Origin of the sequence: Enterobacter sp. 50793107 (assembly GCF_001463365.1) — a bacterium.
GTDB classification, from domain to species: domain Bacteria; phylum Pseudomonadota; class Gammaproteobacteria; order Enterobacterales; family Enterobacteriaceae; genus Enterobacter; species Enterobacter cloacae.
This window is the reverse complement of the sequence record NZ_LNII01000069.1, coordinates 1-55720: the sequence shown is the minus strand read 5'-3', so window position 1 is coordinate 55720 and position 55720 is coordinate 1. Positions and strand designations below refer to the sequence as shown.

The following is a 55720-nucleotide window of genomic DNA, read 5'->3' as shown; positions in this document are numbered from 1 at the left end:
GGTAAAGACGCGGAGAAAAATTTCTGGCAGACTGTCTGTAAAGGCACGATGAGGTCTCTTCTGATTTGTTAGCGCAACCAGTAGATCACACTTCATCGTGCTTTTCATTTTTCTGGGGAACCCTCAGCCCACAGGGAGAGGGAATTACCGGGATTAACGCTTCAGCGCATCGCTCAGTTCATCACGCATGTTTGCCAGCATGGCTTTAACAACGCGTGGGTTACCTGCAACGATGTTGCCGGTAGACATATAGTTATGGCCGCCGGTGAAATCGCATACCAGTGCGCCTGCTTCACGCGCGATCAGCTCGCCCGCAGCAAAGTCCCACGGCTTCAGCGCCAGTTCGAAGTAACCGTCAACGCGGCCGGTCGCCACGTAGGCCAGATCCAGCGCGGCAGAGCCGGTGCGACGGAAGTCCGCGCATTCGGTGAACAGTTTGCCGAGGATATTCATGTAGGTGGTTGCGTGCTGTTTCGCCTTGAACGGGAAACCGGTCGCCAGAATGGTGCCGTCCAGATCGCGTGCATTGCTGCAGCGCAGACGGTAACCGTTCAGCTGCGCGCCCTGACCGCGGGTAGCGGTGAACAGTTCGTTACGCATTGGATCATAAACAACGGCAACTTCAGTACGGCCTTTAATGCGTACTGCGATAGACACAGAGAAGTGTGGCAGGCGTTTAACGAAGTTGGTGGTGCCATCCAGTGGATCGATAACCCATTGAACATCCTGATCGGTACCTTCATGTTCACCGCTTTCTTCGGTGATGATGGTGTGCTGTGGGTAAGATTTGCGGATCGTTTCGATAATAATCGCTTCTGCGGCTTTATCGACGTTAGTCACGAAATCATTGCTGCCTTTCTGGCTGGTTTCTACGGAGTCTGGCGTTTCGTAGTGTTTGGCAATTACATTACCCGCCTTGCGCGCTGCGCGCACGGCGATGGTCAGCATCGGATGCATCGGTCTCTCTCACTGGATGTTAAAGAACAGGAAAATCGGCGCAGAGTATAGCAGCGGGATCGGAATATGTCTCTCGTTTATGATAATATGCCCGAATATTCTTTAGACACTGAATTCAGACATCCAAAACTATGCTGCAAAACATTCGAATCGTGCTGGTCGAAACATCGCATACCGGCAATATGGGCTCCGTTGCCCGCGCTATGAAAACCATGGGCTTAACGAATCTGTGGCTGGTTAATCCGCTGGTGAAACCGGACTCTCAGGCCATCGCACTGGCCGCCGGTGCCAGCGACGTGATTGGCAACGCGCAAATTGTTGATACCCTGGACGAAGCGCTGGCGGGTTGCAGTCTGGTCGTCGGTACCAGCGCGCGTTCCCGTACGCTGCCGTGGCCAATGCTCGACCCGCGCGAATGCGGCCTGAAAAGTGTCTCAGAAGCGGAACAGGCGCCTGTGGCGCTGGTGTTTGGGCGTGAGCGCGTCGGCCTGACCAATGACGAACTGCAGAAGTGCCATTACCACGTCGCAATTGCGGCGAACCCGGAATACAGCTCGCTGAACCTGGCGATGGCGGTACAGGTCATTGCCTACGAAGTGCGGATGGCCTGGCTGGCGACCCAGGAGAAAGTGGCAGAACCGAAAGAAGAGACCGCCTATCCGCTGGTGGACGATCTGGAGCGCTTCTATGGTCACCTGGAGCAGACGCTGCTCTCTACCGGTTTTATCCGCGAAGGCCATCCGGGGCAGGTGATGAATAAGCTGCGTCGTCTGTTCACCCGTGCGCGTCCGGAAAGCCAGGAGCTGAACATCCTGCGTGGGATTCTGGCGTCGATTGAGCAGAAGAATAAAGAGTAGTGTCGTCTGTTCGCCGGGTGGCGCTGCGCTTACCCGGCCTACAAAACCCGTAGGCCCGTGCAAGCGCAGCGCCGCCGGGCAAAAGAATACGGCACGGAAGGTTAAATACCTGACTAAAACAGTCAAGTAAATAGTTGACCAATTTAGTCAGGAATGTCAGACTTGGCCCTGCTATGCAATACCCCATTTTACTATAAAAAACCCCGGGCAGGGGCGAGTTTGAGGTTAAGTAAGACATGAGACTGACATCTAAAGGGCGTTATGCCGTAACCGCGATGCTGGACGTTGCGCTCAACTCCGAAGCGGGCCCGGTTCCGTTGGCTGATATTTCTGAACGACAAGGGATCTCCCTCTCTTATCTGGAACAGCTGTTCTCCAGACTGCGTAAAAATGGACTGGTTTCCAGCGTTCGTGGCCCAGGCGGCGGTTATCTGCTGGGTAAAGACGCGGGCAGTATTGCGGTTGGCGAAGTCATTAGTGCGGTTGACGAATCCGTTGACGCGACCCGTTGCCAGGGTAAAGGTGGCTGCCAGGGCGGCGATAAGTGCCTGACCCACGCGCTGTGGCGCGATCTGAGCGACCGCCTGACCGGCTTCCTGAACAACATCACCCTCGGTGAACTGGTGAATAACCAGGAAGTTCTGGATGTATCGGGCCGTCAGCACAGCCAGGAATCTCAACGCAGCACCCGCGCGCAGGACGCTATCGACGTTAAATTACGCGCGTAATAAAAAGATAAGTATTTCAGAATCAGGCCGGGGCGAAGCTGCCCCGTGTACTCGGTCGTACATCCAGCCGGTTGCCTGATTCCTTGCATTGAAGCGATGTACGGAGTTTATAGAGCAATGAAATTACCGATTTATCTCGACTACTCCGCAACCACGCCGGTGGACCCGCGTGTTGCCGAGAAAATGATGCAGTGTCTGACCCTGGACGGAAACTTTGGTAACCCAGCTTCCCGTTCACACCGTTTTGGCTGGCATGCTGAAGAGGCGGTGGATATCGCCCGTAATCAGATTGCTGACCTGGTGGGTGCCGACCCGCGTGAGATTGTGTTCACCTCCGGTGCGACCGAATCCGACAACCTGGCGATCAAAGGTGCAGCCAACTTTTATCAGAAAAAAGGCAAGCACATCATCACCAGCAAAACCGAACATAAAGCCGTGCTGGACACCTGCCGTCAGCTCGAGCGTGAAGGCTTTGAAGTCACTTACCTGGCGCCACAGAGCAACGGTATTATTGACCTGAAAGAGCTCGAAGCGGCGATGCGTGATGACACCATCCTGGTTTCCATCATGCATGTAAACAACGAAATCGGCGTGGTGCAGGATATCGCGACCATCGGCGAAATGTGCCGTGCGCGCGGCATCATCTATCACGTTGATGCGACTCAGAGCGTGGGCAAACTGCCTATCGACCTGAGCCAGCTGAAAGTCGACCTGATGTCCTTCTCCGGCCACAAAATCTATGGCCCGAAAGGCATTGGCGCGCTGTACGTTCGTCGTAAGCCACGTATCCGCATTGAAGCGCAAATGCACGGTGGCGGTCATGAGCGCGGCATGCGTTCCGGTACGCTGCCTGTTCACCAGATCGTGGGCATGGGCGAAGCTTACCGCATTGCGAAAGAAGAGATGGAAACCGAGATGGCACGCCTGCGCACGCTGCGTAACCGTCTGTGGGACGGCGTGAAAGATATGGAAGAAGTGTATCTGAACGGCGATCTCGAGCAGGGCGCACCCAACATCCTCAACGTGAGCTTCAACTATGTTGAAGGCGAATCGCTGATCATGGCGCTGAAAGACCTGGCGGTCTCTTCCGGTTCTGCCTGTACGTCTGCAAGCCTGGAGCCATCCTACGTGCTGCGCGCGTTGGGTATGACTGACGAGCTGGCACACAGCTCTATCCGTTTCTCTTTAGGTCGTTTCACTACCGAAGAAGAGATTGACTACACCATCAAGCTGGTTCGCAACTCCATCGGCCGTCTGCGTGACCTTTCTCCACTGTGGGAAATGTTCAAGCAGGGCGTGGATCTGAACAGCATTGAATGGTCACATCACTAATCGGTACATAAGGAGAATTCAATCATGGCATACAGCGAAAAAGTTATCGATCATTACGAGAACCCGCGCAACGTTGGCTCTTTTGACAACAGCGACGAGAGCGTAGGAAGCGGTATGGTTGGCGCGCCAGCTTGTGGCGATGTGATGAAGTTGCAGATTAAAGTCAACAATGAAGGTATCATTGAAGACGCGCGCTTCAAGACCTACGGCTGCGGTTCTGCTATCGCGTCCAGCTCCCTGGTCACCGAGTGGGTGAAGGGCAAGTCTCTGGACGAGGCACAGGCAATCAAGAACACGGATATTGCTGAAGAACTCGAACTGCCGCCGGTGAAAATTCACTGTTCTATCCTGGCAGAAGACGCGATCAAAGCCGCCATTGCGGATTACAAAAGCAAACGTGAAGCAAAATAATTGAGGTTTGAGTATGTCGATTACCCTTAGCGACAGCGCTGCCGCGCGAGTAAGCTCTTTTCTGGCGAACCGTGGTAAAGGCTTTGGCCTGCGACTGGGCGTACGTACCTCCGGCTGTTCTGGTATGGCTTACGTACTGGAGTTTGTTGACGAACCAGCGTCCGATGACACTGTGTTTGAAGACAAGGGCGTGAAGGTGGTGGTCGATGGCAAAAGCCTGCAATTCCTCAACGGCACTCAGCTGGACTTTGTAAAAGAAGGCCTGAACGAAGGGTTCAAATTCACGAACCCGAACGTCAAAGACGAGTGTGGTTGCGGCGAAAGCTTCCACGTTTAATCGCGCGTCATCCGAAACCCCACCGTGGCTTTATTTGCTACGCGTGGGGTTTGTTCTAACAGGCTACCCCTGAGATTGTTATGGATTACTTCACTCTCTTCGGTTTACCCGCTCAATACCCGATTGATCTCCAGGCGCTGACGATCCGTTTTCAGGACCTGCAGCGTCAGTATCATCCGGACAAATTCGCCAGCGGTACTCAGGCTGAACAACTGGCTGCGGTGTCGCAATCCGCGACCATCAACCAGGCCTGGCAGACGCTGCGCCATCCGCTGGCGCGTGCAGAATATCTGCTTTCGCTCCACGGCTTTGATCTGGCGAGCGAACAACACACCGTACGCGACACGGCGTTTCTGATGGAACAGCTTACGCTTCGCGAAGAGCTGGATGAGATTGAACAGGCCAAAGACGAAGCGCGTCTGGAAGGGTTCATCACGCGCGTGAAGGGCATGTTTGATACCCGCCATCAGCAGATGGTGGCGCAACTGAACAACGAGACCTGGGACGTGGCGGCAGACACTGTGCGCAAACTCCGTTTTCTCGATAAACTGCGAAGCAGTGCTGAACAACTCGAAGAAAAGCTGCTCGATTTTTAATTTCGGAAGCAATTATGGCCTTATTACAAATTAGTGAGCCTGGCTTAAGTGCCGCACCGCACCAGCGTCGTCTGGCGGTGGGTATTGATCTCGGCACCACCAATTCCCTCGTGGCAACCGTGCGTAGCGGCCAGGCGGAGACGCTGGCTGACGAGCAGGGCCGCCATCTGCTGCCTTCCGTGGTCCACTACCAGCAGCAGGGCCACGCGGTGGGCTTTGATGCCCGCGCTAACGCCGCGCGCGATCCGGCGAATACCATCAGCTCCGTTAAGCGGATGATGGGCCGCTCGCTGGCCGATATTCAGACCCGTTACCCGCATCTGCCGTATCAGCTGCAGGCCAGTGAAAACGGCCTGCCGATGATTGCGACTGCGGCCGGGCTGCTGAACCCAATTCGCGTATCCGCTGACATCCTTAAGGCGTTGGCGGAGCGTGCGACGGCAACGCTCGGCGGCGATTTAGACGGTGTGGTGATTACCGTTCCGGCCTACTTTGATGACGCACAGCGTCAGGGCACCAAAGACGCCGCGCGTCTGGCGGGCCTGCACGTGCTGCGCCTGCTGAACGAACCGACGGCGGCAGCGATTGCCTACGGCCTCGACTCCGGTCAGGAAGGGGTGATTGCGGTTTACGATCTCGGCGGCGGCACCTTTGATATCTCGATCCTGCGCTTAAGCCGTGGGGTGTTTGAAGTGCTGGCGACCGGCGGGGACTCCGCGCTGGGCGGCGATGACTTTGACCATCTGCTGGCGGATTACATTCGCGAGCAGGCGGGTATCAGCGATCGCAGCGATGCCCGCGTACAGCGTGAACTGCTGGATGCGGCCATCGAGGCCAAAATTGCGCTAAGCGATGCTGAGTCAGTCAGTGTGAACGTGGCGGGCTGGCAGGGTGAGATCGCCCGTGAACAGTTTAACGATCTGATCGCCCCCCTGGTGAAACGCACGCTGTTAGCCTGCCGTCGTGCGCTGAAAGATGCCGGCGTTGAGGCGGATGAAGTGCTGGAAGTGGTCATGGTGGGTGGTTCCACCCGCGTACCGCTGGTGCGTGAGCGTGTAGGCGAATTTTTTGGCCGCACGCCGCTGACCTCCATTGACCCGGACAAAGTGGTTGCCGTGGGCGCGGCGATTCAGGCGGATATTCTGGTCGGCAACAAGCCGGACAGTGAAATGCTGCTGCTGGACGTTATCCCGCTGTCGCTGGGTTTAGAGACCATGGGCGGACTGGTGGAGAAAGTCATTCCGCGCAACACCACCATTCCGGTGGCACGTGCGCAGGAGTTCACTACCTTTAAAGACGGTCAGACGGCCATGTCCATTCACGTGATGCAGGGCGAACGCGAACTGGTGCAGGACTGCCGCTCGCTGGCGCGCTTTGCGCTGCGGGGCATTCCGGCGCTGCCTGCGGGCGGGGCGCATATTCGCGTCACCTTCCAGGTGGATGCGGACGGCCTGCTGAGCGTCACGGCGATGGAAAAATCGACTGGTGTCGAATCGTCCATTCAGGTGAAGCCGTCCTACGGCCTGACCGATGGCGAAATCGCCTCCATGATTCAGGACTCAATGAGTTACGCCGAGCAGGATGTGAAGGCGCGTATGCTGGCCGAACAAAAAGTGGAAGCCGCACGCGTGCTGGAAAGCCTGAACGGCGCGCTCGCTGCCGATGCCGCGCTGTTAAGCGCCGCTGAGCGTCAGGTGATTGACGAGGCTGCTGCGCACTTAAGCGTGGTCGCCCAGGGCAATGACGCTGACGCAATAGAAGAAGCCATTAAAAACGTTGATAAACAAACCCAGGACTTTGCTGCTCGCCGCATGGACAAATCTGTCCGCGTCGCGCTGAAAGGCCAGTCCGTGGACGAGGTTTAATATGCCAAAGATTGTTATTTTGCCTCATGCGGACCTCTGTCCGGATGGCGCTGTTCTGGAAGCGAAGACCGGTGAAACCATTCTCGATGTTGCCCTGCGTGCAGGTATCGAAGTGGAACACGCCTGTGAAAAATCCTGTGCCTGCACGACGTGCCACTGCATCGTGCGTGAAGGTTTCGACTCGCTCGCCGAGAGCACCGAAGACGAAGATGACATGCTGGATAAAGCATGGGGTCTGGAGCCCGACAGCCGCTTAAGCTGCCAGGCAGCGGTGACCGACGAAGATCTGGTCGTGGAGTTCCCACGCTACACCATCAACCACGCACGCGAGCATTAATATGGGACTGAAGTGGACAGACAGCCGTGAAATCGGCGAAGCGCTCTACGACGCTAACCCGGATCTCGATCCAAAAACCGTACGTTTCACCGATATGCATCAGTGGATCTGCGATTTAGAGGATTTTGACGACGATCCCAACGCATCCAATGAAAAAATTCTGGAGGCGATTCTGTTAGTCTGGTTAGATGAAGCAGAGTAAATCACGTAACGGGCTGCCTTCAGGCGGCCCGTTTGCTAATAAGGATAAATAAAATGACCGAAGCGATGAAGATTACGCTCTCTACGCAACCCGCCGATGCGCGTTGGGGCGAAAAAGCCACTTACAGTATCAACAACGACGGTATTACCCTGCACCTGACGGGCAACGACGATCTGGGCCTGATCCAGCGCGCCGCGCGTAAAATTGATGGGCTCGGCATTAAGCATGTCTCTCTGGCAGGCGAGGGCTGGGACACCGACCGCAGCTGGGCGTTCTGGGCCGGTTATAAAGGGCCAAAAGGCACCCGCAAAATTGAGTGGGCCAACCTTGACGAAGCCGGTCAAAAAGAGCTGGAAAGCCGCCTGACCATTATCGACTGGGTACGTGACACCATTAACGCACCGGCAGAAGAGCTGGGGCCGGAACAGCTGGCACAGCGCGCCGTTGACCTGCTGTGCGGCGTGGCCGGCGACAACATGTCTTATCGCATCACCAAAGGTGAAGACCTGCGCGAGCAGAACTACATGGGCATTCACACCGTGGGTCGTGGCTCTGAGCGTCCACCGGTGCTGCTGGCGCTGGACTACAACCCAACCGGCGATAAAGACGCGCCAGTGTTTGCCTGCCTGGTCGGGAAAGGTATCACCTTCGACACCGGTGGCTACAGCCTGAAGCAGAGCGCGTTCATGGACTCCATGAAATCCGACATGGGCGGGGCGGCAACCATTACCGGTGCGCTGGCGTTTGCGATTACCCGTGGCCTGAAAAAACGCGTGAAGCTGTACCTGTGCTGCGCGGACAACATGGTAAGCGGTAACGCCTTCAAGCTGGGCGACATCATTCGCTACCGCAACGGCAAAAATGTTGAAGTGATGAACACCGATGCAGAAGGCCGTCTGGTGCTGGCCGATGGCCTGATCGATGCTTCTGCCCAGAAGCCAGAGTTGATTATCGATATGGCCACCCTGACCGGCGCGGCAAAAACGGCGCTGGGTAACGACTACCATGCGCTGTTCAGCTTTGACGACAAGCTGGCGGCCCGCCTGCTGGCAAGTGCTGCGGCAGAAAACGAACCGTTCTGGCGTCTGCCGCTGGCTGAGTTCCACCGCAGCCAGCTGCCGTCAAATTTTGCCGAACTGAACAACACCGCGAGCGCGGCATACCCGGCGGGTGCAAGCACCGCAGCAGGCTTCCTGTCCCACTTCGTTGAGAACTATCACGAAGGCTGGCTGCATATCGACTGCTCCGCAACCTACCGTAAAGCGGCAGTTGAGCAGTGGTCTGCGGGCGCGACCGGCCTGGGCGTGCGTACCGTGGCGAACCTGCTGACGGCTGAGTAATGCTTTTTGCCCTCACCCTAACCCTCTCCCACGGGGAGAGGGGATGGTTTGCTCCCTCTCCCTTGAGGGAGAGGGCCGGGGTGAGGGGAAAATTCGACATCTGGAATTGTTATGTCCGAAACCAAAAACGAATTAGAAACCCTGCTGGAACAGGCGGCGACCGAGCCCGCCCACCGTCCGGCATTTTTCCGCACGCTGCTGGAATCCACCGTCTGGGTGCCAGGAACCGCGGCGGAAGGTGAGCAGGTTGTTGAAGACAGCGCGCTGGATCTGCTGCACTGGGAGAAAGACGACGGCACCTCGGTGATCCCGTTCTTTACCTCGCTTGAAGCGCTGCAGACCGCCGTTGAAGACGAACAGGCGTTCGTAGTGATGCCGGTGCGCACGCTGTTCGAAATGACGCTGGGCCAGACGCTGTTCCTTAATGCGAAACTGCCGACCGGGAAAGAGTTCACGCCGCGTGAAATCAGCCATCTGATTGGTGAAGAGGGTAACCCGCTCAGCACCCAGGAAGTGCTGGAAGGGGGCGAAACGCTGCTGCTCTCTGAAGTGGCCGAACCGCCAGCGCAGATGATCGATTCCCTGACCACGTTGTTCAAAACCCTGAAGCCGGTAAGACGCGCGTTCCTCTGTTCGATTAAAGAGCAAGCGGATGAACAGCCGGTACTGTTGATTGGTATTGAAGCTGACGGCGATATCGACGAGATCATCCAGGCGGCGGGCAGCGTGGCCACTGATACGTTGCCGGGCGATGAGCCAATTGATATCTGCCAGGTGAAGAACGGTGAGAAGGGCATCAGCCACTTTATTACCGAGCACATCACACCGTTTTATGAGCGTCGCTGGGGCGGTTTCCTGCGCGATCTCAAAACCAACCGCATCATCTGATTACAGCGGGGTGACTGTCACCCCGTTGCTTCCAGCAGCAGTAAATCCATCAGCAGTACCAGATTCGACTCAAACGACGTCACCCCTGCGGCTTCCGCGGCGTAATGCACCGCCTCGTCATAGAGAGCGAAGTGCACGTCCGCCATGCCCGCCAGCGTATTGGCCGAGGCGCGGGTAAACGCGACAATCGTCATCCCGACGTTTTTGGCGATCCGCGCTTTATCCAGCACCTGCTCTGTTTCGCCGCTGCGCGAGACGGCAATAAATACCTGATAACGGGCGGCGTTACTGAGAAAGATGTTCCGGCTGTCACCCGGCCCGGAGATAAACGCCGTTTTCCCCAGCACCTGCAGTTTTTTGGTCAGGTATTCGGCAAACAGATAGGAAAACCCGGCACCGTAGAGAAAGAAGCTCTCTTTGTGACGCAGCAGGTCGGCAAACTGCAGACGCTTCTCATCGGTCACCCACTGGAATGTCTGCTGATAGTTGGCAATAAACTGGCTGAACAGCGCGGGCAACTGCGGAAGGGCGTTTCCTTGCGTCGTAATATGCGGCGTGTCGGTGAGGAGCTGTTTGCAGTGCCAGATAAACTCGCTAAACCCGCTGAACCCCAGCTTCTGACACAGCCGCATAATCGTCGCGGTAGAGACAAATGTCGCCTGCGCCAGTTCCCGCACCGTGATGTTACCCACCAGCAGTGGATGCTCCGTAAGATGTGCGAGTACGCGATATTCCGCGCGGGTCAGCGATTCCCCGCGCGTTAACAGCGTGGCCAGGCGGTTATCCATTATTTCGCGGGTTCAACCGGCAGGTCGTCCCGCGCACCCCACTCACTCCAGGCGCCATCGTACAGCGTGACGTCGTTTACGCCGAGCGTGGCGAGCGCCAGGATCACCACGCAGGCCGTTACGCCGGAACCGCAGCTGGCAATAATCGGACGGTGTAAATCCACGCCCTGACGATCAAAAATCGCGCGTAGCTCATCGGTGGTTTTCAGTTCGCCCTCAAACACCAGATCGCCCCACGGCACGTTCAACGCCCCCGGAATGTGTCCGCGTTTCAGGCCAGGGCGAGGTTCGTCCGCTTCAGCGTTAAAACGTGCGGCAGGACGCGCATCGACGATTTGAGCAGTGTTTTCATGGCTGACGACCAGCACGTCGGTCAGGCGTTTCACCACATTTGCGTCAAACGTCGCGTCAAAATCCCCCTCCGGCAGCGTCACGTCCCCCTGCTGCAGCGGCAGTTCGTCGCGCTTCCAGCCAGCCAGACCCCCCGCCAGAATCGAGACTTTCTCGACGCCGAAGTTTTTCAGCATCCACCACGCGCGCGGGGCAGAGAAGAGGTTACCTTCATCATAAACAACGAGGTGTTTGTCTTTGCTGATGCCCAGCTCGCGCATCGCTACGGAGAAGGCTTCCGGGCGCGGCAGCATGTGCGGCAGAGGGGAGGTGTGATCGGAGAGGGTTTCGATATCAAAAAATACCGCGCCCGGCAGGTGCCCTGCGCGGTATTCACCGGGAACGTCACGATGCTCCTGGCCCGGAGGAGCCATACGCGCGTCAATAATCTGCACTTCAGGATCGTCGCCGTGCTCAATCAGCCAGTCGGCGGCGACAAAATATGAGGTGGACATGGGTTGCCTCCATTCTTTTCCGTAAAAAAGGATTGTCGGTGTTTTTTCTGACACCGACAAGCAAACCACGTTCAACTCGCGAGCAAGCCCCTATTTTTTCACCGCTTCGCCGTTCTGCCAGGCTTTTTGCAGCGCAGGCCAGTACTCGCGGTTAGCCTCGATCATCTCATCCAGAATCGCTTTCGCGTGCTCCATGGTCGGTACGGTGCGATTCAGGGTAAATGCCTGCAGCGCTTTCTCATAGCTCCCTTCAATGGTTGCTTCCACCAGCAACTGTTCAGAGGCGAGCTGCTGTTGTAGCAGCGTCTGATGAAACAGCGGCACCTGGCCCACGCGGACAGGCTCTGGCCCCTCTGAGGTGATATAAGCGGGAACCTCAACGACCGCATCGTACGGCAGATTGGTAATTGCCCCGCGGTTTTCCACCATCACCAGATGATGGCTCCGCAGGTTGAAGGCCAGCGAGCAGGCGACATCGACGATAAACTCGCCGTGAACGCCAACGTGGAAGGCGTCCGGCAGGATCCCGGTACGCTTATATTCTTCGGCTGCGGCAAACAGCTTTTTCTCACGCCCGTTCATCACTTCGTTAGCGCGAGTGTAGTCCGGGTTCTGATGCTCAACAATCTGGTTCGGCATCAGGTAGTACTGCAGATACGGGTTCGGCAGATACTCCGGGAAGTTATCCATGATCGGCTTGATGTTGCGCCAGGTTTTCACCCACGACGGATCGGAGTGCTGCGGGTCGGTTTTGGCGGCATCTTCTGTCAGCAGACCAAACTTCGCGATATGTTTACGCAGCTCCGGCAGCTTGTCCTCGCCGTCCACCAACACACGGGTAAACCAGCCGAAGTGATTCAGCCCAAAGTAGTCCACCTCCAGCTTGCGGCGATCGACCCCCAGAATGGCTCCCATGTTACGCATTGCGGCAACCGGCATATCGCAAATATTCAGCACGCGGGCGTTCGGCCGCAGGCGACGCACCCCCTCTGCGACGATTGCCGCCGGATTGGAGTAGTTTACGATCCATGCTTTTTCATGCGCGTAGCGATCCACCAGATCGATAAGCTCGACCATTGGCAGGATCGTACGCAGCCCGTAAGCCAGCCCGCCGGGGCCGCAGGTCTCCTGACCAACCACGCCGTGGCGCAGCGGGATCTTCTCATCCTGCTCACGCATTTTATACTGGCCAACGCGCATCTGGGCGAAGACGAAGTGTGCGCCGCTGAAGGCCACTTCCGGGTCATTGGTGACGGTAAATTTGATGCTCTGGCTGTGGTCGCGGATCACTTTTTCCACCACCGGGGCAATTGTGTTCTGACGCGCCTCGTCGATGTCGTAAAGGCGGATTTCGGCCAGCGGGAAGTCCTGCAGACGCACCATCAGGCTTTTCACAATACCTGGCGTGTAGGTGCTACCGCCGCCAGCAATCGACAGAATGAATGGGGGTGTAAACATCTTTAGCTCCTTTCAGAGAAACGTCTCAACGGCTTCTCGCATTTTTTTGACATGCAGCCCGTAGACCACCTGAACGTTGTTACCTTGTTTGATAATCCCTTTTGCGCCGGTCGCTTTCAGGCGCGGCTCATCAATGATGGCGACATCCTTTACCGTCACACGTAAGCGGGTGTAACAGTTATCCACCACTTCAATATTTTCCCGGCCGCCCAGACCGACGACGATGGATTCACCCAGCCCGTCGTTATTGCCCTTCGCCTGGTACTCCTGTTTGCTGTAAAGGCGCGTCTCCTGGTCCTCATCTTCACGGCCTGGCGTTTTCATGTTGAAACGCAGGATCAGGAAGCGGAACACCACGAAGTAGAGGGCGAACATGATCAGCCCGACCACGATGTACATCGGCCAGTTGGACTTCTCCGTACCGAGCGGCAGGTTGTAGAGAATAAAATCGATAATCCCGTTAGCGCCGATGGCGTGAACACCCAGCAGGGAGAACAGCATCATCCCGATACCCGTCAGCACCGCGTGCACCACGAACAGCAGCGGGGCGACAAACAGGAAGGAGAACTCGATGGGCTCGGTGACACCGACCAGCAGTGAAGTGAGCGCCGCCGGGATCAGAATCGCTTTTGCTGCCGCTTTACGCTCCGGCTTTGCGGTCATGTACATCGCCAGCGCCGCCGCCGGCAGGCCAAACATCTTGCTGATGCCGCGCGCATCCCATACCACCGTGCTGCTGAGCTGTTTCACCTCCGGGCAGGCCATTTCCGCGAAGTAAATGTTGCGCGCGCCCTGATAAACCGTACCGCACACCTCTTGCGTGCCGCCCAGTTCGGTATACAGGAACGGGGTATAGACCAGATGATGCAGACCGGTGGGCACCAGAATGCGCTCAAGGAAGCCGTAGATCGCCACGCCGAACGGACCAGAACCTTTGATGGCAAGCGCCATTGCGCTAATGCCGTGCTGGGCAAACGGCCACAGCTCGCTCATCACTACGCCGAGCAGCATGGAAACGGGCAGCATCACAATGGCGACAAAACAGTGACCAGAGTAAATCGCCATCGCGCCGTTAAACTGTACGCCGGAGTATTTGTTGTACAGGTATCCAGAAAGCGCGCCGGTCAGGATCCCGGCGAACACGCCCATCTCCAGCACCTGAACGCCCAGCACCATAGTCTGCCCGGCGGCTTTCATCTGTGCTGCGGGTGCCAGTTCGCCCTGAAGCTGTAGCGTGACATTCATGGCGTTGATAAACACCACAAACGTTACCAGCCCAATCAGCGCCGCGTAGCCTTTGTCCCGTGTTGCCAGACCAATCGGGATGCCGACGGCAAACACCAGGGCCAGGTTAACCAGCACCGACACGGCAGATTTGGCGATCAGCTGGCCGATGTTCTGGATCAGCGGATGGCCGAGAAACGGCAGATACTCGGCCAGGTTGCCATTGCCCAGCACATTGCCAAAGGCGATAAACAGACCGACGATCGGTAAAATAAGTACCGGTCCGTACAATGATTTTCCGAAATTTTGTAGGGCGTTCACGGCTCGTTTCATGGCTTTCTCTCTTATTGAACCGCGCACTCGGGGTGCGTCTTGAGCTTAAAACTAGCAGGCTCCCGGCGAGCTTATCCAGCTATCTACTTGTTTTAAAAACAAATGACGTGAAAGGTAACATGTGACGTTTGACGTTGTGATCGGCGTAACATCACCACGTTGACGATGCGAGCCGCCTTCCAGATCCTAAAAATGGACTTTTTGTATTAACGAAACTTGCGGATAATACTTATCCGGAAGACGACCAACAGGCTCCATGGGCCAGGGACAAAGGATGAAACCGTTTCGCTTAGCCGCGCTCTCTCTTGCGCTGCTCACCACGTTTACGCTTGTCGGCTGTGATAACAGCGACGATAAACCTCAGGCTGCGGCTCCCGCGGCATCTACAGCAACCACACCAAAAGCGGCCGAAAAGCCAGACGCTGACAAGCTGGCAAAACTGGCGGCACAAAGTCAGGGCAAAGCGCTCACTCTGCTTGATGCCTCTGAAGTGCAGCTGGACGGCGCCGCCACGCTGGTGCTGACATTCTCTGTTCCACTAAATCCGGATCAGGATTTCTCGAAAACCGTGCATGTCGTGGATAAGAAAAGCGGCAAGGTTGACGGGGCGTGGGAACTGGCGCCGAACCTGAAAGAGCTTCGTCTGCGCCATCTGGAGCCTAACCGCAATCTGGTCGTCACCGTGGAACGCGATCTGCAGGCGTTAAACAAAGCGACTTTTGGCATCGACTACGAAAAAGCCCTGACCACCCGGGATGTCGAGCCGACGGTCGGATTCGCCAGCCGCGGGTCACTGCTGCCGGGGAAAGTCGTGGAAGGCTTGCCGGTCATGGCGCTCAACGTCAATAACGTGGACGTGAACTTCTATCGCGTGAAACCGGAGTCGCTGGCTTCATTCGTCAGCCAGTGGGAATACCGTAACTCGCTGACCAACTGGGAATCTGACAATCTGCTGAAGATGGCCGAGTTGGTTTATACCGGTCGTTTCGATCTTAACCCGGCACGCAACACGCGTGAAAAACTGCTGCTGCCGCTGAAAGATATCAAGCCGCTCCAGCAGTCGGGCGTCTATATTGCAGTGATGAATCAGGCAGGGCACTACAACTACAGCAATGCCGCCACGCTCTTCACCTTAAGCGATATTGGGCTGTCCGCTCACCGTTATCATAACCGTCTCGATATCTTCACCCAGAGCCTGGAAAACGGTGCGGCGCAATCCGGCGTAACCGTCACGGTGTTAAACGATAAAGGGCAGACCCTGGCTGAGGCGAACAGCGATGCCGACGGCCATGCAAAGCTCGAAACTGACAAAGAAGCCGCGCTGATCCTTGCCAGTAAAGATGGCCAGACTACGCTGCTTGACCTCAAGCTGCCGGCGCTCGATCTGGCGGAGTTCGACATTGCCGGTAGCCCGGGCTACAGCAAACAATTCTTTATGTTTGGCCCGCGTGACCTCTATCGCCCAGGCGAAACGGTGATCCTGAACGGCTTACTGCGCGACAGCGACGGTAAACCGCTGCCTGCGCAGCCGGTGAAGCTGGATGTGCTTCGCCCGGATGGGCAGGTAGCGCGTACCGTCGTCGTCCAGCCGGAGAATGGTCTCTATCGCTTTAACTATCCGCTGGACAGCGGGGCGCAAACCGGCATGTGGCATATCCGCGCCAATACGGGCGATAACCAGCAGCGTCTGTGGGACTTCCACGTCGAAGATTTTATGCCAGAGCGTATGGCGCTGAATCTGAGCGGACAAAAAACGCCGGTTGCACCGCAGGATAACGTCGACTTTAACGTGGTGGGATATTACCTCTACGGCGCACCGGCCAACGGTAATGCCCTGCAGGGGCAGCTCTTTTTGCGTCCACTGCGTGAAGCGGTTCCGGCGCTGCCTGGCTTCCAGTTTGGCGATATCGCCGAAGACAACCTGAGTCGCAGCCTGGATGAAGTGCAGCTTACGCTTGATGAACAGGGGCGTGGGCAGGTCTCTACGGAAAGCCAGTGGAAAGAGGTGCATTCTCCGCTTCAGCTGATCCTGCAGGCCAGCCTGCTGGAATCAGGCGGTCGTCCGGTGACGCGTCGTGCTGAACAGGCTATCTGGCCAGCAGCCGAATTACCGGGTATTCGTCCTCAGTTCGCCAGCAAGGCGGTGTATGATTACCGCACCGATACCACCGTTAACCAGCCTATTGTCGATGAAAACGGCAACGCCAGTTTCGACATTGTCTATGCCGATGCCAGTGGGGCGAAAAAGGCTGTTTCCGGATTACAGGTGCGCCTGATCCGCGAACGCCGCGACTACTACTGGAACTGGTCAGAAAGCGATGGCTGGCAGTCCCAGTTTGATCAAAAAGATCTCATTGAAGGCGAGCAGGAACTGACCCTCAAGGCCGATGAAACGGGCAAAGTGACGTTCCCGGTAGAGTGGGGCTCCTATCGTCTGGAAGTGAAAGCGCCTGATGACATGGTCAGCAGCGTACGTTTCTGGGCCGGGTACAGCTGGCAGGATAACAGTGACGGCACGGGAGCCGCGCGCCCCGACCGCGTGACCCTGAAACTGGATAAGCCTTCTTACCAGCCGGGTGACACCATCCAGTTGCATATCGCCGCACCTGCCGCAGGTAAAGGCTATGCGATGATCGAATCCAGCGAAGGGCCACTGTGGTGGAAAGAGATCGACGTTCCGGCCAACGGACTGGATCTGTCTATTCCGGTAGACAAAGCCTGGAAACGCCACGACCTCTATCTCAGCACGCTGGTGGTTCGCCCTGGCGATAAATCCAAATCCGCCACGCCGAAGCGGGCGGTTGGCCTGCTGCATCTGCCGATGGGGGATGAAAATCGCCGTCTGAATATCGCGCTGGATAACCCGCAAAAAATGCGCCCTAACCAGACGCTTTCCGTGAAGGTAAAAGCCAGCGTGAAAGAGGGCCCGGTACCACAGAAAGTGAACGTGCTGGTCTCCGCGGTGGACAGCGGCGTGCTGAACATTACCGATTACGTCACGCCGGATCCGTGGCAGGCCTTCTTTGGTCAGAAGCGCTATGGCGCGGATATCTACGATATCTACGGCCAGGTGATTGAAGGCCAGGGACGTATGGCCGCGCTGCGTTTTGGTGGTGACGGCGATGAGCTTAAACGCGGCGGTAAGCCGCCGGTGAACCATGTCACCATTATCGCCCAGCAGGCACAGCCAGTGACGCTTGATGCGAATGGTGAAGGGTCCATCACACTGCCAATTGGAGACTTCAACGGTGAGCTGCGTCTGATGGCGCAGGCCTGGACGGAAGAGGATTTCGGCAGCAGCGAAAGCAAAGTGATTGTGGCCGCGCCGGTCATTACCGAGCTTAATACGCCGCGCTTCCTGGCAAGCGGCGATACCTCACGGTTGACACTGGATCTCACTAACCTGACCGATCAGCCGCAAACGCTAAATGTGGCCTTAACCGCGACCGGCAAGCTGTCGCTGGAAGGGGCGCAGCCGCAGCCTGTCAAACTGCCACCGGGTGCGCGCAGCACGCTGTTTATTCCGGTGCGTGCACTGGAAGGTTACGGTGACGGCGAAGTGACGGCGCAGGTAACAGGACTTCAGCTGCCTGGCGAGACCTTCGCTCCGCAGCAGAAGAGCTGGAAAATCGGCGTCCGTCCTGCGTTCCCGGCGCAGACGGTGAATACCGGGGCCATGCTGAACCCGGGTGAGTCCTGGACTGCGCCAGGGCAGCATATCAACGGCTTCTCTCCCGCTACATTGCAGGGACAACTGCTGCTTAGCGGCAAACCGCCGCTTAATCTGGCGCGCTATATCCGTGAGCTGCAGGCATATCCTTATGGCTGTCTTGAACAAACCACCAGTGGCCTGTTCCCGTCTCTCTATACCAACGCGTCACAGCTGAAGGCGCTTGGCATTAAAGGCGACACGGACGACAAACGTCGTGCTGCCATTGATATTGGCATCTCCCGCCTTCTGCAGATGCAGCGTGACGACGGTGGTTTTGCGCTCTGGGATAAAAACGGTCCGGAAGAGTACTGGCTGACTGCCTATGTCACTGACTTCCTGGTGCGTGCCGGTGAGCAGGGCTACAGCGTGCCGACGGATGCGGTCAATAATGCCAATAGCCGACTGCTCCGCTACCTGCAGGATCCGGGCATGATGTCCATCCGCTACAGCGACGATACCCAGGCCAGCAAATTTGCCGTGCAGGCCTATGCCGCACTGGTACTGGCGCGCCAGCAAAAAGCCCCGCTGGGTGCGTTGCGTGAAATCTGGGATCGTCACGGGCAGGCGGCTTCCGGTCTGCCGCTGATGCAGCTCGGTATGGCACTCAAACTGATGGGGGATGCCCCGCGCAGCCAGCAGGCGCTGGATCTTGCCCTCAAAACGCCGCGCAACGACAGCAGAAACTGGATGGCGGATTACGGTAGCGCGCTTCGTGATAACGCGCTGATGCTCTCCCTTCTGGAGGAGTACAAGCTGCTGCCGGATGCGCAAAATACGCTGCTGAATGCCCTGTCTGAACAGGCCTTCAGCCAGCGCTGGCTGTCTACGCAGGAGAGTAACGCGCTGTTCCTGGCCGGACGTTCGCTACAAACTCTGTCCGGAGCATGGCAGGCGGAAACCTCACTCTCGGGTAGCGCATTGAGCGGTGACAAGGCGCTGGTGCAGAATATGAATGGCGATCAGCTTGGTGCGCTGCAGGTGACCAACACCGGCACGACACCGCTGTGGGTGCGTCTGGATAGCACCGGTTACCCGGACTCAGCCCCTCAGCCATTCTCGAATGTTCTGCAGATTGAACGCCATATTCTGGCAACCGACGGCAGTTCGAAATCGCTCTCTTCGCTGAAGAGCGGTGAGCTGGTGCTGGTATGGCTGGAAGTGAAGGCCAGCCAGAACGTGCCGGATGCGCTGGTGGTGGATCTCCTCCCGGCGGGTCTGGAGCTGGAGAACCAGAACCTGGCAAGCAGCAGCGCCAGCCTGCAGGACAGCGGCAGCGAAGTGCAGAACCTGCTTAGCCAGATGCAGCAGGCGGATATTCAGCATATGGAGTTCCGCGACGACCGCTTTGTGGCCGCAGTGCCGGTGAACGAAGGGCAGCCGGTTACGCTGGTTTATCTGGCGCGCGCCGTGACGCCGGGAACGTACCAGGTACCGGTGCCGCTGGTGGAGTCCATGTATGTTCCGCAGTGGCGGGCAACGGGTGCGGCCAGTGGCCCGCTGATTGTTGTACCGTAATATGTCAGTTGCACGTCTGATACGCTCCCGCTGGCTGTGGCTGGCGGGGGCGCTTCTCATTTTATGGGGGCTGATTGTCGCCGCCGACCGCCTCTGGCCGTTGCCGCTGAAAGAGGTTAACCCCGCCCGGGTGGTGGTCGATGAGAAGGGCACGCCGCTCTGGCGTTTTGCCGACAGCGAAGGGATCTGGCGTTATCCGGTCACGATTGAAGAGGTCTCTCCTCGCTATCTTGAGGCCCTGATCCAGTATGAAGATCGCTGGTTCTGGGAGCATCCAGGCGTGAATCCTTTCTCTGTGCTGCGCGCCGCCTGGCAGGATCTGACGTCCGGTAAGGTTGTCTCCGGGGGCAGCACGCTGACCATGCAGGTTGCGCGTCTGCTGGATCCGCATCCGCGCACCTTTGGCGGTAAAATTCGTCAACTCTGGCGGGCGATGCAGCTTGAATGGCACCTCTCCAAGCGCGAGATCCTCACCCTCTACCTTAACCGCGCCCCGTTTGGCGGGACGCTCCAGGGAATAGGTGCTGCAAGCTGGACCTATCTGGGTAAACCGCCATCACAGCTCAGCTATTCCGAAGCGGCCCTGCTGGCGGTGCTACCTCAGGCCCCCAGCCGTTTACGCCCGGACCGCTGGCCGGCGCGGGCGGAAGCGGCGCGCAACAAAGTGCTCGACCGGATGGTAACGCAGGGCGTCTGGTCAGCCCGACAGGTTAACGAATCCCGTGAAGAGCCGGTATGGCTGGCTCCCCGGCAGATGCCCCAGCTGGCGCCGCTCTTCGCACGCATGATGCTGGGAAAAAGCCGTGATACCAAAATTGTCACCACTCTGGATGCCGCCTTACAACGGCAGCTGGAAGAGCTGGCAATGAACTGGAAATCCCGCCTGCCGGCGCGCAGTTCACTGGCGATGATCGTCGTGGATCATACCAATATGAAAGTGCGCGGCTGGGTCGGTTCGGTGGATATTAACGATGACACCCGCTTCAGCCATGTGGATATGGTGAATGCGATCCGATCCCCGGGATCGGTACTGAAACCTTTTATCTACGGTATGGCGCTCGACGATGGATTGATCCATCCCGCTTCACTGCTTCAGGATGTCCCCAGGAAAACCGGTGATTATCGTCCCGGTAACTTTGACAGCGGATTCCATGGGCCGGTGAGCATGAGCGAAGCGCTGGTGCGCTCCCTTAACCTGCCTGCCGTGCAGGTGCTGGAGGCGTACGGGCCTAAGCGTTTTGCCGGCATGCTCAGCAACGCAGGGTTGCCGCTTATTTTGCCTGCGGGGGCGCAGCCAAATCTGTCGTTGATCCTGGGCGGGGCGGGAGCGCGGCTGGCTGATATTACTGCTGCCTACAGCGCTTTTGCCCGCCACGGTAAAGCGGGAAGGCTGCGCTTACAGCCAGGTGATGCGCTGGTTGAACGTCCGCTGTTGTCACCCGGCTCGGCCTGGATTATTCGCCGTATTCTGGCGAATGAAGCCCAACCGTTACCGGATAACTCACTGCCGCAGGTTGCGCCGCTGGCATGGAAAACGGGCACCAGCTACGGCTATCGCGATGCCTGGGCCATTGGCCTGAATGCGCGTTACGTGATTGGCATCTGGACAGGAAGGCCGGACGGCACGCCCGTGGCGGGACAGTTTGGTTTTGCCAGTGCCGTGCCGCTGTTAAATCAGGTGAATAACCTGCTTCAGTCGCGCTCAACGATAGACGAAGCGCGCCTGCCACGCGATCCGCGCCCGGAAAGCGTCGGGCGAGGCGTGATCTGCTGGCCTGGCGGGCAATCTTTGCCGGAGGGCAGTGAAAACTGCCGTCGACGCCTGTCGACCTGGCTGCTGGAAGGGAGTGAGCCGCCGACGCTGTTGCTGCCGGAGCAGGAGGGCATCCGCGGGATCCGTTTCCCGATCTGGCTGGATAAAACCGGCAAACGCGTGGCGGCAGATTGCCCGGATGCCACAGAGAAAGTGCTGGACGTCTGGCCGCTGCCCCTGGAGCCGTGGCTACCGGCAGCGGAAAAAAGAGCGGCACGTCTTCCCGCACCCTCAACGGTTTGTCCACCGCTGGATGATAACAATGCGGCACCGCTAATGATTTCAGGTATCAGAGAGGGGGCGGTCATTAAACGTCTTCCGGGTGAGGATAATGTGACAATTTCCGTCACGACCAGCGGGGGAGAAGGGCAGCGATGGTGGTTTTTAAATGGCGAGCCTCTTGAACATAAAAATCGGAATTTTTCAATGCAGTTATCTTTGCCCGGTAAATATCAATTAGTTGCCATGGATGAGGCCGGGAAATTGGCTACGCTTAATTTTGAATTAAGCCGCTAACCCCTACTCCCTATTAATTAGCTTGATAATAATCAATGTTCGTTCCTGCGAAAAAACGAGAATGCGTTTTTATTTGAAGGAATGAGCAATGACAAAAATAAAAAGCCAGGGAGACGGCCTTTTACCCGCTGTATCCCGACGTCAGTTTATCCAGGCTGGGTCGGCGCTTGCTGCCCTGCCGTTTGTCGCCCGCGTTGGCAAAGCAGAGTCGAGTGAAGGCACCGCTGCACAAGACGAGCCTGCGGAAAACATTATTCAGACCTGCAGCACATTTGACTGCGGGGGGAAATGTGATATTCGGGCCCACGTCAACGATGGCGTGGTGACCCGAATTTCCACGCGCCCGGATAATGAGCTGGATCCGCAAATGCCGGTGATGCGCGCCTGCGTTCGTGGCCGGGCTTATCGGAAATTTGTTTACCATCCTGACCGTTTAAAATATCCGATGAAACGCGTGGGTAAGCGCGGTGAAGGAAAATTTGAACGTATTTCGTGGGATGAAGCTACCACGCTTATTGCCGAACGGTTAAAAACGATCACGCAACAATACGGCGCAGCCTCGCGTTATGTTCATGTGGGTACGGCGGTTTCCGGGGGCACCTTTTCCGGGGATAAGATGGTCCGTCGTTTGCTCAACTTAACCGGCGGATACCTTGAAAGCTATCATTCGGTCAGTATGGGCAATACAGCTGCCGCGACGCCTTACACCTACGGCACCGCCGCCAGCGGCAGTTCGCTGGATACACTGCAGGATACCCGGCTGGTGATCCTCTGGGGTCATAACCCAACGGAGACCATTTTTGGTCACAGCAACCACTATTTCCAGAGGATGAAGCAAAACGGCACGCGTTTTATCGTGGTTGATCCACGCTACTCAGATACCGTTTCATCCCTTGCCGATCAATGGATCCCCTTATTACCGACGACCGATAACGCGCTGATGGACGCGATGATGTACGTTATCGTCACGGAAAACCTGCACGATCGTGAATTTATTCAGCGCTATACGCTGGGCTTCGATGAAGCCTCAATGCCTGAAGGTGTGCCCGCCAACGAGTCTCTTGTCGCCTATCTGACCGGTGCGAAAGATGGAGTGGTGAAAACTCCCGAATGGGCAGAGCAAATTACCCATGTGCCAGCGCAGACCATCCGGCAGCTGGCACGCGACTATGCCACAACAAAACCTGCCGCGTTAATTCAGGGCTGGGGTCCACAGCGCCACAACTGCGGCGAACGCACCGCGCGTGGCTCTACGCTGCTGGCAACGCTGACGGGCAATGTTGGCGTAAAAGGTGGGTGGGCTGCAGGATATGGTGGTTGTGCCAACCGGAAATTTGCGGTCGGTCCTGACATGCCGGATAACCCGGTCAAAGCAAAAATATCGGTGATGAACTGGGTTCAGGCCGCTGACGATGCCTCACAGGTCACACCGGATGTCGGCCTGAAGGATGCTGAAAAGCTCGACAGTAATATCCGCATTCTGTTTTCTCTGGCGGGTAACTATCTTGCTAACCAGAACCCCGATCTGCACCAGGCGACACGGGTACTGGAAGACGAGTCGAAAATTCAGTTCATCGTTGCAAGCGATCTCTTCATGACGCCGAGTGCCCGCTATGCCGATCTTCTGCTGCCGGAAACCAGCTTTATGGAACGCTGGAATATCGGTGAAACCTGGGGGACCGCAAGCTATCTGATCCTCTCGGAAAAGCTGATCAAACCCGAATTTGAACGCCGTTCAGACTATGACTGGCTGCGCGAAGTAGCCGCTAAGCTGGGTATCGAACCGGCCTTCAGCCAGGGGCGGGATGAAAAGGCGTGGATTGAACACATATGGGAGCAGACACGCCTGGCGATGCCAGAGGAAAACTTGCCTGACTTCGCGACGCTGCAAAAGACGCGGCAACATCTCTTCAAAAGCGCACCGTATGTCGCTTTTGAGGACAATATTCGCGACCCGCAAAATCATCCCTTCCCGACGCCATCCGGAAAAATTGAGATCTTCTCGAAGCGTCTTTACGACATGCATCACCCGGAAATCCCTGCGCTGTCGCATTACGTGCCAGCCCATGAAGGACCGGAGGATGAACTGGCGAAGACGTTCCCGTTACAGCTCATTACCTGGAAAGGGAAAAACCGCGCCAACTCCACTCAGTATGCCAACCCATGGCTGATTGAGGTTCAACAGCAAAAGTTATGGATTAACCCACAGGACGCGCAAAAACGCGGTATTGCGCAGGGAGATACCGTGCGTATTCACAATGCACGGGGGATATGTGAAATCCCGGCCGAAGTCACGCCGCGCATCATGCCTGGCGTTGTTGCCATGCAGGCCGGCGCCTGGTGGCAGCCGGACGAGCGGGGCATTGATAAAGGTGGCTGCGCGAACGTGCTCAGCTCCGCCCGCATTACCGCACTTGCGAAAGGGAATTCTCATCAAACCATGCTGGTGGAGGTAGCAAAAGCATGAGTCAGTTTAAACACTACGCGCCGGTGAGCGACAAACAGCTGGGCTTCTATATCGACTCATCCCGCTGCTCGGGCTGCAAGGCCTGCCAGGTGGCGTGCAAAGATAAAAACAACCTTGAACCCGGGCGTCGTTTCCGTCGTGTGTACGAAATCAACGGCGGGAATTTCATCCCAACTGGCCAGGGTGGCGTCAGCAATAACGTTTTTGCCTACACACTTTCTGTCTCCTGCAACCACTGTGCGGATCCTGTCTGCACCAAAAACTGCCCGACCACCGCGATGCATAAGCGTCCGGGTGACGGCATCGTGCGCGTCGATACGGATAAGTGCGTCGGCTGTGGATATTGTGCGTGGTCATGCCCCTATGGCGCGCCGCAGCTCAACGAGCAGACCGGGCAGATGTCCAAATGCGATTTTTGCGTGGATCTGCAGGCGAAAGGCGAACAGCCTGTCTGCGTGGCAACCTGTCCCCTTGAAGCGATCAAATTCGGGCCGATTGATGAACTTCGGGCGAAATACGGTGTGGTCTGTGACGTGAAGGGATTGCCTGATTCCTCCATCACCAAACCGAACCTGGTGATCAAAGCACATCAGGGCGCAGAGAAAGAGGGGACACGTCATGCATGAGTTACCGTTGCTGATTTTTACCCTGTTCCTTCAGGGATCGGTAGGCGTTACGCTCTGGCTGGCGCTCGGAGACGCGCAGGCTTCGCCGCGTAACGCGCTGCTGCCTGCTGCCGGGGCATTCGTGCTGGCCTGCCTGGGGCTGCTCGCCTCGGCGCTGCATATGGGCTACCCGCTCAATGCTCTCAACGCGCTGCGCCACGTATCCAGCTCCTGGCTGAGCCGTGAGATTGTATTTGCCAGCCTTTACCTTGCGGCGCTTGGTCTTGCGACGCTGCTGATGTTCGCGAAAAAACCAGGCTGGAAGCCGCTTCTGGCGGTGGCGGGTCTTGTCGGGCTGGTGGACGTGTTCTGCATGGCGCAGATTTATATCCATACGTCGGTTGTTACCTGGCAGCACATCAACACGCTGGTGCTGTTCATCGGCTCGGTGGGAATCATTGGCTCAGCCTGCGTGGCCGTTGGGGCGCCTTCCCGGATTAACCTGCGCGCGGCGGTTGTGATTATTACGCTGCTGGTGCTTGTGCGTCTGGTGATGCAGCCCGTCTGGCTGGCCGACATTACAGCCATGGACAACACCGTTGTGACATTCCCTCACGCTCCGTTACGGATGCTGGAGCAACTGCGCACGGTGCATCTGCTGAGCTGGTGCGTTTCCGTTGCGGGCATGCTGTGTTTTGCCGCGGGCGGTCTGAAGGCCGCGCGAGGCCCGGTGCTGCTGGGCAGCGCATTACTGATTGTGGGTGAGCTGATGCTGCGCTTCGTTTTCTTCAGTATTGGCTGATGGCCGGATTAACGCTTATCCCGGCGATGGACGTGACGCATGCGTGCGTTCGTCGTCGTTTCCGCCATGCCTCCTGCCACGCCTGTGCGGACGCTTGCCCTGTGCAGGCGTTCACTTTTACGGACTCGGGCGTTCTGATTGATGACAGCCGTTGTATTGAATGCGGTGACTGCCTGTTTGTCTGCCCAGCCGGAGCCATTACCGGCATCGTACCGCGAAAACGCTTTTTGCGTGGAGATACGCTTGTCGGGCCGTTTGCGGAACGCGCACCTGGAGTGAATGAGCTGCTACTGTGGCACGCGCAATACCGCGTTCGTTTTATCAGTATTGAGGTGGAGCACCATCCTGACTGGCTGCTGGCGCTTGCCCGGCTTAATCTTACGCTTCGCCGACGCGGTGAAGCGGCGTGGGCATTTAAGCTCATCCCGCACAACGAGGTGAATCTCGCCCGCCGTGCGCTAATGCACGTTCCCCGCGAGGATGTTCGTGCCTGTCGCGTCATGCCTGGCCTGCGTGAGTTGCGAAGGGCTTTTCCCGCGTTTAGTGAGGCAGAGATCGCTCTCGACGCCGGAAAGTGCGTGCTGTGCGGGGCGTGCTGGCGAAGCTGTCAGGAAAAGGCGATTCGTTTTGAGAACGCCAGTCTGAGGGGGGAAACCGGATATTGCACCGGTTGCGGTGGTTGTGAAGCGGTTTGCCAGCATGCGGCGATAAAAGTGACACAAACAGAGGGAATAGCGAAAACGGTAACCATGCCCGCATATGAGGCCAATTGCCAGACGTGCCGCCGTCGGTTCTGGTCATTTACGCATGAAGAAAAGCAGTGCCCGCTCTGTTTCCACCATCACTACGGGATGCGAAATCTGTCCTGTTGCTAATCTTCGTCTCATTTTAAAAAAATGTTATGTGTAACCATAGGCAATGGCGCTATTGCTCTTTATAATCCGCGCCACACCATACTCAGGTATGCAAAAACAACAGAACATTTTACAGAGGTTATCAATGGCTATTGAACGTACTTTTTCCATCATCAAACCAAACGCGGTGGCAAAAAACGTTATTGGCAGCATCTTCGCTCGCTTTGAATCAGCAGGGTTTAAGATCGTTGGCACCAAAATGCTGCATCTGACCGTTGAGCAGGCTCGCGGTTTCTACGCTGAGCATGAAGGTCGCCCATTCTTTGACGGTCTGGTTGAGTTCATGACCTCTGGCCCGATCGTGGTATCCGTGCTGGAAGGCGAAAATGCGGTACAGCGTCACCGTGACCTGCTGGGTGCAACCAACCCGGATAACGCGCTGGCAGGTACGCTGCGCGCTGACTACGCTGACAGCTTCACCGAGAACGGCACCCACGGTTCTGACTCTGTTGAATCTGCAGCGCGCGAAATCGCTTTCTTCTTCGCAGAAGGCGAAGTGTGTCCACGTACCCGTTAATTTAACGGTTTCGTTTACACATTATTTTCGTAAATGCCACGTGCAAACGTGGCATCCCTGCGCCAGACTTTGTACAATGCAACGCCCCGGACGAGCAGAACGCTTTCCGGGGCGTTTCTTTTCAACCCTCCATGGGCCATAACGTGTAACAACGAGGCCGGAAAATATTATGTCTGAATTAGTGAATACCTCCGAAGTCGCCACGCCTGCGGTTCCAAATAAAAATGGAAAAATTAACCTGCTGGATCTGAACCGTCAGCAGATGCGCGAGTTCTTTAAAGAGTTGGGCGAGAAGCCGTTTCGTGCCGATCAGGTCATGAAATGGATGTACCACTATTGCAGCGACAACTTTGATGACATGACTGACATCAACAAAGTGCTGCGCAACAAGCTCAAAGAAGTGGCTGAAATCCGCGCACCGGAAGTAGTGGAAGAACAACGCTCTTCAGATGGCACCATCAAATGGGCGATTGCCGTTGGCGATCAGCGTGTTGAAACCGTGTATATCCCGGAAGACGATCGCGCCACGCTGTGCGTCTCTTCTCAGGTTGGCTGTGCGCTGGAGTGCAAATTCTGCTCAACCGCGCAGCAAGGTTTTAACCGTAACCTGCGTGTATCTGAAATCATTGGCCAGGTCTGGCGTGCCGCGAAAATCGTTGGCGCGGCGAAAGTGACCGGAACCCGCCCAATTACCAACGTGGTGATGATGGGGATGGGTGAACCGCTGCTGAACCTGACTAACGTGGTTCCGGCAATGGAAATCATGCTGGACGATTTCGGTTTTGGTCTCTCCAAACGTCGCGTGACGCTCTCTACATCAGGCGTGGTTCCGGCTCTGGATAAGCTGGGCGACATGATTGATGTGGCGCTGGCCATCTCTCTGCATGCGCCAAACGATGAAATCCGCGACGAAATTGTGCCGATCAACAAAAAGTACAATATCGAAACCTTCCTTGCGGCGGTGCGTCGCTACCTGGAAAAATCCAACGCCAACCAGGGCCGCGTAACCATCGAGTACGTGATGCTCGACCACGTGAACGACGGTACCGAGCATGCGCATGAACTGGCTGCACTGCTGAAAGATACGCCGTGCAAAATCAACCTGATCCCATGGAACCCGTTCCCGGGAGCGCCGTATGGCCGCAGCTCGAACAGCCGTATCGACCGTTTCTCGAAGGTGTTGATGGAGTACGGTTTCACCACCATCGTGCGTAAAACCCGTGGTGATGATATCGATGCCGCATGCGGTCAGCTGGCGGGTGATGTGATTGACCGAACCAAACGTACCCTGCGTAAACGCATGCAGGGCGAGACGATTGCGGTCAAAGCTGTTTGATTATTATGCAATCACGGCGCATTATTGCGCCGTGAAGCATAATCTTACTGAATAATCAGTCAGATTCGTGATGACTGAGTAATAATTACGGTGCGTTTCATACGACTTTCGGGCAGTATGTAACGACGTAACAACAGTTTAGCTTCACGGGCAGGGCGCACTGTCATCTCCGGGCTGACAGTCTTATACTGACTGTTCAAGGTTAACTGACCAGAAGTTTCGCGGTGCGGGTGGCATTGTGACTCACCGGCACCTGAACCCTTATTTTTCACGTACCAGTAGTTGTAGCGAATGAATACTGAAGCCACTCACGACCAACATGAAGCACTCTCCACTGGCGTTCGTCTTCGCAACGCCCGTGAACAACTCGGACTCAGCCAGCAAGCCGTTGCAGAACGCTTGTGCCTGAAGGTTTCCACGGTTCGCGATATTGAAGAAGATAAGGCACCTGCCGATCTGGCTTCAACATTCTTGCGCGGGTATATCCGCTCTTACGCAAAACTGGTGCACATCCCCGAAGACGAATTACTGCCAATGATGGAGAAGCAGGCACCGGTTCGTGCAGCCAAAGTTGCACCGATGCAGAGCTTCTCTTTGGGCAAACGTCGTAAAAAACGTGATGGCTGGCTGATGAGCTTCACCTGGCTGGTGCTGTTTGTGGTGGTCGGTCTGACCGGCGCATGGTGGTGGCAAAACCACAAGGCGCAGCAGGAAGAGATCACCACGATGGCCGATCAATCCTCTGCCGAACTTAACCAGGCCGGAAACGGTAACGCGCAGAGCGTGCCACTGAGCACCGACAGCGCGGCAACGACCAGCGAGCCACAAACCGCGACGACCGATACGCCAGCTACCGACGCTGCGCAGACCCCAGCGGCAACGGCTAACACGTCAGCGCCTCAGACGCAGGCTCCAGCGCAGGATCAAAACGCGGTGGTTGCACCTTCTCAGGCTCCTGTGGATACCGCAACGAACGCACCGGCGGCGAACACCTCGGCCCCCCTGCCGACCGATCAGGCCGGTGTCGCAACGCCCGCGGTTGACCCTAACGCGCTGGTGATGAATTTCACTGCAGACTGCTGGTTAGAAGTCACTGACGCAACAGGTAAAAAACTGTTCAGCGGCCTGCAGCGTAAAGATGGCACGTTAAACCTAACCGGTCAGGCACCGTATAAACTTAAAATCGGCGCTCCGGCAGCGGTACAGATCCAGTATCAAGGAAAACCTGTCGATCTGAGCCGCTTTATCAGAACTAACCAGGTTGCACGTCTTACCGTTAATGCCGAACAATCAGCAGCACAGTAACAGACGGGCTACGCGGGAGATTTTTCATGCATAACCAGGCTCCGATTCAACGTAGAAAATCAAAACGGATTTACGTTGGGAATGTGCCAATCGGCGATGGGGCGCCTATCGCCGTCCAGTCGATGACCAATACGCGCACCACGGATGTGGAAGCGACGGTCAACCAAATCAAAGCCTTAGAACGCGTAGGCGCGGACATTGTTCGCGTCTCCGTGCCAACCATGGACGCCGCAGAGGCGTTCAAACTGATCAAACAGCAGGTCAGTGTGCCGCTGGTTGCAGACATCCACTTCGACTACCGCATTGCGCTTAAAGTTGCCGAATACGGCGTCGACTGCCTGCGTATTAACCCAGGCAACATCGGTAACAAAGAGCGTATCCGCATGGTGGTGGACTGCGCACGCGATAAGAACATCCCCATCCGTATCGGCGTGAACGCCGGTTCTCTGGAAAAAGATCTGCAGGAAAAGTACGGCGAACCCACGCCGCAGGCGCTGCTTGAATCCGCGATGCGTCACGTTGATCATCTGGATCGTCTTAACTTCGATCAGTTCAAAGTCAGCGTAAAAGCCTCTGATGTCTTCCTGGCGGTAGAGTCGTATCGTCTGCTGGCGAAGCAGATCGATCAGCCCCTGCACCTTGGGATCACCGAAGCGGGTGGCCTGCGCAGTGGCTCTGTCAAATCAGCCATTGGCCTGGGTCTGCTGCTCTCGGAAGGGATCGGCGACACCTTGCGCGTTTCGCTGGCGGCCGATCCGGTCGAAGAGATCAAAGTTGGCTTCGACATCCTGAAATCACTGCGTATCCGCGCACGTGGGATCAACTTCATTGCCTGTCCAACCTGTTCACGTCAGGAGTTTGACGTCATCGGAACCGTGAACGCACTGGAGCAGCGTCTTGAAGACATCATCACCCCAATGGACGTCTCCATCATCGGTTGTGTGGTGAATGGTCCGGGTGAAGCGCTGGTGTCAACGCTGGGCGTCACCGGCGGTAACAAGAAAAGTGGTCTCTATGAAGATGGCGTTCGTAAAGATCGTCTGGATAATAGTGATATGATCGACCAGCTTGAAGCGCGCATTCGTGCCAAAGCGTCGATGATGGACGAAGCGCAGCGCATCAGCGTTCAGCAGGTTGAAAAATAACGTGATGGGAAGCGAAGTGCTTCCCATGTATGATTGAACCCATTCTTTGGGTTCTTTTTTGTATATAGAAAGAGAATAAACGTGGCAAAAAACATTCAAGCCATCCGCGGCATGAACGATTATCTGCCTGGCGAAACCGCCATCTGGCAGCGCATTGAAGGCACACTGAAACAGGTGCTCGGCAGCTACGGTTACAGCGAAATCCGTTTGCCGATTGTAGAGCAGACCCCGTTATTCAAACGCGCGATCGGCGAAGTGACCGACGTGGTTGAAAAAGAGATGTACACCTTTGAGGACCGCAACGGCGACAGCCTGACGCTGCGTCCTGAAGGTACGGCGGGCTGCGTACGCGCCGGCATCGAACATGGTCTCCTGTACAATCAGGAGCAGCGCCTGTGGTATATCGGCCCGATGTTCCGCCACGAACGTCCGCAGAAAGGTCGTTATCGCCAGTTCAACCAGCTGGGTGTGGAAGTGTTTGGCCTGCAAGGTCCCGACATTGACGCCGAGCTGATCATGCTGACCGCCCGCTGGTGGCGTGCGCTGGGCATCTCCGAGCACGTCTCTCTGGAGCTGAACTCTATCGGCTCTCTGGAAGCGCGTGCTAACTACCGCGATGCGCTGGTGGCGTTCCTTGAAGAGCACAAAGAGAAGCTGGACGAAGACTGCAAACGTCGCATGTACAGCAACCCGCTGCGCGTGCTTGATTCCAAAAATCCGGACGTGCAGGCGCTGCTGAACGATGCGCCTGCATTAGGCGATTACCTGGACGACGAGTCTCGCGAACACTTTGCTGGTCTTTGCAAACTGCTCGAAGCAGCAGGCATTGCCTATACCGTTAATCAGCGCCTGGTGCGCGGTCTGGACTACTATAACCGTACCGTGTTTGAGTGGGTTACCACCAGCCTCGGTTCGCAGGGCACCGTGTGTGCTGGCGGCCGTTATGACGGTCTGGTTGAGCAGCTTGGCGGCCGTGCCGCGCCTGCGGTTGGCTTCGCAATGGGCCTTGAGCGACTTGTTTTGCTGGTTCAGGCAGTTAATCCGGAATTTAAAGCAGATTCCGTTGTCGATATATACCTGGTGGCCTCAGGCGCGGAAACGCAGTCTGCGGCGATGCAGCTTGCTGAACGCGTGCGCGATGCACTGCCTGAGGTTAAGCTGATGACCAACCATGGCGGCGGCAACTTCAAAAAACAGTTTGCTCGTGCCGATAAGTGGGGCGCAAGTATTGCACTGGTGCTGGGTGAGTCCGAAGTGGCCAACGGCGAAGTGGTAGTGAAAGACCTGCGCTCTGGTGAGCAGACAACGGTAACGCAGGACGGCGTTGCGGCGCACTTGCGCACTCTATTGGGCTAAGGAGAGGGACTGCGTGGAAATTTACGAGAACGAACACGACCAGGTCGACGCGATCAAACGCTTCTTTGCTGAAAACGGCAAAGCGCTGGTTGTTGGGGTGATTTTAGGTGTAGGTGCATTGATCGGCTGGCGCTACTGGAACAATCATCAGGCGGATTCCGCGCGCGGCGCGTCTCTGTCCTATGAAAATACCGTGAGCGCAATTCGTGCCGATCAGCCGCAAACGCTGACGGCAGCAGAGAAATTTGCCGCTGACAACAAAAACACCTACGGTGCGCTGGCCGCGCTGGAAGTGGCTCAGCAGTACATCGACAAGAACGAACTGGATAAAGCGGCTGCCCAGCTGTCGCAGGGGCTTGCGGCCGCCAGCGATGACAACCTGAAAGCGGTTATCAATCTGCGCCTGGCCCGTATCCAGGTTCAGCAGAAAAAAGCTGATGAAGCGCTGAAAACGCTCGATACCATCAAAGGCGAAGGTTTTGCTGCCATCGTTGCCGATCTGCGCGGTGAAGCACTGCTGAGCAAAGGTGATAAAGCGGGCGCGCGTAAAGCGTGGCAAGCCGGTGTAGATAGCAATGCATCCCCTGCGCTGAGCGAAATGATGCAGATGAAAATAAATAATTTGTCCGTCTGAGAGGGACCCGATGCAATTGCGTAAATTACTTCTGCCAGGACTGCTTTCTGTTACGTTATTGAGTGGCTGTTCACTGTTCAGTGGCGAAGAAGACGTTGTGAAAATGTCCCCGCTGCCGACGGTTGAAAACCAGTTTACCCCGTCAACCGCGTGGAGTACTTCCGTGGGGGATGGAATTGGTGATTTCTATTCCAACCTGCACCCGGCTTTTGCTGACAGCGTTATCTATGCGGCTGACCGTAAAGGTACCGTAAAAGCGCTTAACGCCGATGACGGAAAAGAAGTGTGGTCCGTTAACCTGGCGGAAAAAGACGGCTGGTTCTCCCGTAAACCTGCACTGCTGTCTGGCGGCCTGACCGTTGCCGGTGGTCATGTATACGTGGGAAGCGAAAAAGCACAGGTCTATGCCCTGAACACCAGCGACGGCTCTGTTGCCTGGCAAACCACGGTTGCCGGTGAGTCTCTGTCTCGTCCGGTGGTGAGCGACGGCCTGGTGCTGATCCACACCAGCAACGGCCAGCTGCAGGCGCTGAACGAAGCCGATGGTCTGGTGAAGTGGACCGTCAACCTGGATATGCCATCACTCTCCCTGCGCGGCGAATCTGCCCCGGCGACAGCCTTTGGTGCTGCCATTGTGGGTGGTGATAACGGTCGCGTGAGCGCGGTGCTGATGCAGCAAGGTCAGATGATCTGGCAGCAGCGTATCTCTCAGGCGACGGGGTCAACTGAAATCGACCGTCTGAACGACGTCGACACGACGCCTGTTATCGTCAACGGTGTGGTTTATGCGCTGGCGTATAACGGCAACCTGACCGCGCTGGATCTGCGCAGTGGCCAGATCATGTGGAAACGTGAACTGGGCTCAGTGAATGATTTCATTGTTGATGGTAACCGCATCTATATGGTTGACCAGAACGACCGTCTGCTGGCGCTGAGCACCGATGGCGGCGTGACGCTGTGGACGCAAAGCGATCTGCTGCACCGTCTGCTGACCGCACCGGCGCTGTACAACGGTAGCCTGGTGGTGGGTGATAGCGAAGGCTACATGCACTGGATCGATCCGGAGACGGGCCGCTTTACTGCGCAGCAAAAAGTCGACAGCTCTGGCTTCCTCACCGACCCGGTTGTGGCTGACGGTAAACTGCTGATTCAGGCAAAAGACGGCACGCTGTACGCGATCACGCGTTAATTACCCGGCGGTTGTAGTATACTAAACGGCTCCTGTTCACTCAGGAGCCGTTTTGACATTTTTAAAAACGCTGCGAAAGCGACGTTATTTTGAATTTTATGAGGCTTCAAACATGGTACCTGTGGTCGCGCTTGTCGGGCGCCCTAACGTTGGAAAATCCACTCTTTTTAACCGTTTAACACGCACCCGTGATGCGCTGGTTGCGGATTTCCCGGGGCTGACGCGTGACCGTAAGTACGGTCGTGCAGAGGTGGAAGGACGCGAGTTCATCTGTATCGATACCGGTGGTATCGACGGGACAGAAGACGGCGTTGAAACCCGTATGGCGGAGCAGTCTCTGCTGGCCATCGAAGAGGCAGACGTGGTGCTGTTTATGGTGGATGCCCGTGCTGGCCTGATGCCTGCGGATTCCGCCATTGCTAAACATCTGCGTTCGCGTGAAAAACCGACCTTCCTGGTGGCGAACAAAACTGATGGTATCGATGCCGATCAGGCGATCGCCGATTTCTGGTCTTTAGGTCTGGGTGATATCTACCCGATCGCCGCATCGCATGGCCGCGGCGTGACCAGCCTGCTGGAAACCGTTCTGCTGCCGTGGGTTGACGAAGTGAACCCGCCGGAAGAGGTGGACGAAGACGCGGCATACTGGGCGCAGTTCGAAGACGGTGAAGAAGGCGAAGAAGAAGAGCCTGAAGAGACATTCAACCCGCAGGATCTGCCGATTAAGTTGGCCATTGTGGGGCGTCCAAACGTAGGTAAGTCTACGCTCACTAACCGTATTCTGGGCGAAGAGCGTGTGGTGGTATACGACATGCCGGGCACCACCCGCGACAGCATCTACATCCCGATGGAGCGTGATGAGCGTGAGTATGTGCTCATCGACACCGCGGGCGTGCGTAAGCGCGGAAAAATCACCGATGTGGTGGAGAAATTCTCCGTCATTAAAACCCTGCAGGCGATTGAAGATGCCAACGTTGTGCTGCTGGTTATCGATGCGCGTGAAGGTATCTCCGATCAGGACTTGTCGCTGCTCGGCTTTATCCTCAATAGTGGGCGCTCACTGGTTATCGTGGTGAACAAATGGGATGGCCTGAGCAATGAAGTTCGTGAGCAGGTGAAAGAGACGCTGGACTTCCGTCTGGGCTTCATCGACTTTGCTCGCGTGCACTTTATCTCTGCGCTGCACGGCAGCGGTGTGGGTAACCTGTTCGACTCCGTGCGTGAAGCGTATGACAGCTCCACCCGTCGTCAGAGCACCGCTATGCTGACCCGCATCATGAACATGGCAGCAGAAGACCATCAGCCGCCGCTGGTGCGTGGCCGTCGCGTGAAGCTCAAATACGCCCACGCCGGTGGTTATAACCCGCCAATCGTGGTGATTCACGGCAACCAGGTGAAAGACCTGCCGGATTCCTACAAGCGTTATCTGATGAACTACTTCCGTAAATCGCTGGACGTGATGGGCACTCCTATCCGTATCCAGTTCAAGGAAGGGGATAACCCGTTTGCCAACAAGCGCAACACCCTGACGCCAAACCAGATGCGTAAGCGTAAGCGTTTGATTAAGCACATTAAGAAAAGCAAATAAGCTTTGCGATCTTACAAAAACCCGCGCCTGTCGCGGGTTTTTTTCGCTCATACAAAACGCCTGCCTTCCCTGTGTGATGTCAATCACTATTCGCTTTTAACCATGTTTAAATCTAAGAAAGTAGACAATCGTCGAATTTTCATCTTAAAGTCCAGGGTCTGGTACTAGACAAAACTAGCGCCTGGTTATCAAATGGTTAACTCATTTTTCGCCGCATGTAAAAAATCGGTCAGATACGTAACTGGCCGGCGTACGCGCGGTGCTTTCAGCACAACGACATACCTTTTGGGAGAATTATGCAATCCTCTGTTAATCAAAAAGAAAGCCGAACGTTCTTCGGCCATCCTTATCCGCTCGGTTCGCTGTTCTTTACCGAGATGTGGGAGCGTTTCTCGTTTTACGGCATTCGTCCGTTACTGATCCTCTTTATGGCCGCCACCGTCTATGACGGCGGCATGGGGCTGGCGCGTGAAAACGCCTCGGCGATTGTCGGTATCTTCGCCGGTACCATGTACCTGGCCGCGCTGCCGGGTGGCTGGCTGGCCGATAACTGGCTCGGCCAGCAGCGAGCCGTCTGGTACGGTTCGATTCTGATTGCGCTCGGCCACCTGTCGATTGCGCTCTCGGCGGTGATGGGGAACAACCTGTTCTTTATCGGCCTGATGTTTATTGTGCTGGGATCGGGCCTGTTCAAGACCTGTATCTCCGTGATGGTCGGCACGCTGTATAAAAAAGGCGATGCGCGTCGTGACGGCGGATTCTCGCTGTTCTATATGGGCATCAACATGGGCTCGTTCATTGCGCCGCTGATTTCCGGCTGGTTGATTAAAACCCACGGCTGGCACTGGGGCTTTGGTATTGGCGGCATCGGGATGCTGGTGGCGCTGATTATCTTCCGCGTGTTTGCTGTCCCGTCCATGAAGCGCTACGACAGCGAAGTGGGCCTCGATTCCACCTGGAACAGCCCGGTGGTCAAACGCAACGGCGTGGGCGCGTGGCTGCTGGCGCTGGCGGTAGGGGTGGCGATTCTCGTCACGCTGATCGCCCAGGGGGTCATTGTGATTAACCCGGTCGCGGTGGCCAGTATGCTGGTCTATGTGATTGCGGCATCCGTTGCGCTCTACTTTATTTATCTGTTCATCTTCGCCGGCCTGACCCGTAAAGAGCGCGCCAGACTGCTGGTCTGCTTTATCCTGCTGGTTTCCGCTGCGTTCTTCTGGTCCGCGTTTGAACAGAAACCGACGTCCTTTAACCTGTTTGCCAACGACTACACCAATCGCATGATCGGTGATTTCGAAATTCCGGCCGTATGGTTCCAGTCGATCAACGCCCTGTTCATCATTCTGCTGGCACCGGTATTCAGCTGGGCGTGGCCGAAGCTTGCCACCATGAACATTCGCCCGAGCAGTATCACCAAGTTTGTTATCGGTATTCTCTGTGCGGCGGCGGGCTTTGGCCTGATGATGCTGGCGGCGCAGAATGTGCTGAGCAACGGCGGGGCAGGCGTTTCGCCGTTCTGGCTGGTAGGCAGTATTTTGATGCTGACGCTGGGTGAGCTGTGTCTGAGCCCGATTGGTCTGGCCACCATGACCCTGCTGGCACCAGAAAGAATGCGCGGCCAGATGATGGGGCTGTGGTTCTGCGCAAGTGCGTTGGGTAACCTGGCTGCCGGTCTGATTGGCGGCCACGTGAAGGCCGACCAGCTGGATATGCTGCCAGATCTCTTCGCGCGTTGCTCCATCGCGCTGCTGATTTGTGCTGCGGTACTGATCGTTCTCATTGTGCCGGTTCGTCGCATGCTGGAAAATGCCCGGACGAAACCTGCCACTGAGGCGGTATAATCGATCTGCCGGGGCGACCGCTTCGCCCCGGCAACCTGCTTAAGGAGTTACTATGTCGATCGCCTGTCCAACCTGCCATACCGAGCTGGAGCCGCAAAACGGCGTGGCTTACTGCGAACACTGTCATAAAGATATTGCGCTCGAAGCCCGCTGCCCGGAGTGCCATCAGCCACTCCAGGTATTAAAGGCCTGCGGTGCGGTGGACTATTTCTGCCAGAACGGCCACGGCCTGATCTCTAAAAAACGCGTGGAGTTCGTCCCTGTCGGGGCTTAATCACACACGCAGCCTTCGCCTTTCTGCCAGAGTTCAACCAGCGATTCGGGCGCTTCCTGCTCCGGTACCAGCACAATAATATCGGTATACTGCGCTTCATTGTGCCGGGTCCAGAAGATCTGGATACGAAAATAACGCTGGTCACCGCTGCCTGGTGACGACGTCTGACCAGGCGGTTGCCCACGCGGAATGGCCTGCTCCAGAATACTCACCACGCGCTGACGCTGCGCCTCATTGAGAGATGAGAGCGTGATGGTGCGCTGGCCGCTCAGCTTGGGAATAAAAGCGACGCCGCCTTCCCGGGCCAGCTCAACCACGGCGTCATCCGTCAGTTCCGGAACCTGCATTTACAGCACTCCCACCTGTTCCCAGGCTTGTCTTATCGCCGCCCCAACGTCGCTGCCCGAGCGCTTTTCGCCGTGGGCTATCGTCAGTTTTGCAAAGGCATCAAAATCCGCATCTTGTGGCAGATTGCGATCGCAAACTGTGTCGTACCAGGCATAACCCGCTTTTTCCCAGGCATAGCCGCCGATTGCCGTTGCGGCCAGATAAAACGCCCGGTTGGGAATGCCGGAGTTCAGGTGGACGCCGCCGTTATCTTCACGCGTTTTGATGAAATCCTTCATGTGCGCCGGTTGCGGATCTTTACCGAGCAGAGGATCATCATAGGCGGTGCCCGGCTCCGACATGGAGCGCAGCCCTTTGCCGTTAATCCCTTTCGCCAGCAGACCTTCGCCAATCAGCCAGTCGGCCTGGTCGGCGGTTTGCTTCAGGTGATACTGTTTAACCAGCGAGCCAAACACGTCCGACAGGGACTCATTCAGCGCACCCGATTGTTCAAAATAGATCAGCCCGGCTTCGGTCTCGGTAACGCCATGGCTGAGTTCATGCGCCACAACGTCGATGGCAATGGTAAAACGGTTAAATATTTCCCCGTCGCCATCGCCAAAGACCATCTGCTGACCGTTCCAGAAGGCGTTCTGGTATTCCCGGCCATAATGCACGGTGCCGGTGAGGATCAGCCCTTTATTATCGAGCGAGTCACGCTGGTATTCTTTCCAGAAGAAATCGTGAGTGATGCCTAAATAGTCATAGGCTTCATCGACGGCCACATCCCCATTGGACGGCTGGCCTTCATAGCGCACCTGCGTGCCTGGCAGCTCCTGGGTCTGTTTCGCATCGTAGATATCACGCTCCAGCTGTCCGGCTTTGCTCACGTGCGGCGCGGCTGGTTTACCGGGCATGTGGGCCATCAGCGTCTGAACATGGGTTAAAGTCTGGCGGGCGCAGCGCTGCTGCGGCTCTGAACCGCTTTCGATAATACGACGAAGAATATAGGGGGGGATCACGCTCTGAAGATGTGACATGCTGCTCTCCTTATTAAAAAAGGGAATAGCAGCAGTATAGTTTCTAACCGGCGAAGAATTATCCGTTTTTTCGCTGACGCGTCTTTTTAGCAGGGGTAATGGCTTTCACTTCGCTTTCCACCCAGCCGTCCGACAGACGGGTGGTCAGCACGTCTCCGGCTTTCACCTGTTTGGTTTGCTTCAGCACTTTGCCGTCAGTGGCGGTGGTAACGCTATAGCCGCGTGCCAGGGTAGTAAGTGGGCTAACCGCTTCAAGATGGGTCACCGCATTGCCAAAGCGTTCGCGGGTGGTGCTAAGTCGTGCCCGGACAGTTTCTGCCAGACGATACTCCAGCTGCTGAATGCGCGTTTGTGCGCGGTAAATTTTCGGCTGCGGGTTTTGCTGGTTCAGGCGCTGCGTCACGCGCTGCTGACGCGACATCGCGCGCTTGAGCTGATTATCCAGCGCGAAGTTCATCCGCTGGCGCAGACGCTCCAGCACGGTTTGCTGACGCGCAAGGCGAAGCTGTGGATGCTGCTGCTGCAGGCGGTGATGAAGCTGGGTAAAGCGGCGGGTACGGTTAGCGAGGAAGTAGTCCATCGCCATCTCCAGGCGCTGCTGGCCGTTCTGGATCTGACGCAGCAGCTCCAGCTGATTGCGGCTCACCACTTCCGCCGCAGCAGACGGCGTAGGCGCGCGTAAATCCGCAACGAAATCGGCTATCGTCACATCCGTTTCATGCCCGACCGCACTCACGATGGGAATAGCACTCGCAAAAATCGCCCGTGCCACGCGCTCGTCGTTGAAGCTCCACAAATCTTCCAGCGAGCCGCCGCCACGCCCAACGATTAATACGTCGCACTCCTGACGCGCGTTCGCCAGCTCAATGGCACGCACAATCTGGCCTGGTGCATCGTCACCCTGAACAGCGGTCGGGTAGATGATAACGGGCAGGGAAGGATCGCGACGCTTGAGGACGTGCAAAATATCGTGCAGCGCGGCACCGGTTTTCGAAGTGATTACCCCAACGCAGTGGGCTGGTGAGGGCAGGGGCTTTTTATACTGCTGGTCGAACAACCCCTCTTGCGAAAGCGCAGCCTTAAGCTGTTCATACTTCTGCTGGAGTAAGCCTTCGCCCGCAGGTTGCATGCTCTCGACGATGATCTGGTAGTCGCCGCGCGGTTCATACAGCGTAATATTGGCGCGCACCAGCACCTGCTGGCCATGCTGAGGACGAAACGTCACGCGGCGGTTGCTGTTGCGGAACATGGCACAGCGCACCTGGGCGGTGTCGTCTTTTAAAGTAAAGTACCAGTGGCCGGAAGCGGGCTGTGTGAAGTTAGAGATCTCGCCGCTGATCCAGACCTGCCCCATTTCCTGCTCAAGCAGCAAACGCACCGTCTGATTCAGGCGGCTGACAGTATAAATTGAGGGGGATTGAGAGGATAACATGTGAGCGGGATCAAATTCTAAATCAGCAAGTTATTCAGTCGATAGTAACCTGCTGAGAGGGGAGTGCAAGGTTTTTTTATAAAAAAGTGTGGATGCAATCGGTTACGCTCTGTATAATGCCACGGCAATATTTAACCACCCAGGTCAGAGATATTGCCCATGCTACGTATCGCTAAAGAAGCACTGACGTTTGACGACGTCCTCCTCGTTCCCGCTCACTCCACCGTTCTGCCGAATACTGCCGATCTCAGCACGCAGTTGACGAAAACCATTCGCCTGAACATTCCTATGCTCTCTGCGGCAATGGACACCGTGACTGAAGCGCGCCTGGCTATTGCCTTGGCACAGGAAGGTGGCATTGGCTTTATTCACAAAAACATGTCTATCGAGCGTCAGGCGGAAGAAGTTCGCCGCGTGAAGAAGCATGAATCCGGCATCGTATCCGATCCACAGACCGTTCTGCCAACCACCACCCTGCACGAAGTGAAAGCCCTGACCGAACGTAACGGCTTTGCCGGTTACCCGGTGGTGACCGAAGAGAACGAGCTGGTGGGTATCATCACCGGCCGTGACGTGCGTTTCGTGACCGACCTGAACCAGCCGGTTAGCGTATATATGACGCCAAAAGAGCGTCTGGTGACCGTGCGTGAAGGTGAAGCGCGTGATGTCGTCTTCGCAAAAATGCACGAAAAACGCGTTGAGAAAGCGCTGGTTGTGGATGCGAACTTCCACCTGCGCGGTATGATCACCGTTAAAGACTTCCAGAAAGCAGAACGTAAACCTAACGCCTGTAAAGACGAGCATGGCCGTCTGCGCGTTGGCGCTGCGGTTGGCGCAGGTGCCGGTAACGAAGAGCGTGTTGATGCGCTGGTTGCCGCAGGCGTTGACGTGCTGCTGATTGACTCCTCCCACGGCCACTCCGAAGGCGTTCTGCAGCGTATTCGCGACACCCGTGCGAAATATCCTGATCTGCAGATCATCGGCGGTAACGTGGCGACGGGCGCAGGTGCTCGCGCGCTGGCTGACGCAGGTTGCAGCGCGGTGAAAGTGGGTATCGGCCCAGGCTCCATCTGTACAACCCGTATCGTGACCGGTGTAGGTGTTCCACAGATCACTGCGGTTTCTGACGCGGTTGAAGCGCTGGAAGGCACCGGTATTCCGGTCATCGCAGACGGCGGTATCCGCTTCTCTGGCGACATCGCTAAAGCGATCGCCGCAGGTGCTTCCGCGGTGATGGTTGGCTCCATGCTGGCAGGGACTGAAGAATCCCCGGGTGAAATCGAACTCTACCAGGGCCGTTCTTACAAATCTTACCGTGGTATGGGCTCTCTGGGCGCGATGTCCAAAGGTTCTTCTGACCGTTACTTCCAGACCGATAACGCTGCTGACAAACTGGTGCCGGAAGGTATCGAAGGGCGCGTTGCCTACAAAGGCCGTCTGAAAGAGATCATTCACCAGCAGATGGGCGGCCTGCGCTCCTGTATGGGTCTGACCGGCTGTGGTACCATTGACCTGCTGCGTACTAAAGCGGAATTCGTACGCATCAGCGGTGCGGGTATCCAGGAGAGCCACGTTCACGACGTGACGATCACCAAAGAGTCCCCGAACTACCGTCTGGGCTCCTGATAAGTTTCCGCGCCCGGCTCATGCCGGGCGCTCTGTTTTTGTTTCACTTGCCTCGGAATTAGCGTCAATGACGGAAAACATTCATAAACATCGCATTCTCATCCTGGACTTTGGTTCTCAGTACACTCAGCTGGTGGCGCGTCGCGTGCGTGAACTGGGCGTTTACTGTGAACTGTGGGCGTGGGATGTCACGGAAGCACAGATTCGCGAATTCAATCCTAGCGGCATTATCCTGTCCGGCGGCCCGGAAAGCACCACCGAAGAGAACAGCCCGCGTGCGCCGCAGTATGTTTTCGAAGCGGGCGTGCCGGTATTCGGCGTCTGCTACGGTATGCAGACCATGGCAATGCAGCTGGGCGGCCACGTAGAAGGCTCCAACGAGCGTGAGTTTGGCTACGCACAGGTTGAAGTGGTGAACGACAGCGCGCTGGTGCGCGGTATCGAAGACTCCCTGACCGCAGACGGCAAACCGCTGCTGGACGTGTGGATGAGCCACGGCGATAAAGTGACCGCTATCCCGTCCGACTTCGTGACCGTTGCCAGCACCGAAAGCTGCCCGTTCGCGATTATGGCGAACGAAGAGAAACGCTTCTACGGCGTGCAGTTCCACCCGGAAGTGACCCACACCCGTCAGGGTATGCGCATGCTGGAGCGCTTCGTGCGCGATATCTGCCAGTGTGAAGCGCTGTGGACCCCGGCTAAAATCATCGACGACGCCGTTGAGCGCATCCGTCAGCAGGTTGGCGATGACAAAGTCATTCTCGGCCTGTCCGGTGGCGTTGACTCCTCCGTAACCGCGATGCTGCTGCACCGCGCTATCGGTAAAAACCTGACCTGCGTATTCGTGGACAACGGTCTGCTGCGTCTGAATGAAGCCCAGCAGGTCATGGACATGTTTGGTGACCACTTCGGTCTGAACATCGTTCACGTGGAAGGCGAACAGCGCTTCCTGGACGCGCTGGCCGGTGTCAACGATCCGGAAGCCAAACGTAAGATCATCGGCCGCGTCTTCGTGGAAGTGTTCGACGAAGAAGCGCTGAAGCTGGAAGACGTGAAGTGGCTGGCACAGGGCACAATCTACCCTGACGTGATCGAGTCTGCGGCATCCGCAACCGGTAAAGCACACGTCATCAAATCTCACCACAACGTGGGCGGCCTGCCGAAAGAGATGAAGATGGGTCTGGTTGAACCGCTGCGTGAGCTGTTCAAAGACGAAGTGCGTAAGATCGGTCTGGAACTGGGTCTGCCGTACGACATGCTCTACCGTCACCCGTTCCCGGGGCCGGGTCTGGGCGTGCGTGTGCTGGGCGAAGTGAAGAAAGAGTACTGCGACCTGCTGCGTCGCGCGGATGCTATCTTCATCGAAGAGCTGCACAAAGCTGACCTGTATAACAAAGTGAGCCAGGCGTTCACCGTGTTCCTGCCAGTTCGCTCCGTCGGCGTGATGGGCGATGGCCGTAAGTACGACTGGGTTGTTTCCCTGCGTGCGGTGGAAACCATCGACTTCATGACCGCGCACTGGGCGCACCTGCCGTATGACTTCCTGGGCCGTGTGTCTAACCGCATCATCAACGAAGTGAACGGTATTTCCCGCGTGGTGTATGACATCAGCGGTAAGCCACCGGCTACGATCGAGTGGGAATGATGTATAGCTAGTTCATAGCACATCATATCTATTCAGTAACCCCTCTAACCCTCTGTAATCGCAGAGGGTTTTTGTTTATATCTACTCATATCTATTCACTCTACACCACATTTTTCGACGGTACAGATGACGGTATTACCCGAAAGGTATACTCTCATACCGACAAAAAATGGACGCATTACGGGTGAATTGTGCTTACCGATACCAAACTGAAAAACCTGAAACCGCAGGAGAAACTGTATAAAGTTTCCGACCGTGACGGGCTGTATGTCGCCGTGCTCACGTCAGGCTCTGTCTCGTTCCGCTACGACTACCGCATTAACGGCCGCCGGGAAACGCTGGTGATCGGCCAGTATGGCCGTGACGGTATCAGCCTGGCGGAAGCGCGCGAGGAACTCATTGCTGCCAAAAAGTTGCTGAAGGCAGGCCAGTCACCTGCTGCGGCTAAACGTGACGGTATCAGGCAGATCGCCGGGGCCGAAACATTCTCGGTATATACCGACGCCTACATGAAGCACGTCACCCTAGCAGACAGTACCCGCGCCATGAAGCAGGCAGTGATCGACAGGGATATCCTCCCGGCGCTCGGCAACAAAATGATGACTGAGATAACCACCAGAGTGGTGCGCGACCTTTGCGATCGTATCGTTGAGCGTGGTGGCCGGGCGACGGCGATTCAGGTCAGGGAGATAATCAGCAGTGTGTACCGGTACGCCAACGATCGCGGTCACGGCCTGTTCAATCCGGCGGCCGACATTAAGCCATCATCCATTGCCATGTTTAAGCCGCGTGAGCGCACGCTGTCGCCTGAGGAGATCGGCATATTCTTCCGGGCGCTGGATGACGTCGGCGCGATGGGCACAATGAAGATGGCGCTGAAGCTGGTACTGCTGACGCTCGTTCGAAAAAGCGAATTCACTTACGCGACGTGGTCAGAGATAGATTTCAAGAACTGGACATGGACAATACCAGCCGACCGAATGAAGGCCAGGCGGGCACATGTGATTTATCTGCCGAAGCAGGCGCAGGATTTACTGATTGGCCTGCAGATGTGTGCTGGTGGCAGCGAATACCTTGTTCCCGGGCGCTACAACTTCCGCAAGCCATTATCGAACGCCGCGCTGAACTCCCTTATCGACCGGACCGTGGAGACCATAAACAAAGACGGCGAGAAAATTCAGGACTTCACGGTGCATGACCTTCGCCGGACGGCCAGCACATTGCTGCACGAAGCGGATTATCCTTCAGACTGGATCGAGAAGGCACAGGCACATGAACAGAAGGGCGTGCGCGCGGTGTACAACAAAGCGGAGTATGCCCGGCAGCGCGCCTATATGTTGCAGCTGTGGGCCGATATGGTTGATGCCTGGATTAACGGGGAGCACACTGATCTGGTGCCGTTCTCCCCGTCTAAGTTTGAGAGGTGGATGGAAGGAAAGGATTAAGCAGCCTCCACGTTTACGACGTTGATCGCGCAGCCAGGCAATAATTGTACCGCCGGGCCATCGCACTGGTTGCCCCAGACGTCGAAACCATGTGACGACTGGCGGGCGAAAAGCTCAATGCGCGGCACATCGCCAAGCAACTGTACCAGTTTTTCGCGGATTACGTCAGGCTTGCGCGAGTTCTCCAGGCGCGGCGCCGTGACGTGCTGGCAGATAGAGGCGTCCATGCGCGACGGTAGCTTTCCGCGCACCGCAAACAGACAGTCTTCGCTGTTCGCCCGGGTCATGTGGCCCATGCCGATCGCGCTGTTGCCTTTGTGCTTGTTCGTTTTGTGCCAGGTGAATCCCTTCATCGTCATCAGGCGGAATCCCCACGCTTCTACAACCTTCAGCGCTTCAACCGGCTGCGTCGTCACCCACCACATCGCCAACAGGCAATCTTCTGCAGCCAAATCCCAGACCGGGAGGCGGCAGATATCCAGCACGTTCATGACCGGGTATTTGAACCCGGCGCCGCGGTTGCCGTCTGCTGCTTTGTCACGGTAGACCCAAGGAGGGTCTGCGTAGATAAGAGTGTATTTTCCGGTCACTTTTCATCTCCTTTCACGAAAATTACCCAGTGGGTTTTGTCTGACTTTCCGGTACGCTGCCAGATGACTGGCTTCTCGTCGGTCAGCGCCAGGATATTGCTTGCCGGGATCTGCGTTTCGTTCCACTTGAAGATGAGCACACCGTGTGGCCACAACACCCTGAACGCTTCGGCGAATCCTGCGCGCAGATCATCTCGCCATGTTTCTTTGTTGAGCCGCCCGTACTTTTTACCCATCCACGCGTTATCGCCGACGCGCTCGAGGTGAGGGGGATCAAATACGACCACGGGGAAAGTGTTATCAGCAAAAGGAAGGGCTCGGAAATCTGCAATAAGGTCCGGGCTGATAACTAACTGGCGGCCGTCGCAAAGTTCATGCTGCTCGGCGCGGATATCACTGAAAACCGCGCGCTCGTCCTGCTTGTCGAACCAGAACATGCGGGAACCGCAGCACATGTCCAAAATCGTTGCGTCAGTCATGCCGCCACCTTCTTACTGTTCATCAGCTCAGCCAGGCGCTGAGCCTTCAATGGGTTTCTGATAACGTCGCCGCTTGGTGCTAACCATCCGCGGCGAATGATGGAATAGGGCAGCGTGACACTGCCCACGGTGATCCCGTCGTGCGGATTAGTCATACACCACCCCGCGACATCCGATCCCGCTGTAGTCCAGGTGTGGGGTGCGGTTACCTTTGGTGATGCATTGCTGGCGGCGCACCGCGATGCGGGCGCGCTCAACTTCACCAACAGCCGCATCCAGACACTGGAGCCACAGGCGGGCCGCGATGCGATAATGACCCAGGCGCTCGCGAGCAATGGCACGGCTTTCGATCTCCATCGCTTCCGGCGTTACTGCCACCACTCTTTCAACACGGCGCTGCGAGACGTAGTCTTCGTGATAGCGCTCAAGCTTCGTCTTTTTCATTTGATCGAGACCTCTCAACTGATTACCGCCGCCAGCCACATCAGGTAGGCGACCACGGCCAGATACAGGTATACATCTGACCATCTGCCGATATGCTTCTTCAGCGCCGTCATGCTGCCGCACTCACCGGGCGATACACGCGGCGGTCAACTGGCGGCTTTTTTCCGGTGAACGTCGCCGGGCTTGCCGCCTTACGTTTATCCAGCCATGCTTCAACTTCGCTCTGGTCCCACGCGCAGCGGCGATCGGTGATCCAGAAACGGGACGGGAATTCGCCAGCCTGTTCCAGGCGGTCAATCGTGCTCCATGACAGTGGCACCACCGCCAGGAGTTCCTTCTTACCAAATGCACCTTTCATAAATACCTCTCTTGGTTGCAGGTGTGGCGCCGCGGCGCCACGGTGGTGTTATTCGAATTCAGGACGCATATCGTTAAGCGTCGTCATGAATCCATGGTGATATTCGTCACCGAGCTTTTCAGCCATGGAGTTGATCTCAACTTCGGCACGATTAAACATCGCCTTGGCATCTGCTGCGGATGAATCGAGGCTGTTCAGAATTGCGCTGACGTATTCCCGCGCCTCTTCGCGATCAGAGTCAGAAACCACCGTCAGGCTCTGCTGCTCATCATCAACAACGGAATACTCGCCGGTGATAACTGCTGCGTTATCCTGGCTCAGGCCAGCTTCCGCGCGTTCATCCATCACAACAGCTTTTTGCAGCTCGATAGATACAGGCAGGTATTTGAACAGGCGGCGGATCACCGTCTTTTTCGCCATTTCGTCGAAGTGGTCAACCCACGGACCGCTGCTGCCGGCTTTACTCAAAGCACGTACCTTTTCAACGTCTGCCCGGCTCATAACTTCGAACTGGACGCCGCCATCTTTCAGGCGGGCCACGGCATAAACATGGGTCAGTTCGCCGCGGTCACCGGTTTCGCAAGGTGAGTGTTCGAGCGTTTCTTCCAGACCGTATGAGTAGCTGAATTTGTCGTTTGCATGGACGGTGCGCGCTGAGATGCTCAGGATCTGCCCGGAGCGGCGGGCAAGGTCAATCATCCCGCGATAGCCGATGATGAGCTGAGCTTCGGTCGATACCGTTTCCCAGCGTCCATTAACTTTCTGGCGCTTGTCGAACGGTATCAGGTACGCGTGGCCAAGTGCTCCGCCCGGCTCCAGCCCGAGTTGAGCGCATTGCATAATTGCACCGAGGAAACTTGCCTGGTCGCATGCGGCCAGTTTTGGGATCTTGCGAATCTCTGTAGTGGCGATGCGCGCCAGGCGGTCAGCTGTCATGTGCTTTGGAAGAGCCAGCGCCATCTGAGCTTTAATTTTTGGATCCGCGAGCAACCCTGCCAGCGTGGTAGGTTTCTCGTTATGCTGTGCAACCTGGTTCCCGGTCGCTGCTGCCTTAAGTGCGTTGGTAGACATTTTTTCTCCTTACTTCATTCTGAAAACGCGTGATGTCGTTGCTGTTTTGAATTTTTCGTACAGGTCAGGGTGCTCAGCCTGGAATAATTTCTGATCGAACCGGTTGCTTACCTGAGATTTCCATGTGCAAATCGGTTTCCCGTCGAGCGTCAGGATTGAGTGCTCCTGCATGTACAGCTTCAGCTTCTCTTCCGATACGGCGATTTCTGCTTCCAGAGACTTGCAGCGTGATTTCATGTCGCGCAGGTCGTTGAAAAGTGCCAGGGCCTTACCGTCTGCCTCGATGCTTGAACCAGCATCCTTCTCAAACATCAGAGAAATATCGCTGACTGTTGTCGCCTCAGGCGGGTTCAGGTTTATCACCCGGTCCCAGAATGCGACCTCTTTCTCCAGGATGGCCTGAATGGTTTCCTCATCACGCTCAACCCGATAGATACGGAAATCGTCACCGCCGATCAGGACGCCGAATACGCATACCTGCTTTCCTGTAACCATCAGCCCATGCATGGCCTGCGCCGTGTAATGCACCGGGATTGCATCGGTCTGAACCTCTCCCCATTCCTTAGCTTTGAACGGGCTAACCGTTTTGATCTCGATGTTCTCGCCGGTGGCCGCTTCTGCATCGATCTCTGCGGCGATAAAGCCGTAATCGCGGTGGATATACCGGTTGCCGCGATGAATAATTTCGAGTCCTGTCTCTTCAGAAAGCAGGTCAATTACGTATGGCTCCATGCGCTGGCCACGCGTGAAAACTTTCTGCTTTGAAGGGTCCACTGGTTTGATACGTGGCTGAACCTTATCCAGGTACACCTCAAGCGGAGTACGCCAAGGGCTAATCCCGAGAATACCGGCGACATCACTGCCGCCGAGGTATTTGGTCCTGTCCATGCTGCCGGCGTTCTGCATCATGCCGCGTTCCTTGCCGTGTCCAGTTGGTCAGCCAGATCCCACTTCGCGATGATGCTGGTCAGTGCGGCCTGGTATGCTGCGAGTGCCTCTTCGAATTCCGGGCTCATCATCAGCTCTTCCAGAATCTCCGTGCGAACGCCTTTGCGCTCCAGCTCGTAGAAAGGTTTCTGCAGCTGGTGGTACTTGATAGCGTCGATCAGCTCCACCTGACGCTCGTAGTGCATCTGGCTAAGCTGATAGTCGCTGTCGATGCTGGTCATGATTTTTTTCAGGTTGTTAAGTTGCTGGATGTTCATACGCACCTCAGTATTTAATCGTCTGACCGGAAACTTTTCCGGATGCGAAAGACACCAGGCATTTTTCAGCCCACTCGGTTGGGATTCCCTGAGCCACCAGATCAGCAATAACCTGGCGATTTATGGTGCGGCGATGCTCTTTGTCAGCAGCGCGGCGCGCTTCTTCATCCGCGATGCGTTTCTGTTCAGCCAGGCGCTTCTCTTCTGCCTGCCTTGCCTTAAGGCGCTCGGCCTCCACTGCTGCAGCCTTTTCGCGTTCTGCCCTGGCTTCTGCCTCCACCCTCTCGCGTTCCGCACGCTGTTCCGCTTCAATGCGCTGGCGCTCCGCCAGTTCAGCGCGGGCTTTCTCTTCAGCTTCACGGCGTGCTGCGGCTTCGAGTTCAGCCTTTGCTTTTGCTTCTGCATCACGCTTGGCCTTTTCAGCAGCTTCCCGACGGATAGTTTCTTCACGCTCAAGGCGTGCTTTTTCTTCAGCTTCTTTGCGAAGACGTTCCAGCTCAGCGGCTTCGTGCTCGCGCTTTTGTGCCACTGCCAGTGACGCTTCCAGCTGCTGAATGGTTGAATCTTTAGCCACGCCCGCCTCTGCTGCGCGTTCCTGCCAGCTTTCATCCAGCACCACGGATTTAGCCTCCTGAATGCGAGCCTGAATATCGGCAGATGGCAGGTAGTTACCGCAGGTGTCGATCACGTCAGCCAGAGCGCGCAAATCCACAAGGCGCTGCTGCAGAGCTTCGGTGCGCGCCTTTTCCGCGTCTTCCCATTCAGTAAGTGGGCGGCGTACTTCATCGCGAAGCTGATCGCATTCGGTTACGAAGCGGCGCAGTTCTGCTTCAACCACTTTCGGTTGTTCCTTCAGGCGTTTCAGGTAATCACGGCCTGGCTTTTCAACTGCCGTTTTGCTGCGTGATACCTGCGCAGCCAGAGATGCGATACGGGCGCGGCCTTTAGCAGTGCTCAGGTCAGGAACTTCGTTAACTCCATCACGGATCTGCTCAAGGAACTTGTCCAGACCGTTCTCTACGTAAATGCTTGGCGCCAGGTCCGGCGCGATTTCGATGATTGCTAATTCACTCACTTGCTCACCCCCATATCCATTTCAGTTTTTACTGCCATCTTGGTGACAAACGCCCAGTTGATGGCCTCATGCAGAGTGCGGCACTTGGTGCTCATCAGCCCGCACGCCGTAACGCAGTACCAACCGTTGATGATTTTCCACTGCATAATTCGTTACCTCAGTGTTACCGTTGAGGTAATAATTATCCTTATGTGGTTTGAAGTAAATAGGTATGATTATAAAAAATTACCCAATGGGTAATATTTAGGGCAATAAAAAAGCCGCACAATGGCGGCTTAGTGTCTGAAATATATGGTTTTAGTCTTGTGCTTTACCGTTCTGAACAATCACAAAATCGACGTAGCTCTCAATCTTGCTTTTCTCGCTCTCAGGTAATAATGCGTAGCGGGCCCGGTCGTAATGAATGGTCGCCGGGTCGCGGGGATGGATTAGCAACTCATAGCCGCGGCGCCCGAAAGCGCTGGCGATGGACTCCAGGGTGGATATGGAAACGCTAACCTCATTGTTCAGCATGCGCTGGATTGTAGCCTGGGCAACGCCGGACGCTTTCGACACCTTACCCTGAGACGACAGGTCGCGGTTGTTCTGCATCCACGCTTCGAGATTATGCGCCGCCAGCTGGCCGATATCGGAAGGGGTGATCTCCTCCTGGGGGATGGCAACAGCAGATAATGAGTGGTCGACGTCCAGCCAGTTAGACGGCTTGTTCGCCGCCTTCTCAATCTTGCGCGCCACCGTGTCGCCAACAACCTTCTGCCCGCGGGCCCAGCGGTTCACCAGGTTTGCCTGAGTTCCCAGTTTTTCCGCCAGACGAGTCTGCACCCCGTTGAAGTCACGGTCGATGATATCGTTAATATTCTGCCTGCGGATATCCTGAATACTTTTCATGCTCTGGTGAATCGCCTCATATATGAATTAGTTAGTGTGCCAATTAAAAGCGAATTTACCCCACAGGTAAATGCACCTCACAGGTAACAAACCTTGATTTTTATTACCTTCTGGGTGAATATTTGTTATCTGAAATTAATATCAGGCAATAGCTATGAGCGAGAACGAAAAATTCGACTTCAAAAAACACTGGTTGCAACTCACTCCTGATGAGCGAAATGCCTTTGCTGACGAGGCCGGAACGACCAGCCACTACATCCAGACGCATCTCACAGGTCGCCGGAAAATGCCCGGTAAGACATTGATGAATGGGCTGTTTAAGGCATGCAAACAACGCGGGTGGGTCAGAACAAAGCCGGAACTGGCTATCTTTTTCTACGAATAAAACCTCTTTCAAACCCCAATCAGGCCGCCTTCTGGCGGTCTTTTCATATCTATTCAGCCCTCTCGGGTAATAATGATCCGAATATGGTTGATCTTTTTTCGGCCATCGCACAAAATTACCGATAACAATAACCAAACGAGGGGCCGTTTTCGTGAAAATCGTCACCAGAATGGAGGCCGCTAAGGCTGGCCTGAACAGATTCTACACCGGCAAAGCCTGCCGTAATGGTCATAAGGCGGAGCGCTACGTACTGAACGGCACTTGTGTTGAGTGCGCACTTCAGAGTGCAAACCGCCACCGCAGCGAGTTCTCATCCGCTCTCAAATCCGCACGGGGTGAAGCATGAACCCCGCAGCGTATTACAACGAAATCGACCCATTTGCAGCGCAGTGGCTGCGTAACCTGATCGCCGGCGGTCATATCGCACCGGGCGAAGTTGATGAAAGGAGTATTGAAGATGTCACACCTGACGACCTGCGAGGATTCACGCAGTGCCACTTCTTCGCCGGAATTGGCGTCTGGTCTCATTCCCTGCGCCTCGCCGGATGGCCTGACGATAAACCAGTCTGGACCGGTTCCTGTCCGTGCCAGCCTTTCAGCGCGGCAGGCAAAGGAGATGGGTTTGCTGACGAGCGGCACCTTTGGCCCCACTTCTTCCACCTCATCAGCGAGCGCAGACCTGAGCATGTCTTTGGCGAACAGGTTGCAGCTGGTAACGCAAATGCATGGTTCGACCTTGTACAAGCTGACCTGGAAGGAATGGGTTACGCCTTCGGGCTTGTGCCTTTTACGTCAGCGAGCATCGGCGCGCCGCACATCAGAGAACGAGCTTATTGGGTGGCCGAGTCCATTAGCGAGCAACGTCAAAAACTGTTACCAGGACTGGAAAAAGGTAGTAGCGAGGAAGGAGGCTGGCCGCCAGCCAAACCTTCAGGACTTTGCAGTGCTGGCGGCATGGGTGACACCAACCTCACGCGACTGGAAGGACTCGGCGGGAATGACAGCGCAGCGGGATGGAAAGGACAGACTGGATCAGCTACCCCGCCAGGCGTACATATGCGGCCCCTTGAGGTTAACGGTTTTTGGCGAGATGCTGACTGGCTCTTATGTCGAGATGGCAAATGGCGTCCAGTTGAACCCGGCACATTCCCGCTGGTTGATGGGGCTGCCGCGCGCCTGGGACGAGTCGAGTCCGGGGTGGCAAGAGTGGCAAGCAGCAACCGTGTCGGCCGACTAAAAGGCTACGGCAACGCCATAAATGCACAGGCTGCGGCTGAATTCATCCGGGCTTATATGGGGGTTAGCTATGGCCGGTGACTGGATCAAGATGCGTGCCGACCTGCACACGCACCCAAAAGTTGTCCGCATGGCGTCCGCATTGAAAGCGGACAGATTGCGGATAGTTGGCGGACTACATTCCGCATGGTGTCTTTTTGATGTCCACTCCGTTGACGGTTTGCTTGACGGATACAGTGCGGACACTCTCGATGACCTGATCGGGTTTCCTGGTTTTTCCCGGGCAATGATGGCTGTAGGATGGCTCGAAGAAAATGGCGAAAGCCTAGTAATGCCGCGCTTTGAAGCCCATAACGGGCAGTCTGCCAAGCGCCGCGCACAGGACGCAGACAGGAAGAGAAACGTCCGCAAAGCGTCCGCATCAGAAGCGGACAAAAAGCGGACCAGAGAAGAGAAGAGAAGAGAAGATATAAAAGATAAACCCCACATAGGGGGCGAGCAAAATTCACCTGTGGATAACTCTGCTGGTGGCGCTGAACCAGATCCGGATGTGAACAACGCGATGCTGAATGGCTACGTCGCTCCGGGTGGAATGGGGGAGTTTGGTAAATTCCAGATGCACGACAACTGGAATCCGGATCCGCAGTTCATCAGGAGAGCTTCTCAATGGGGCATAAACCTGAAGGCGGAGATCACGCCGTTTGAGCTGGCAGACTTCATCACGTACTGGAAAGCGGAGGGCAAGGCATTCCACCACGACCAGTGGCAGCAGAAGCTGGCGAGAAGCGTGCAGCAGTCAAGGGCAAGGCCAGTCGCCCAGCAGCAGCGAAGGGATGTCAACGACGTTCCGGAGCCCGACAAGGCCATACCGCAGGGATTCAGGGGCTACCAGGCCACATAGCAGCATCGGCGCGACAGCGCATTTTTTTACGCCCATATAATTACCTTGCAGGTAACAAAATATGCGCATAGCTATTGATTTTAACTCTAATGTGGATTTAAATTACCTGAGGGGTAAATCATGAGAAAGCAGTTACAGGCTCTTGGTCGACTCAAGACAGGCCAGATGAACAAGACCGAAGAGGCTTATGCCGAGCACCTGAAGCGCATCACCGGCACTGTCATAGCCTGGTACAAGTTCGAAGGCATCAAGCTGCGACTGGCTGACAACACGTTCTACACGCCGGACTTCGCAGTAATGCTCACCACCGGTGAGATGGAGTTGCACGAAGTGAAAGGGTTCTGGACTGACGACGCCAGGGTAAAAATCAAGGTCGCCGCCGACATGTACCCGTTCACGTTCAGAGCGCTAAAGCCAATACCAAAAAGCAAAGGTGGTGGCTGGAACTGCGAAACGTTCTGAATCGACGATCCTTTTTGATATCAACGTAATCAATAACTTATACGGGTAAGCGGGGGTAAAGATGAAACCGAGTTATGAAGAATTGGAAGCCAGATGCGCGGCGCTGGCTGACTTATTTGGCGATGTGAAAGAGATTTTTGGTTTTAAGTATCGCTATTTCATCACCTCAAAGGGGCTCATTTTCTCATTGGCCTCTGGCGAACTAAAGCAATTAAACCCAACCATGCGCGGCAAGAACAGAAATCAGTATCTATTCGTTAGGCTGGAGCTTGAAGGAAAACTAAAAGGCGTGAACATCCACCGATTAGTTGCTGAAAACTTTCTCGGCCCTAAGCCTTCTGATGAGTACGTAATTAACCATAAAGACGGGAATAAACAAAACAATGATGTTTCAAACCTGGAGTGGACGACGGTAGCGGGCAACACTCAGCACGCATATAGAACAGATTTGGCCGGGGGAAGAAAACACGGATCGTATAAAGGTCCAGTCTGCGCTGAGAACGAGGAAGGTTTTGGGTATGTGTTCTTTGACAGCAAACAGGCCATCGAGGCTGGATTTAACCCAAACTCAATCAGGGACGCTGTTGTTAAGCCATGGAAGAAAGTATTCGGATTCTATTTTAGCCGCATCAATACCGAAGTTCAGCTTCGCAAAGGAGTGCAGTCATGAGCAATCTCCTCCCATGTCCTTTCTGTGGTGGCGTAGCGCATGTCGCAAGTGAAGCAGACCATCCAGAATATGGCTCTGGCGGTCGATTCTATTTTGTCCGATGTGGTTCGTGCCGCGCTCAATCCGGTAGCAAATATGCCGGGCCTGGTAATGACTGCCCGATTTTTTATTCAGAGCTTAGAGCTGAGTGGAATCAGCGAGCAGAAGGAGCCGCCCAATGAGCAACATCGACAAACGCGCATTACGGGAAGCGGCGGAGAGGGCGACGCCTGGCAATTGGTGGATTGATAGTCATGGGCAGGCCATGGTGTCGTTTATCGACAACGACGTTCTGGAGGTGTTTGCCACCGATAACAAGCGCGCCCCCGTTCGGCATGAGGATACCGTTAACCTCTCTCGGTGGCAAAACGACAA

General features: G+C 56.0%; 56 protein-coding genes. 37 read left to right on the top strand and 19 right to left on the bottom strand.

The genetic code is table 11. The features are described 5' to 3' along the window. Positions 1 to 153: 153 nt before the first annotated feature. Positions 154 to 957, bottom strand: coding sequence for an inositol-1-monophosphatase (gene suhB / locus APU11_RS09515; protein ID WP_013098296.1), 804 nt, complete (start codon positions 955 to 957; stop codon positions 154 to 156). Positions 958 to 1088: 131 nt separating this feature from the next. On the opposite strand from suhB, the gene trmJ reads away from it, so the two are divergent. The 11 genes from trmJ to sseB all read left to right on the top strand — a co-directional run bounded on the left by trmJ (position 1089) and on the right by sseB (position 9850). Continuing rightward, positions 1089 to 1814 (top strand): tRNA (cytosine(32)/uridine(32)-2'-O)-methyltransferase TrmJ, encoded by a 726-nt coding sequence (trmJ, locus tag APU11_RS09510; protein WP_013098295.1) that lies wholly within the window; start codon positions 1089 to 1091, stop codon positions 1812 to 1814. 236 nt (positions 1815 to 2050) lie between these two features. Beyond that, complete coding sequence (iscR, locus tag APU11_RS09505) at positions 2051 to 2542, top strand: Fe-S cluster assembly transcriptional regulator IscR (RefSeq protein ID WP_013098294.1); 492 nt, start codon at positions 2051 to 2053, stop codon at positions 2540 to 2542. A gap of 117 nt (positions 2543 to 2659) precedes the next feature. Next, positions 2660 to 3874 carry a cysteine desulfurase gene (gene iscS, locus APU11_RS09500; RefSeq protein WP_003860663.1) on the top strand — a complete coding sequence of 405 codons (1215 nt, stop codon included), beginning with the start codon at positions 2660 to 2662 and terminating at the stop codon, positions 3872 to 3874. A gap of 24 nt (positions 3875 to 3898) precedes the next feature. Continuing rightward, the gene (gene iscU, locus APU11_RS09495; RefSeq protein ID WP_003860661.1) at positions 3899 to 4285 is read left to right on the top strand and encodes a Fe-S cluster assembly scaffold IscU; all 387 of its coding nucleotides are present in this window, start codon (positions 3899 to 3901) and stop codon (positions 4283 to 4285) included. A gap of 13 nt (positions 4286 to 4298) precedes the next feature. Next, a complete protein-coding gene (gene iscA, locus APU11_RS09490) occupies positions 4299 to 4622 on the top strand; it encodes an iron-sulfur cluster assembly protein IscA (RefSeq protein ID WP_003860659.1) in 324 nt (107 codons plus the stop codon). An 80-nt stretch (positions 4623 to 4702) separates the two neighbouring features. After that, the gene (gene hscB, locus APU11_RS09485) at positions 4703 to 5218 is read left to right on the top strand and encodes a co-chaperone HscB (RefSeq protein WP_020690034.1); all 516 of its coding nucleotides are present in this window, start codon (positions 4703 to 4705) and stop codon (positions 5216 to 5218) included. Between the two features lie 14 nt (positions 5219 to 5232). Beyond that, positions 5233 to 7083: a Fe-S protein assembly chaperone HscA gene (hscA, locus tag APU11_RS09480; protein WP_013098292.1), complete on the top strand. Its 1851-nt coding sequence runs from the start codon at positions 5233 to 5235 to the stop codon at positions 7081 to 7083. A 1-nt stretch (position 7084) separates the two neighbouring features. Continuing rightward, positions 7085 to 7420 carry an ISC system 2Fe-2S type ferredoxin gene (gene fdx, locus APU11_RS09475; RefSeq protein ID WP_003860652.1) on the top strand — a complete coding sequence of 112 codons (336 nt, stop codon included), beginning with the start codon at positions 7085 to 7087 and terminating at the stop codon, positions 7418 to 7420. Between the two features lies 1 nt (position 7421). Next, positions 7422 to 7622 carry a Fe-S cluster assembly protein IscX gene (iscX, locus tag APU11_RS09470; RefSeq protein ID WP_003860650.1) on the top strand — a complete coding sequence of 67 codons (201 nt, stop codon included), beginning with the start codon at positions 7422 to 7424 and terminating at the stop codon, positions 7620 to 7622. A gap of 53 nt (positions 7623 to 7675) precedes the next feature. Further along, positions 7676 to 8962 (top strand): aminopeptidase PepB, encoded by a 1287-nt coding sequence (pepB, locus tag APU11_RS09465; protein ID WP_013098291.1) that lies wholly within the window; start codon positions 7676 to 7678, stop codon positions 8960 to 8962. Between the two features lie 111 nt (positions 8963 to 9073). Beyond that, the gene (gene sseB, locus APU11_RS09460; RefSeq protein ID WP_020690031.1) at positions 9074 to 9850 is read left to right on the top strand and encodes an enhanced serine sensitivity protein SseB; all 777 of its coding nucleotides are present in this window, start codon (positions 9074 to 9076) and stop codon (positions 9848 to 9850) included. A gap of 17 nt (positions 9851 to 9867) precedes the next feature. Here sseB and APU11_RS09455 read toward each other — a convergent pair whose 3' ends face one another. From APU11_RS09455 to APU11_RS09440, 4 genes are all read right to left on the bottom strand, one after another. Then, positions 9868 to 10638 carry a MurR/RpiR family transcriptional regulator gene (locus APU11_RS09455; protein WP_013098289.1) on the bottom strand — a complete coding sequence of 257 codons (771 nt, stop codon included), beginning with the start codon at positions 10636 to 10638 and terminating at the stop codon, positions 9868 to 9870. After that, positions 10638 to 11483: a 3-mercaptopyruvate sulfurtransferase gene (gene sseA, locus APU11_RS09450; protein ID WP_058651812.1), complete on the bottom strand. Its 846-nt coding sequence runs from the start codon at positions 11481 to 11483 to the stop codon at positions 10638 to 10640. The genes APU11_RS09455 and sseA overlap by 1 nt, the downstream gene beginning before the upstream one ends. A gap of 90 nt (positions 11484 to 11573) precedes the next feature. Then, on the bottom strand, positions 11574 to 12941 hold the full coding sequence (locus APU11_RS09445; protein WP_058651811.1) for a 6-phospho-alpha-glucosidase: 1368 nt from the start codon (positions 12939 to 12941) through the stop codon (positions 11574 to 11576). A 12-nt stretch (positions 12942 to 12953) separates the two neighbouring features. After that, a complete protein-coding gene (locus tag APU11_RS09440; RefSeq protein WP_045293487.1) occupies positions 12954 to 14498 on the bottom strand; it encodes a PTS transporter subunit EIIC in 1545 nt (514 codons plus the stop codon). Between the two features lie 274 nt (positions 14499 to 14772). On the opposite strand from APU11_RS09440, the gene APU11_RS09435 reads away from it, so the two are divergent. The 16 genes from APU11_RS09435 (at position 14773) to APU11_RS09360 (ending at position 38027) form a co-directional block, all read left to right on the top strand. Further along, positions 14773 to 19725 carry an alpha-2-macroglobulin gene (locus APU11_RS09435; RefSeq protein WP_058651810.1) on the top strand — a complete coding sequence of 1651 codons (4953 nt, stop codon included), beginning with the start codon at positions 14773 to 14775 and terminating at the stop codon, positions 19723 to 19725. Position 19726: 1 nt separating this feature from the next. Then, entirely contained in the window at positions 19727 to 22054 is a 2328-nt protein-coding gene (gene pbpC, locus APU11_RS09430; protein ID WP_058651809.1) for a peptidoglycan glycosyltransferase PbpC, read from the top strand. Positions 22055 to 22142: 88 nt separating this feature from the next. Continuing rightward, on the top strand, positions 22143 to 24521 hold the full coding sequence (locus APU11_RS09425) for a DMSO/selenate family reductase complex A subunit (protein ID WP_058651808.1): 2379 nt from the start codon (positions 22143 to 22145) through the stop codon (positions 24519 to 24521). Further along, positions 24518 to 25147 carry a DMSO/selenate family reductase complex B subunit gene (locus APU11_RS09420; RefSeq protein WP_013098282.1) on the top strand — a complete coding sequence of 210 codons (630 nt, stop codon included), beginning with the start codon at positions 24518 to 24520 and terminating at the stop codon, positions 25145 to 25147. Before APU11_RS09425 ends, APU11_RS09420 begins: the two co-directional genes overlap by 4 nt. Continuing rightward, positions 25140 to 25928, top strand: coding sequence for a DmsC/YnfH family molybdoenzyme membrane anchor subunit (locus APU11_RS09415; protein WP_058651807.1), 789 nt, complete (start codon positions 25140 to 25142; stop codon positions 25926 to 25928). Before APU11_RS09420 ends, APU11_RS09415 begins: the two co-directional genes overlap by 8 nt. Continuing rightward, the gene (locus tag APU11_RS09410) at positions 25928 to 26803 is read left to right on the top strand and encodes a 4Fe-4S binding protein (RefSeq protein WP_058651806.1); all 876 of its coding nucleotides are present in this window, start codon (positions 25928 to 25930) and stop codon (positions 26801 to 26803) included. The genes APU11_RS09415 and APU11_RS09410 overlap by 1 nt, the downstream gene beginning before the upstream one ends. A gap of 124 nt (positions 26804 to 26927) precedes the next feature. Beyond that, positions 26928 to 27359 carry a nucleoside-diphosphate kinase gene (ndk, locus tag APU11_RS09405; RefSeq protein ID WP_003860625.1) on the top strand — a complete coding sequence of 144 codons (432 nt, stop codon included), beginning with the start codon at positions 26928 to 26930 and terminating at the stop codon, positions 27357 to 27359. A gap of 169 nt (positions 27360 to 27528) precedes the next feature. Continuing rightward, positions 27529 to 28695: a bifunctional tRNA (adenosine(37)-C2)-methyltransferase TrmG/ribosomal RNA large subunit methyltransferase RlmN gene (locus APU11_RS09400; RefSeq protein ID WP_013098279.1), complete on the top strand. Its 1167-nt coding sequence runs from the start codon at positions 27529 to 27531 to the stop codon at positions 28693 to 28695. Between the two features lie 291 nt (positions 28696 to 28986). Beyond that, positions 28987 to 30000: a cytoskeleton protein RodZ gene (gene rodZ / locus APU11_RS09395; protein WP_040023372.1), complete on the top strand. Its 1014-nt coding sequence runs from the start codon at positions 28987 to 28989 to the stop codon at positions 29998 to 30000. Positions 30001 to 30026: 26 nt separating this feature from the next. Beyond that, a complete protein-coding gene (ispG, locus tag APU11_RS09390) occupies positions 30027 to 31145 on the top strand; it encodes a flavodoxin-dependent (E)-4-hydroxy-3-methylbut-2-enyl-diphosphate synthase (RefSeq protein WP_058651805.1) in 1119 nt (372 codons plus the stop codon). Positions 31146 to 31226: 81 nt separating this feature from the next. Continuing rightward, on the top strand, positions 31227 to 32501 hold the full coding sequence (gene hisS, locus APU11_RS09385) for a histidine--tRNA ligase (RefSeq protein WP_013098276.1): 1275 nt from the start codon (positions 31227 to 31229) through the stop codon (positions 32499 to 32501). A gap of 13 nt (positions 32502 to 32514) precedes the next feature. Next, the gene (locus APU11_RS09380) at positions 32515 to 33135 is read left to right on the top strand and encodes a YfgM family protein (protein WP_013098275.1); all 621 of its coding nucleotides are present in this window, start codon (positions 32515 to 32517) and stop codon (positions 33133 to 33135) included. A gap of 10 nt (positions 33136 to 33145) precedes the next feature. After that, positions 33146 to 34324: an outer membrane protein assembly factor BamB gene (gene bamB / locus APU11_RS09375; RefSeq protein WP_029882244.1), complete on the top strand. Its 1179-nt coding sequence runs from the start codon at positions 33146 to 33148 to the stop codon at positions 34322 to 34324. Between the two features lie 112 nt (positions 34325 to 34436). Continuing rightward, on the top strand, positions 34437 to 35912 hold the full coding sequence (gene der, locus APU11_RS09370; protein WP_029882245.1) for a ribosome biogenesis GTPase Der: 1476 nt from the start codon (positions 34437 to 34439) through the stop codon (positions 35910 to 35912). A 296-nt stretch (positions 35913 to 36208) separates the two neighbouring features. Further along, on the top strand, positions 36209 to 37753 hold the full coding sequence (locus APU11_RS09365) for a peptide MFS transporter (RefSeq protein WP_058651804.1): 1545 nt from the start codon (positions 36209 to 36211) through the stop codon (positions 37751 to 37753). A gap of 52 nt (positions 37754 to 37805) precedes the next feature. Then, positions 37806 to 38027, top strand: coding sequence for a zinc ribbon domain-containing protein (locus APU11_RS09360; RefSeq protein ID WP_023620378.1), 222 nt, complete (start codon positions 37806 to 37808; stop codon positions 38025 to 38027). On the opposite strand, the gene APU11_RS09355 is transcribed toward APU11_RS09360, so the two are convergent. Genes APU11_RS09355 through xseA form a run of 3 tightly spaced genes read right to left on the bottom strand, consistent with a single transcriptional unit; the run spans position 38024 to position 40826 of the window. Then, entirely contained in the window at positions 38024 to 38374 is a 351-nt protein-coding gene (locus tag APU11_RS09355; protein ID WP_020690016.1) for a protealysin inhibitor emfourin, read from the bottom strand. The genes APU11_RS09360 and APU11_RS09355 overlap by 4 nt on opposite strands. Further along, complete coding sequence (locus APU11_RS09350) at positions 38375 to 39394, bottom strand: M4 family metallopeptidase (protein ID WP_058651803.1); 1020 nt, start codon at positions 39392 to 39394, stop codon at positions 38375 to 38377. Between the two features lie 58 nt (positions 39395 to 39452). Continuing rightward, positions 39453 to 40826, bottom strand: a complete 1374-nt coding sequence (gene xseA, locus APU11_RS09345) for an exodeoxyribonuclease VII large subunit (RefSeq protein ID WP_058651802.1) — start codon at positions 40824 to 40826, stop codon at positions 39453 to 39455. 159 nt (positions 40827 to 40985) lie between these two features. On the opposite strand from xseA, the gene guaB reads away from it, so the two are divergent. The 3 genes from guaB to APU11_RS09330 all read left to right on the top strand — a co-directional run bounded on the left by guaB (position 40986) and on the right by APU11_RS09330 (position 45542). After that, on the top strand, positions 40986 to 42452 hold the full coding sequence (guaB, locus tag APU11_RS09340; RefSeq protein WP_013098265.1) for an IMP dehydrogenase: 1467 nt from the start codon (positions 40986 to 40988) through the stop codon (positions 42450 to 42452). A gap of 67 nt (positions 42453 to 42519) precedes the next feature. After that, positions 42520 to 44097 carry a glutamine-hydrolyzing GMP synthase gene (gene guaA / locus APU11_RS09335; RefSeq protein WP_013098264.1) on the top strand — a complete coding sequence of 526 codons (1578 nt, stop codon included), beginning with the start codon at positions 42520 to 42522 and terminating at the stop codon, positions 44095 to 44097. Between the two features lie 191 nt (positions 44098 to 44288). After that, positions 44289 to 45542, top strand: a complete 1254-nt coding sequence (locus APU11_RS09330; protein WP_060578448.1) for a site-specific integrase — start codon at positions 44289 to 44291, stop codon at positions 45540 to 45542. On the opposite strand, the gene APU11_RS09325 is transcribed toward APU11_RS09330, so the two are convergent. From APU11_RS09325 to APU11_RS09285, 11 genes are all read right to left on the bottom strand, one after another. Then, positions 45539 to 46132 carry an MT-A70 family methyltransferase gene (locus APU11_RS09325; RefSeq protein WP_060578446.1) on the bottom strand — a complete coding sequence of 198 codons (594 nt, stop codon included), beginning with the start codon at positions 46130 to 46132 and terminating at the stop codon, positions 45539 to 45541. The genes APU11_RS09330 and APU11_RS09325 overlap by 4 nt on opposite strands. Further along, entirely contained in the window at positions 46129 to 46611 is a 483-nt protein-coding gene (locus APU11_RS09320) for a class I SAM-dependent methyltransferase (protein WP_060578444.1), read from the bottom strand. The genes APU11_RS09325 and APU11_RS09320 overlap by 4 nt, the downstream gene beginning before the upstream one ends. Continuing rightward, positions 46608 to 46766 carry a DUF1317 family protein gene (locus APU11_RS26730; protein ID WP_072200396.1) on the bottom strand — a complete coding sequence of 53 codons (159 nt, stop codon included), beginning with the start codon at positions 46764 to 46766 and terminating at the stop codon, positions 46608 to 46610. Before APU11_RS26730 ends, APU11_RS09320 begins: the two co-directional genes overlap by 4 nt. Further along, complete coding sequence (locus APU11_RS09315; RefSeq protein ID WP_060578442.1) at positions 46759 to 47055, bottom strand: PerC family transcriptional regulator; 297 nt, start codon at positions 47053 to 47055, stop codon at positions 46759 to 46761. Before APU11_RS09315 ends, APU11_RS26730 begins: the two co-directional genes overlap by 8 nt. Positions 47056 to 47164: 109 nt before the next feature. Further along, positions 47165 to 47413 (bottom strand): AlpA family phage regulatory protein, encoded by a 249-nt coding sequence (locus APU11_RS09310; RefSeq protein ID WP_032634922.1) that lies wholly within the window; start codon positions 47411 to 47413, stop codon positions 47165 to 47167. 48 nt (positions 47414 to 47461) lie between these two features. Next, entirely contained in the window at positions 47462 to 48484 is a 1023-nt protein-coding gene (gene recT, locus APU11_RS09305) for a recombination protein RecT (protein ID WP_060578440.1), read from the bottom strand. 9 nt (positions 48485 to 48493) lie between these two features. Then, positions 48494 to 49393, bottom strand: a complete 900-nt coding sequence (locus tag APU11_RS09300; RefSeq protein ID WP_060578438.1) for a lambda-exonuclease family protein — start codon at positions 49391 to 49393, stop codon at positions 48494 to 48496. After that, positions 49390 to 49689 (bottom strand): hypothetical protein, encoded by a 300-nt coding sequence (locus APU11_RS09295; protein WP_060578435.1) that lies wholly within the window; start codon positions 49687 to 49689, stop codon positions 49390 to 49392. The genes APU11_RS09300 and APU11_RS09295 overlap by 4 nt, the downstream gene beginning before the upstream one ends. A 7-nt stretch (positions 49690 to 49696) precedes the next feature. Further along, positions 49697 to 50764 carry a hypothetical protein gene (locus tag APU11_RS09290; RefSeq protein ID WP_060578432.1) on the bottom strand — a complete coding sequence of 356 codons (1068 nt, stop codon included), beginning with the start codon at positions 50762 to 50764 and terminating at the stop codon, positions 49697 to 49699. Continuing rightward, complete coding sequence (locus APU11_RS28580; RefSeq protein ID WP_162843058.1) at positions 50761 to 50910, bottom strand: hypothetical protein; 150 nt, start codon at positions 50908 to 50910, stop codon at positions 50761 to 50763. Before APU11_RS28580 ends, APU11_RS09290 begins: the two co-directional genes overlap by 4 nt. 151 nt (positions 50911 to 51061) lie before the next feature. After that, entirely contained in the window at positions 51062 to 51652 is a 591-nt protein-coding gene (locus APU11_RS09285) for a helix-turn-helix transcriptional regulator (RefSeq protein ID WP_060578430.1), read from the bottom strand. A gap of 154 nt (positions 51653 to 51806) precedes the next feature. Here APU11_RS09285 and APU11_RS09280 point away from each other — a divergent pair, with 154 nt between their 5' ends. From APU11_RS09280 to APU11_RS28820, 7 genes are all read left to right on the top strand, one after another. Then, complete coding sequence (locus tag APU11_RS09280) at positions 51807 to 52037, top strand: hypothetical protein (RefSeq protein WP_032634928.1); 231 nt, start codon at positions 51807 to 51809, stop codon at positions 52035 to 52037. Positions 52038 to 52188: 151 nt separating this feature from the next. Next, complete coding sequence (locus APU11_RS28825) at positions 52189 to 52383, top strand: hypothetical protein (protein ID WP_032636567.1); 195 nt, start codon at positions 52189 to 52191, stop codon at positions 52381 to 52383. Continuing rightward, positions 52380 to 53354: a DNA cytosine methyltransferase gene (locus tag APU11_RS09275; protein WP_060578427.1), complete on the top strand. Its 975-nt coding sequence runs from the start codon at positions 52380 to 52382 to the stop codon at positions 53352 to 53354. The genes APU11_RS28825 and APU11_RS09275 overlap by 4 nt, the downstream gene beginning before the upstream one ends. Further along, positions 53344 to 54174: a DnaT-like ssDNA-binding domain-containing protein gene (locus tag APU11_RS09270; RefSeq protein WP_060578425.1), complete on the top strand. Its 831-nt coding sequence runs from the start codon at positions 53344 to 53346 to the stop codon at positions 54172 to 54174. The genes APU11_RS09275 and APU11_RS09270 overlap by 11 nt, the downstream gene beginning before the upstream one ends. A gap of 120 nt (positions 54175 to 54294) precedes the next feature. After that, complete coding sequence (locus APU11_RS09265; RefSeq protein ID WP_060578423.1) at positions 54295 to 54636, top strand: hypothetical protein; 342 nt, start codon at positions 54295 to 54297, stop codon at positions 54634 to 54636. A gap of 61 nt (positions 54637 to 54697) precedes the next feature. Next, the gene (locus APU11_RS09260; protein ID WP_082646700.1) at positions 54698 to 55306 is read left to right on the top strand and encodes an HNH endonuclease signature motif containing protein; all 609 of its coding nucleotides are present in this window, start codon (positions 54698 to 54700) and stop codon (positions 55304 to 55306) included. Between the two features lie 217 nt (positions 55307 to 55523). Continuing rightward, the coding region (locus APU11_RS28820; RefSeq protein WP_131729158.1) for an ead/Ea22-like family protein at positions 55524 to 55720 on the top strand (197 nt) is incomplete at its 3' end.

What these genes read in the sequence shown, in the direction of transcription:
- suhB (WP_013098296.1), bottom strand. Translation starts at nt 957, where the DNA reads ATGCATCCGATGCTGACCATCGCCGTGCGCGCAGCGCGCAAGGCGGGT.
- trmJ (WP_013098295.1), top strand. Translation starts at nt 1,089, where the DNA reads ATGCTGCAAAACATTCGAATCGTGCTGGTCGAAACATCGCATACCGGC.
- iscR (WP_013098294.1), top strand. Translation starts at nt 2,051, where the DNA reads ATGAGACTGACATCTAAAGGGCGTTATGCCGTAACCGCGATGCTGGAC.
- iscS (WP_003860663.1), top strand. Translation starts at nt 2,660, where the DNA reads ATGAAATTACCGATTTATCTCGACTACTCCGCAACCACGCCGGTGGAC.
- iscU (WP_003860661.1), top strand. Translation starts at nt 3,899, where the DNA reads ATGGCATACAGCGAAAAAGTTATCGATCATTACGAGAACCCGCGCAAC.
- iscA (WP_003860659.1), top strand. Translation starts at nt 4,299, where the DNA reads ATGTCGATTACCCTTAGCGACAGCGCTGCCGCGCGAGTAAGCTCTTTT.
- hscB (WP_020690034.1), top strand. Translation starts at nt 4,703, where the DNA reads ATGGATTACTTCACTCTCTTCGGTTTACCCGCTCAATACCCGATTGAT.
- hscA (WP_013098292.1), top strand. Translation starts at nt 5,233, where the DNA reads ATGGCCTTATTACAAATTAGTGAGCCTGGCTTAAGTGCCGCACCGCAC.
- fdx (WP_003860652.1), top strand. Translation starts at nt 7,085, where the DNA reads ATGCCAAAGATTGTTATTTTGCCTCATGCGGACCTCTGTCCGGATGGC.
- iscX (WP_003860650.1), top strand. Translation starts at nt 7,422, where the DNA reads ATGGGACTGAAGTGGACAGACAGCCGTGAAATCGGCGAAGCGCTCTAC.
- pepB (WP_013098291.1), top strand. Translation starts at nt 7,676, where the DNA reads ATGACCGAAGCGATGAAGATTACGCTCTCTACGCAACCCGCCGATGCG.
- sseB (WP_020690031.1), top strand. Translation starts at nt 9,074, where the DNA reads ATGTCCGAAACCAAAAACGAATTAGAAACCCTGCTGGAACAGGCGGCG.
- APU11_RS09455 (WP_013098289.1), bottom strand. Translation starts at nt 10,638, where the DNA reads ATGGATAACCGCCTGGCCACGCTGTTAACGCGCGGGGAATCGCTGACC.
- sseA (WP_058651812.1), bottom strand. Translation starts at nt 11,483, where the DNA reads ATGTCCACCTCATATTTTGTCGCCGCCGACTGGCTGATTGAGCACGGC.
- APU11_RS09445 (WP_058651811.1), bottom strand. Translation starts at nt 12,941, where the DNA reads ATGTTTACACCCCCATTCATTCTGTCGATTGCTGGCGGCGGTAGCACC.
- APU11_RS09440 (WP_045293487.1), bottom strand. Translation starts at nt 14,498, where the DNA reads ATGAAACGAGCCGTGAACGCCCTACAAAATTTCGGAAAATCATTGTAC.
- APU11_RS09435 (WP_058651810.1), top strand. Translation starts at nt 14,773, where the DNA reads ATGAAACCGTTTCGCTTAGCCGCGCTCTCTCTTGCGCTGCTCACCACG.
- pbpC (WP_058651809.1), top strand. Translation starts at nt 19,727, where the DNA reads ATGTCAGTTGCACGTCTGATACGCTCCCGCTGGCTGTGGCTGGCGGGG.
- APU11_RS09425 (WP_058651808.1), top strand. Translation starts at nt 22,143, where the DNA reads ATGACAAAAATAAAAAGCCAGGGAGACGGCCTTTTACCCGCTGTATCC.
- APU11_RS09420 (WP_013098282.1), top strand. Translation starts at nt 24,518, where the DNA reads ATGAGTCAGTTTAAACACTACGCGCCGGTGAGCGACAAACAGCTGGGC.
- APU11_RS09415 (WP_058651807.1), top strand. Translation starts at nt 25,140, where the DNA reads ATGCATGAGTTACCGTTGCTGATTTTTACCCTGTTCCTTCAGGGATCG.
- APU11_RS09410 (WP_058651806.1), top strand. Translation starts at nt 25,928, where the DNA reads ATGGCCGGATTAACGCTTATCCCGGCGATGGACGTGACGCATGCGTGC.
- ndk (WP_003860625.1), top strand. Translation starts at nt 26,928, where the DNA reads ATGGCTATTGAACGTACTTTTTCCATCATCAAACCAAACGCGGTGGCA.
- APU11_RS09400 (WP_013098279.1), top strand. Translation starts at nt 27,529, where the DNA reads ATGTCTGAATTAGTGAATACCTCCGAAGTCGCCACGCCTGCGGTTCCA.
- rodZ (WP_040023372.1), top strand. Translation starts at nt 28,987, where the DNA reads ATGAATACTGAAGCCACTCACGACCAACATGAAGCACTCTCCACTGGC.
- ispG (WP_058651805.1), top strand. Translation starts at nt 30,027, where the DNA reads ATGCATAACCAGGCTCCGATTCAACGTAGAAAATCAAAACGGATTTAC.
- bamB (WP_029882244.1), top strand. Translation starts at nt 33,146, where the DNA reads ATGCAATTGCGTAAATTACTTCTGCCAGGACTGCTTTCTGTTACGTTA.
- der (WP_029882245.1), top strand. Translation starts at nt 34,437, where the DNA reads ATGGTACCTGTGGTCGCGCTTGTCGGGCGCCCTAACGTTGGAAAATCC.
- APU11_RS09365 (WP_058651804.1), top strand. Translation starts at nt 36,209, where the DNA reads ATGCAATCCTCTGTTAATCAAAAAGAAAGCCGAACGTTCTTCGGCCAT.
- APU11_RS09360 (WP_023620378.1), top strand. Translation starts at nt 37,806, where the DNA reads ATGTCGATCGCCTGTCCAACCTGCCATACCGAGCTGGAGCCGCAAAAC.
- APU11_RS09355 (WP_020690016.1), bottom strand. Translation starts at nt 38,374, where the DNA reads ATGCAGGTTCCGGAACTGACGGATGACGCCGTGGTTGAGCTGGCCCGG.
- APU11_RS09350 (WP_058651803.1), bottom strand. Translation starts at nt 39,394, where the DNA reads ATGTCACATCTTCAGAGCGTGATCCCCCCCTATATTCTTCGTCGTATT.
- xseA (WP_058651802.1), bottom strand. Translation starts at nt 40,826, where the DNA reads ATGTTATCCTCTCAATCCCCCTCAATTTATACTGTCAGCCGCCTGAAT.
- guaB (WP_013098265.1), top strand. Translation starts at nt 40,986, where the DNA reads ATGCTACGTATCGCTAAAGAAGCACTGACGTTTGACGACGTCCTCCTC.
- guaA (WP_013098264.1), top strand. Translation starts at nt 42,520, where the DNA reads ATGACGGAAAACATTCATAAACATCGCATTCTCATCCTGGACTTTGGT.
- APU11_RS09320 (WP_060578444.1), bottom strand. Translation starts at nt 46,611, where the DNA reads ATGACTGACGCAACGATTTTGGACATGTGCTGCGGTTCCCGCATGTTC.
- APU11_RS26730 (WP_072200396.1), bottom strand. Translation starts at nt 46,766, where the DNA reads ATGACTAATCCGCACGACGGGATCACCGTGGGCAGTGTCACGCTGCCC.
- APU11_RS09315 (WP_060578442.1), bottom strand. Translation starts at nt 47,055, where the DNA reads ATGAAAAAGACGAAGCTTGAGCGCTATCACGAAGACTACGTCTCGCAG.
- APU11_RS09310 (WP_032634922.1), bottom strand. Translation starts at nt 47,413, where the DNA reads ATGAAAGGTGCATTTGGTAAGAAGGAACTCCTGGCGGTGGTGCCACTG.
- recT (WP_060578440.1), bottom strand. Translation starts at nt 48,484, where the DNA reads ATGTCTACCAACGCACTTAAGGCAGCAGCGACCGGGAACCAGGTTGCA.
- APU11_RS09300 (WP_060578438.1), bottom strand. Translation starts at nt 49,393, where the DNA reads ATGATGCAGAACGCCGGCAGCATGGACAGGACCAAATACCTCGGCGGC.
- APU11_RS09295 (WP_060578435.1), bottom strand. Translation starts at nt 49,689, where the DNA reads ATGAACATCCAGCAACTTAACAACCTGAAAAAAATCATGACCAGCATC.
- APU11_RS28580 (WP_162843058.1), bottom strand. Translation starts at nt 50,910, where the DNA reads ATGCAGTGGAAAATCATCAACGGTTGGTACTGCGTTACGGCGTGCGGG.
- APU11_RS09285 (WP_060578430.1), bottom strand. Translation starts at nt 51,652, where the DNA reads ATGAAAAGTATTCAGGATATCCGCAGGCAGAATATTAACGATATCATC.
- APU11_RS09280 (WP_032634928.1), top strand. Translation starts at nt 51,807, where the DNA reads ATGAGCGAGAACGAAAAATTCGACTTCAAAAAACACTGGTTGCAACTC.
- APU11_RS09275 (WP_060578427.1), top strand. Translation starts at nt 52,380, where the DNA reads ATGAACCCCGCAGCGTATTACAACGAAATCGACCCATTTGCAGCGCAG.
- APU11_RS09270 (WP_060578425.1), top strand. Translation starts at nt 53,344, where the DNA reads ATGGCCGGTGACTGGATCAAGATGCGTGCCGACCTGCACACGCACCCA.
- APU11_RS09265 (WP_060578423.1), top strand. Translation starts at nt 54,295, where the DNA reads ATGAGAAAGCAGTTACAGGCTCTTGGTCGACTCAAGACAGGCCAGATG.
- APU11_RS09260 (WP_082646700.1), top strand. Translation starts at nt 54,698, where the DNA reads ATGAAACCGAGTTATGAAGAATTGGAAGCCAGATGCGCGGCGCTGGCT.